48 protein-coding genes and 1 riboswitch (2 of these 49 running past the window's edge) are annotated in these 57,671 nt (G+C 71.9%); of the genes, 8 read left to right on the top strand and 40 right to left on the bottom strand.

Annotated elements, in window-relative coordinates; translation table 11 throughout:
- The 10 genes from gatB to mnmA form a co-directional block, all read right to left on the bottom strand.
- A protein-coding gene (gene gatB / locus ACY34K_RS06550; protein WP_462744666.1) for an Asp-tRNA(Asn)/Glu-tRNA(Gln) amidotransferase subunit GatB crosses the window boundary here: on the bottom strand, window positions 1-799 show its 5' portion. It extends 713 nt beyond the left edge of the window; 799 of the gene's 1,512 nt are visible here — the first part of the coding sequence; the start codon lies at window positions 797-799; the stop codon falls past the left edge of the window.
- A 15-nt stretch (window positions 800-814) separates the two neighbouring features.
- On the bottom strand, window positions 815-1,054 hold the full coding sequence (locus ACY34K_RS06545) for a hypothetical protein (RefSeq protein WP_462744664.1): 240 nt from the start codon (window positions 1,052-1,054) through the stop codon (window positions 815-817).
- Entirely contained in the window at window positions 1,051-2,544 is a 1,494-nt protein-coding gene (gene gatA / locus ACY34K_RS06540) for an Asp-tRNA(Asn)/Glu-tRNA(Gln) amidotransferase subunit GatA (protein ID WP_462744662.1), read from the bottom strand. The genes ACY34K_RS06545 and gatA overlap by 4 nt, the downstream gene beginning before the upstream one ends.
- 7 nt (window positions 2,545-2,551) lie before the next feature.
- Window positions 2,552-2,848, bottom strand: coding sequence for an Asp-tRNA(Asn)/Glu-tRNA(Gln) amidotransferase subunit GatC (gene gatC, locus ACY34K_RS06535; protein ID WP_016642027.1), 297 nt, complete (start codon window positions 2,846-2,848; stop codon window positions 2,552-2,554).
- A 147-nt stretch (window positions 2,849-2,995) separates the two neighbouring features.
- Window positions 2,996-5,116, bottom strand: coding sequence for a putative bifunctional diguanylate cyclase/phosphodiesterase (locus tag ACY34K_RS06530; protein ID WP_462744659.1), 2,121 nt, complete (start codon window positions 5,114-5,116; stop codon window positions 2,996-2,998).
- 227 nt (window positions 5,117-5,343) lie between these two features.
- Window positions 5,344-7,527 (bottom strand): NAD-dependent DNA ligase LigA, encoded by a 2,184-nt coding sequence (ligA, locus tag ACY34K_RS06525; protein WP_462744658.1) that lies wholly within the window; start codon window positions 7,525-7,527, stop codon window positions 5,344-5,346.
- 22 nt (window positions 7,528-7,549) lie between these two features.
- On the bottom strand, window positions 7,550-8,563 hold the full coding sequence (locus tag ACY34K_RS06520; protein WP_462744656.1) for a methionine synthase: 1,014 nt from the start codon (window positions 8,561-8,563) through the stop codon (window positions 7,550-7,552).
- Window positions 8,564-8,568: 5 nt separating this feature from the next.
- Entirely contained in the window at window positions 8,569-9,258 is a 690-nt protein-coding gene (locus ACY34K_RS06515) for an SDR family oxidoreductase (protein WP_462744654.1), read from the bottom strand.
- Window positions 9,259-9,284: 26 nt separating this feature from the next.
- Window positions 9,285-9,827: an LOG family protein gene (locus ACY34K_RS06510; protein ID WP_462744652.1), complete on the bottom strand. Its 543-nt coding sequence runs from the start codon at window positions 9,825-9,827 to the stop codon at window positions 9,285-9,287.
- Between the two features lie 451 nt (window positions 9,828-10,278).
- Window positions 10,279-11,412 (bottom strand): tRNA 2-thiouridine(34) synthase MnmA, encoded by a 1,134-nt coding sequence (mnmA, locus tag ACY34K_RS06505; protein WP_462744650.1) that lies wholly within the window; start codon window positions 11,410-11,412, stop codon window positions 10,279-10,281.
- A 61-nt stretch (window positions 11,413-11,473) separates the two neighbouring features.
- Between mnmA and ACY34K_RS06500 the strand changes: the two genes are divergently transcribed.
- Window positions 11,474-12,124 (top strand): N-acetylmuramoyl-L-alanine amidase, encoded by a 651-nt coding sequence (locus tag ACY34K_RS06500; RefSeq protein ID WP_462744648.1) that lies wholly within the window; start codon window positions 11,474-11,476, stop codon window positions 12,122-12,124.
- 529 nt (window positions 12,125-12,653) lie between these two features.
- On the opposite strand, the gene ACY34K_RS06495 is transcribed toward ACY34K_RS06500, so the two are convergent.
- From ACY34K_RS06495 to ACY34K_RS06485, 3 genes are all read right to left on the bottom strand, one after another.
- Window positions 12,654-13,817, bottom strand: a complete 1,164-nt coding sequence (locus tag ACY34K_RS06495) for a cysteine desulfurase family protein (protein ID WP_462744646.1) — start codon at window positions 13,815-13,817, stop codon at window positions 12,654-12,656.
- A 107-nt stretch (window positions 13,818-13,924) separates the two neighbouring features.
- Window positions 13,925-14,194: a DUF4190 domain-containing protein gene (locus tag ACY34K_RS06490; protein ID WP_462744644.1), complete on the bottom strand. Its 270-nt coding sequence runs from the start codon at window positions 14,192-14,194 to the stop codon at window positions 13,925-13,927.
- A 29-nt stretch (window positions 14,195-14,223) separates the two neighbouring features.
- Window positions 14,224-14,388, bottom strand: a complete 165-nt coding sequence (locus ACY34K_RS06485) for a hypothetical protein (RefSeq protein ID WP_462744808.1) — start codon at window positions 14,386-14,388, stop codon at window positions 14,224-14,226.
- A gap of 83 nt (window positions 14,389-14,471) precedes the next feature.
- On the opposite strand from ACY34K_RS06485, the gene ACY34K_RS06480 reads away from it, so the two are divergent.
- Window positions 14,472-15,095: a TetR family transcriptional regulator gene (locus ACY34K_RS06480; protein WP_462744642.1), complete on the top strand. Its 624-nt coding sequence runs from the start codon at window positions 14,472-14,474 to the stop codon at window positions 15,093-15,095.
- Between the two features lie 164 nt (window positions 15,096-15,259).
- Here the strand turns inward: ACY34K_RS06480 and ACY34K_RS06475 are convergent, their stop codons facing one another.
- The 12 genes from ACY34K_RS06475 to ACY34K_RS06420 all read right to left on the bottom strand — a co-directional run bounded on the left by ACY34K_RS06475 (window position 15,260) and on the right by ACY34K_RS06420 (window position 27,155).
- Complete coding sequence (locus ACY34K_RS06475; protein WP_462744640.1) at window positions 15,260-15,496, bottom strand: hypothetical protein; 237 nt, start codon at window positions 15,494-15,496, stop codon at window positions 15,260-15,262.
- Window positions 15,469-15,834 (bottom strand): hypothetical protein, encoded by a 366-nt coding sequence (locus ACY34K_RS06470; RefSeq protein WP_462744638.1) that lies wholly within the window; start codon window positions 15,832-15,834, stop codon window positions 15,469-15,471. Before ACY34K_RS06470 ends, ACY34K_RS06475 begins: the two co-directional genes overlap by 28 nt.
- A gap of 221 nt (window positions 15,835-16,055) precedes the next feature.
- Entirely contained in the window at window positions 16,056-16,877 is an 822-nt protein-coding gene (locus ACY34K_RS06465; RefSeq protein WP_462744636.1) for a thioesterase family protein, read from the bottom strand.
- Window positions 16,878-16,903: 26 nt separating this feature from the next.
- Window positions 16,904-17,584: a trimeric intracellular cation channel family protein gene (locus ACY34K_RS06460; RefSeq protein ID WP_462744634.1), complete on the bottom strand. Its 681-nt coding sequence runs from the start codon at window positions 17,582-17,584 to the stop codon at window positions 16,904-16,906.
- A gap of 572 nt (window positions 17,585-18,156) precedes the next feature.
- Window positions 18,157-19,293 (bottom strand): ABC transporter ATP-binding protein, encoded by a 1,137-nt coding sequence (locus tag ACY34K_RS06455; protein WP_462744802.1) that lies wholly within the window; start codon window positions 19,291-19,293, stop codon window positions 18,157-18,159.
- Between the two features lie 23 nt (window positions 19,294-19,316).
- Complete coding sequence (locus ACY34K_RS06450; protein ID WP_462744632.1) at window positions 19,317-20,417, bottom strand: ABC transporter ATP-binding protein; 1,101 nt, start codon at window positions 20,415-20,417, stop codon at window positions 19,317-19,319.
- Window positions 20,414-21,412, bottom strand: coding sequence for an ABC transporter permease (locus ACY34K_RS06445; protein WP_462744630.1), 999 nt, complete (start codon window positions 21,410-21,412; stop codon window positions 20,414-20,416). Before ACY34K_RS06445 ends, ACY34K_RS06450 begins: the two co-directional genes overlap by 4 nt.
- Window positions 21,413-21,535: 123 nt before the next feature.
- Window positions 21,536-23,311 carry an ABC transporter substrate-binding protein gene (locus ACY34K_RS06440; RefSeq protein ID WP_462744628.1) on the bottom strand — a complete coding sequence of 592 codons (1,776 nt, stop codon included), beginning with the start codon at window positions 23,309-23,311 and terminating at the stop codon, window positions 21,536-21,538.
- Window positions 23,312-23,373: 62 nt separating this feature from the next.
- Window positions 23,374-24,378 carry an ABC transporter permease gene (locus ACY34K_RS06435; protein ID WP_462744626.1) on the bottom strand — a complete coding sequence of 335 codons (1,005 nt, stop codon included), beginning with the start codon at window positions 24,376-24,378 and terminating at the stop codon, window positions 23,374-23,376.
- A 429-nt stretch (window positions 24,379-24,807) separates the two neighbouring features.
- Window positions 24,808-25,596 carry an enhanced serine sensitivity protein SseB C-terminal domain-containing protein gene (locus ACY34K_RS06430; protein ID WP_462744624.1) on the bottom strand — a complete coding sequence of 263 codons (789 nt, stop codon included), beginning with the start codon at window positions 25,594-25,596 and terminating at the stop codon, window positions 24,808-24,810.
- 92 nt (window positions 25,597-25,688) lie between these two features.
- Window positions 25,689-26,429 carry an enhanced serine sensitivity protein SseB gene (locus tag ACY34K_RS06425; RefSeq protein WP_462744622.1) on the bottom strand — a complete coding sequence of 247 codons (741 nt, stop codon included), beginning with the start codon at window positions 26,427-26,429 and terminating at the stop codon, window positions 25,689-25,691.
- 63 nt (window positions 26,430-26,492) lie between these two features.
- Entirely contained in the window at window positions 26,493-27,155 is a 663-nt protein-coding gene (locus ACY34K_RS06420) for an AAA family ATPase (RefSeq protein ID WP_462744620.1), read from the bottom strand.
- Between the two features lie 193 nt (window positions 27,156-27,348).
- Window positions 27,349-27,442, top strand: a riboswitch (glycine riboswitch).
- Between the two features lie 155 nt (window positions 27,443-27,597).
- On the opposite strand from ACY34K_RS06420, the gene gcvT reads away from it, so the two are divergent.
- The 4 genes from gcvT to ACY34K_RS06400 all read left to right on the top strand — a co-directional run bounded on the left by gcvT (window position 27,598) and on the right by ACY34K_RS06400 (window position 31,974).
- On the top strand, window positions 27,598-28,713 hold the full coding sequence (gene gcvT, locus ACY34K_RS06415; protein WP_462744618.1) for a glycine cleavage system aminomethyltransferase GcvT: 1,116 nt from the start codon (window positions 27,598-27,600) through the stop codon (window positions 28,711-28,713).
- Between the two features lie 73 nt (window positions 28,714-28,786).
- Window positions 28,787-29,164 carry a glycine cleavage system protein GcvH gene (gene gcvH, locus ACY34K_RS06410; protein WP_462744616.1) on the top strand — a complete coding sequence of 126 codons (378 nt, stop codon included), beginning with the start codon at window positions 28,787-28,789 and terminating at the stop codon, window positions 29,162-29,164.
- 10 nt (window positions 29,165-29,174) lie between these two features.
- Window positions 29,175-30,434, top strand: a complete 1,260-nt coding sequence (gene glyA / locus ACY34K_RS06405; protein ID WP_462744614.1) for a serine hydroxymethyltransferase — start codon at window positions 29,175-29,177, stop codon at window positions 30,432-30,434.
- A gap of 172 nt (window positions 30,435-30,606) precedes the next feature.
- Entirely contained in the window at window positions 30,607-31,974 is a 1,368-nt protein-coding gene (locus ACY34K_RS06400; RefSeq protein WP_462744612.1) for an L-serine ammonia-lyase, read from the top strand.
- Here ACY34K_RS06400 and ACY34K_RS06395 read toward each other — a convergent pair.
- The 7 genes from ACY34K_RS06395 to ACY34K_RS06365 all read right to left on the bottom strand — a co-directional run bounded on the left by ACY34K_RS06395 (window position 31,961) and on the right by ACY34K_RS06365 (window position 39,239).
- On the bottom strand, window positions 31,961-32,923 hold the full coding sequence (locus ACY34K_RS06395; protein ID WP_462744610.1) for a CopD family protein: 963 nt from the start codon (window positions 32,921-32,923) through the stop codon (window positions 31,961-31,963). The genes ACY34K_RS06400 and ACY34K_RS06395 overlap by 14 nt on opposite strands.
- A gap of 64 nt (window positions 32,924-32,987) precedes the next feature.
- Window positions 32,988-33,203, bottom strand: a complete 216-nt coding sequence (locus tag ACY34K_RS06390; RefSeq protein WP_462744608.1) for an EF-hand domain-containing protein — start codon at window positions 33,201-33,203, stop codon at window positions 32,988-32,990.
- Between the two features lie 171 nt (window positions 33,204-33,374).
- Window positions 33,375-34,565, bottom strand: a complete 1,191-nt coding sequence (locus ACY34K_RS06385) for a YncE family protein (protein WP_462744800.1) — start codon at window positions 34,563-34,565, stop codon at window positions 33,375-33,377.
- A 395-nt stretch (window positions 34,566-34,960) separates the two neighbouring features.
- Window positions 34,961-35,464 carry an ATP-binding protein gene (locus ACY34K_RS06380; protein ID WP_462744606.1) on the bottom strand — a complete coding sequence of 168 codons (504 nt, stop codon included), beginning with the start codon at window positions 35,462-35,464 and terminating at the stop codon, window positions 34,961-34,963.
- Window positions 35,465-35,726: 262 nt separating this feature from the next.
- Window positions 35,727-36,494, bottom strand: coding sequence for an enoyl-CoA hydratase/isomerase family protein (locus ACY34K_RS06375; protein ID WP_462744604.1), 768 nt, complete (start codon window positions 36,492-36,494; stop codon window positions 35,727-35,729).
- 86 nt (window positions 36,495-36,580) lie between these two features.
- On the bottom strand, window positions 36,581-37,825 hold the full coding sequence (locus ACY34K_RS06370) for a L,D-transpeptidase (RefSeq protein ID WP_462744602.1): 1,245 nt from the start codon (window positions 37,823-37,825) through the stop codon (window positions 36,581-36,583).
- 178 nt (window positions 37,826-38,003) lie between these two features.
- Complete coding sequence (locus tag ACY34K_RS06365; protein WP_462744600.1) at window positions 38,004-39,239, bottom strand: L,D-transpeptidase; 1,236 nt, start codon at window positions 39,237-39,239, stop codon at window positions 38,004-38,006.
- Window positions 39,240-39,404: 165 nt separating this feature from the next.
- On the opposite strand from ACY34K_RS06365, the gene glgX reads away from it, so the two are divergent.
- On the top strand, window positions 39,405-41,681 hold the full coding sequence (gene glgX / locus ACY34K_RS06360) for a glycogen debranching protein GlgX (protein WP_462744598.1): 2,277 nt from the start codon (window positions 39,405-39,407) through the stop codon (window positions 41,679-41,681).
- A 318-nt stretch (window positions 41,682-41,999) separates the two neighbouring features.
- Here glgX and ACY34K_RS06355 read toward each other — a convergent pair whose 3' ends face one another.
- The 3 genes from ACY34K_RS06355 to ACY34K_RS06345 are packed head-to-tail and all read right to left on the bottom strand — an operon-like array spanning window position 42,000 to window position 46,434.
- Window positions 42,000-42,722, bottom strand: a complete 723-nt coding sequence (locus tag ACY34K_RS06355; protein ID WP_462744596.1) for a PaaI family thioesterase — start codon at window positions 42,720-42,722, stop codon at window positions 42,000-42,002.
- Window positions 42,723-42,727: 5 nt separating this feature from the next.
- Window positions 42,728-44,647 carry an ABC transporter ATP-binding protein gene (locus tag ACY34K_RS06350; RefSeq protein WP_462744594.1) on the bottom strand — a complete coding sequence of 640 codons (1,920 nt, stop codon included), beginning with the start codon at window positions 44,645-44,647 and terminating at the stop codon, window positions 42,728-42,730.
- Complete coding sequence (locus ACY34K_RS06345) at window positions 44,644-46,434, bottom strand: ABC transporter ATP-binding protein (RefSeq protein ID WP_462744592.1); 1,791 nt, start codon at window positions 46,432-46,434, stop codon at window positions 44,644-44,646. The genes ACY34K_RS06350 and ACY34K_RS06345 overlap by 4 nt, the downstream gene beginning before the upstream one ends.
- A gap of 484 nt (window positions 46,435-46,918) precedes the next feature.
- Here ACY34K_RS06345 and ACY34K_RS06340 point away from each other — a divergent pair, with 484 nt between their 5' ends.
- On the top strand, window positions 46,919-48,952 hold the full coding sequence (locus tag ACY34K_RS06340) for a M4 family metallopeptidase (protein WP_462744590.1): 2,034 nt from the start codon (window positions 46,919-46,921) through the stop codon (window positions 48,950-48,952).
- A 281-nt stretch (window positions 48,953-49,233) separates the two neighbouring features.
- Here the strand turns inward: ACY34K_RS06340 and ACY34K_RS06335 are convergent, their stop codons facing one another.
- The 5 genes from ACY34K_RS06335 to ACY34K_RS06315 form a co-directional block, all read right to left on the bottom strand.
- Window positions 49,234-51,861, bottom strand: a complete 2,628-nt coding sequence (locus tag ACY34K_RS06335; RefSeq protein ID WP_462744588.1) for a glycosyltransferase family 1 protein — start codon at window positions 51,859-51,861, stop codon at window positions 49,234-49,236.
- 110 nt (window positions 51,862-51,971) lie between these two features.
- Window positions 51,972-53,294 carry an FAD-dependent monooxygenase gene (locus tag ACY34K_RS06330; protein WP_462744586.1) on the bottom strand — a complete coding sequence of 441 codons (1,323 nt, stop codon included), beginning with the start codon at window positions 53,292-53,294 and terminating at the stop codon, window positions 51,972-51,974.
- Between the two features lie 25 nt (window positions 53,295-53,319).
- Window positions 53,320-54,441 carry a monodechloroaminopyrrolnitrin synthase PrnB family protein gene (locus tag ACY34K_RS06325; protein WP_462744584.1) on the bottom strand — a complete coding sequence of 374 codons (1,122 nt, stop codon included), beginning with the start codon at window positions 54,439-54,441 and terminating at the stop codon, window positions 53,320-53,322.
- Between the two features lie 60 nt (window positions 54,442-54,501).
- Complete coding sequence (locus tag ACY34K_RS06320; RefSeq protein ID WP_462744583.1) at window positions 54,502-55,971, bottom strand: MFS transporter; 1,470 nt, start codon at window positions 55,969-55,971, stop codon at window positions 54,502-54,504.
- 262 nt (window positions 55,972-56,233) lie between these two features.
- A protein-coding gene (locus tag ACY34K_RS06315) for a 4-hydroxyphenylacetate 3-hydroxylase family protein (protein ID WP_462744581.1) crosses the window boundary here: on the bottom strand, window positions 56,234-57,671 show its 3' portion. The gene runs 14 nt beyond the window's last position; the window shows 1,438 of its 1,452 coding nt (coding positions 15-1,452); its start codon lies off the right edge, out of view — the gene reads right to left on this strand; it ends in the stop codon at window positions 56,234-56,236.

Below are 57,671 nucleotides of genomic sequence, written 5' to 3'. Positions count from 1 at the left end.
AGCCGCCCGCGTTGAGGATGCCGGCGTGGCGGCTGATCTCGAACCGCACGGCCCGCTCGACCGAGCGCAGCGAGTTGACGTTCTTGGTCTCGCTGCGGGTGCCGAACTTCTCGGCGCCCCTGGGCATCAGCGAGAGGTTCACGTCGCACCGCATCTGGCCCATCTCCATGCGGGCCTCGGAGACGCCGAGCGCCTTGATGAGCTCGCGCAGCTCCGCGACGTACGCCTTGGCGACCTCGGGAGCGCGGTCACCGGCGCCGGTGATCGGCTTGGTGACGATCTCGATCAGCGGGATGCCGGCGCGGTTGTAGTCGAGCAGGGAGTGGGACGCGCCGTGGATACGGCCGGTGGCGCCGCCGACGTGCGTCGACTTGCCGGTGTCCTCCTCCATGTGGGCGCGCTCGATCTCCACGCGGAAGACCTCGCCGTCCTCCAGCTGGACGTCCAGGTAGCCGTTGAAGGCGATCGGCTCGTCGTACTGAGAGGTCTGGAAGTTCTTCGGCATGTCCGGATAGAAGTAGTTCTTCCGGGCGAAGCGGCACCACTCGGCGATCTCGCAGTTGAGCGCCAGGCCGATCTTGATGGCGGACTCGACGCCGGTCGCGTTGACGACCGGGAGCGAGCCCGGCATGCCGAGGCAGGTGGGGCAGGTCTGCGCGTTGGGTTCGGCGCCCAGCTCGGTCGAACACCCGCAGAACATCTTGGTCTTGGTGCCGAGCTCGACGTGCACCTCGAGCCCCATGACGGGGTCGTAGGCGGCGAGGGCGTCCTCGTACGACACCAGTTCAGTGACGGTCACGGTGAAACTTCCCTCTCAGCCGAACAGGACGTCGTCGTCACCGATGCGCTTCAGCTCGCGCACCAGGATGGCGAGGCCGGTCGCGATGGCGGCGGCGGACACGACGGCGTCCAGCAGCAGCAGCGTGTCGCTCTCGGTGCGGGCCTTGCGGGCCTGCTTGATCACGGAGAGCGCACCGAACGCGGTGGTGCCGATGGACAGGTACGTACCGGCCTTGGACTTCTTGAAGCCCTTGGCCTTGGTCAGTGCGCTCATAGTGAGGGAGCCTCCTCCAGCAGCGGGTGGCCCCACTTTTCCACGAAGGCGGCCTCGACGGCGGCACCGACCTTGTAAAGGCGGTCGTCCTGCATGGCGGGGGCGATGATCTGCAGACCGACCGGCAGGTTGTCCTCCGGCGCCAGACCGCAGGGCAGCGACATGGCGGCATTGCCCGCCAGGTTGGTCGGGATGGTGCACAGGTCGGCGAGGTACATCGCCATCGGGTCGTCGGCGCGCTCGCCGATCGGGAAGGCGGTGGTCGGCGTCGTCGGGGAGACGATCACGTCGACCTGCTCGAAGGCCTTCTCGAAGTCCCGGGTGATGAGGGTGCGCACCTTCTGCGCCGAGCCGTAGTACGCGTCGTAGTAGCCGGAGCTGAGGGCGTACGTACCGAGCATGACGCGGCGCTTGACCTCGTCGCCGAAGCCGGCCTCGCGGGTGAGGGCGGTGACGTCCTCGGCCGAACGCGAGCCGTCGTCGCCGACCCGCAGGCCGTAGCGCAGGCCGTCGAACCGGGCGAGGTTCGAGGAGCACTCGGAGGGGGCGATCAGGTAGTACGCCGAGAGGGCGAGGTCGAAGGACGGGCAGTCCAGTTCGACGATCTCGGCGCCCAGTTCCTTGAGCAGTTCGACGGACTCGTCGAAGCGCTGGACGACACCGGCCTGGTAGCCCTCGCCGCGGAACTGCTTGACGACACCGACGCGCATGCCCGCCACGCTGCCGTTGCGCGCGGCCTCGACGACCGGCGGAACGGGGGCGTCGATGGACGTGGAGTCGAGCGGGTCGTGACCGGCGATGACCTCGTGGAGCAGGGCCGCGTCCAGGACCGTACGGGCGCACGGCCCGCCCTGGTCGAGGCTGGAGGAGAAGGCCACCATGCCGTACCGCGAGACGCCGCCGTAGGTCGGCTTGACGCCGACCGTGCCGGTGACGGCCGCGGGCTGGCGGATGGAGCCGCCGGTGTCCGTGCCGATGGCGAGGGGGGCCTCGAACGACGCCAGGGCCGCGCTGGAACCGCCGCCGGAGCCGCCGGGGATCCGCGAGAGGTCCCAGGGGTTGCCGGTGGGGCCGTAGGCGCTGTTCTCGGTGGAGGACCCCATGGCGAACTCGTCCATGTTGGTCTTGCCGAGGATGACGACGTCGGCGGCCCTGAGCTTGCGGGTCAGCGTCGCGTCGTACGGCGGGAGCCAGCCCTCGAGGATCTTGGAGCCGACGGTGGTCGGCATGTCCTTCGTGGTGAAGATGTCCTTCAGGGCGAGCGGCACGCCGGCGAGGGGGCCGAGCTTCTCGCCGCGCTCGCGCTTCTCGTCCACGGCGCGCGCCTGGGCGAGGGCGCCCTCCCGGTCGACGTGCAGGAAGGCGTGGACCTTCTCGTCGACGGCCTCGATCCGGGCCAGGTGGGCCTCGGTGACCTCGACGGCGGTGAGTTCGCCGGACGCGATCCGCGCCGCGATCTCGGCGGCGGTGAGCTTGATGATGTCCGTCATGGCGTTCTTAGTCCTCCCCCAGGATCTGCGGCACCTTGAAACGCTGCTGCTCCTGTGCCGGGGCGCCGGAGAGCGCCTGCTCGGGGGTGAGCGACGGACGGACCTCGTCCGCGCGCATGACGTTGGTCAGCGGCAGCGGGTGAGAGGTCGGCGGTACGTCTTGGTCGGCGACCTCGGAGACGCGGGCGACCGCGCCGATGATGTCGTCGAGCTGTCCGGCGAAGTGATCGAGCTCTTCGTCCTTCAGCTCCAGACGCGCCAGCCGGGCGAGGTGGGCGACCTCCTCGCGCGTGATGCCAGGCATGCAGCGATCCTCAGGGGTGAGTGTGATGGTTTTGGCCCAATCCTATGGGTCCTCGCCCCCTGCCCGTGAAACGGTTTCCCGTCGGGGGAGGCGGCCCCCCGGGCCGAGGCCGCCCCCGCATGCGATCGAGCCGCCTCCGGAGACCGCTCAGGTGACCGCTTCCGAGGGGTGGTCCGCGTCGGAGGAGGCGGGCGGGAGTTCCGGTGCGGGGCGGTGCCAGCCGCGCTCGCCGCGGGCCCGCAGCCACGCCGTCGTCTCGGCGGGCGGCATCGCCGCGGCGACCAGCCAGCCCTGCACGGCGTCGCAGCCCAGGTCTCTCAGGCGCTCCCAGGTCTCGTCGTCCTCGACGCCCTCCGCCACCACCAGCAGGCCCAGCGAATGGGCCAGGTCGACGGTGCAGCGGACGATCTCGGCGTCCTCGGTGTCGACGGCGAGACGGGCGACGAACGAGCGATCGATCTTCAGTTCGCTCACCGGCAGCCGCCGCAGATGGACCAGGGACGAATAGCCCGTGCCGAAGTCGTCCAGGGACATCTTCACCCCGTGGCCGGTCAGCCCCGCCAGCGTGTCCGCGGCGCGCTGCGGGTCCTCCAGCAGGACGTGTTCCGTTATCTCCAGCTGGAGCGCGCCCGCCGGGACGCCGTGCCGGGCGAGCCGGGCGGCGACCGCGCCCGCGAAGCCGGGGGTGTGGACGTCGCGCGGCGAGACGTTCACGGCCACCGGGACCTCCAGGCCCTGGGCGCGCCACTTCGCGACCTGACCGAGCGCGGTCTCCAGGACGTACTCGGTGAGGTGCGGCATGAGGCCGGAGGACTCGGCGATGGCGATGAACTCGTCCGGGGGGACCTTCCCTCGCTCCGGGTGCACCCAGCGGACGAGCGCCTCCAGGCCGGCCACCTGTCCGTCGAAGCGGACCTTGGGCTGGTAGTGCAGCTCGACCTCGCCGGCGTCGAGGGCACGGCGCAGGTCGCCGAGGAGACCGAGCCGGTCGGGGGTGTTGGAGTCGCGCTTGGACTCGTAGACCTCCACTCCCGTGCGGTCCCGCTTCGCCTGGTACATCGCCACGTCGGCGCGCTGGAGCAGTCCCTCGGCGTCGAGCGCGTGGTCGGGGAAGACCGCGACGCCCGCACTGGCCTCCAGGACGAGCGTGAGGCCGTCGAGGTCGAGGGGCGAGGACAGCTCGGCGGCCAGGTGCCGGGCCACGCGCTGGGCGCTCGTGGTGGAGTCGGCGGTCGGCAGCAGCACGGCGAACTCGTCGCCGCCCAGGCGTGCGGCCTCCGCCCCGCGCGGCAGGGCGAGCCGCAGCCGGTCCGCGATCTGGAGCAGCAACCGGTCCCCCGCCAGATGACCGAGCGTGTCGTTGACCGACCGGAAGCGATCGAGGTCGATCAGGACGAGCGCCGCGCGGGCACCCTCCCCCTCGGCCTTCTCCAGCGCCGACCAGGTGCGCTCCAGCAGCCACTGACGGTTCGGCAGACCGGTGAGCGGATCGCGCAGTTGTTCCTCGGCCCGAGCGCGGGCGATCCACAGCGTGGAGTCCAGGGCGATCAGCGGTACGGCGAAGAGCGGCAGCAGCACCGGCAGGGCCACCGCGACGACGCACACGAGCGGCGCGATGCCGAGCAGCGCGACGGCGACCAGGCCCTGCCTGAGCAGTGCGGTGCGGGCGGCCGTGGGCAGCCCACCGCTCTGGGGGGCCAGGGTGTACCACAGCAGCAGCCGGGTCACCACCAGATACGCGGCGGCGGCCAGCGCCACCTCGGGCACGGCCGCGATGCCCCATTCGAGGGGCCGCCAGGGCTGTTCGACCGTCGGTACGTCACCGAAGGCGGCGAGCACCAGCGCCGCCGCCCCGATGCCCAGGATGTCGGCGGCGCCGTGCAGCAGACCCTGCCGCCAGCGGTGCCGGCGGGCCACGCCGACGAGCACGACGACGGCGAGGCTGACCAGTCCGGCCGGCACCCATCCGTAGAGCAGCAGGACGGCGAGGGTGAGCGCGGCACCGGAACCGGTGCCGCCCCACCAGCGGTCGCGGCCGAGCGCCACGAGGTGGCCGACGATGATCCCGGTCAGCACGGCGAGCGACCAGCCGGCGGTGGAGCCGGGGAAGAGCGCGTGTCCATCGCTCACCGTGCGGTGGAGCCCGGCCGCGAGGAGGAGGCCGGCGACGGCCACCACGAGGGCGGGGAGTTTGGAAGCGATGCCCGTGAAGGCCGCTGCGTACGCGCGCGGCCGCGAGGCCGGGGCGGCACTCTCGGTCGGTTTCATTCCGTCCCTCTCACAGCCGGCGGTGCCGTTGCCACGCGATGGCCCGATGTCATGCCACCACGACCGGAACCAGCCCCGCGGCCGTGCACGACAGGCGCACGTCTCAACAGTAGGCCGCGGGAGGCTTCGACGGGCAGCGCTCTACAGCTCTTGCCCGAATGCGACCCGGCCACCCGTATCCATCTGGTATGCGCTGAACGGGTGACCTTTTCCCGCCGTTCCCCGGCCTATTGTTCGACTGGGACGGCCACTTCGCGCGCTTCCTCGGGACCGCGTTCGAGCAGCACACCGAACCCGGCCTCATCCAGAACCGGAACCTTCAACTGCATCGCCTTGTCGTACTTGGAACCCGGGTTGTCACCCACCACAACGAAGTCAGTTTTCTTCGAAACGGAACCGGTCACTTTCGCTCCCCGGCTCTGGAGCGCCTCTTTTGCGCCATCCCGCGTGTAGTTCTGCAGAGTTCCGGTCACGACGACGGTGAGCCCCTCCAGCGGACGCGGCCCCTCGTCCTTTCCGGCGCTCTCGTCCTCCATCCGGACGCCTGCCGCCCGCCACTTGCGCAGGATCTCGCGGTGCCAGTCCTCCTCGAACCACTGCTTGAGGGAGGCGGCGATGGTCGGACCGACGCCCTCGACGGCCGCCAGCTCCTCCTCGGTCGCCCGCTCGATCCGCTCGATGGAACGGAACTCACGCGCCAGCGCCTCGGCCGCCACCGGCCCGACATGACGGATCGACAGGCCCGTGATGACCCGGGCCAGCGGGCGCTCCTTGGCCGCCGCGATGTTCTCCAGCATCGCCAGCGCGTTCTTCCGCGGCTCACCCTGCTGGTTGGCGAAGACCGTGACGATCTTCTCCTCGCCCGTCTTGGGGTCCCGCTTGGGCAGCCCGCTGTCCTGGTCCAGGACGTACGCCTTGATGGGCAGCAGCTGCTCGATGGTGAGATCGAAGAGGTCGCCCTCGTCCACCAGCGGCGGATCGGCCGGCTCCAGCGGCTTGGTCAGCGCGGCGGCCGCCACATAGCCGAAGTTCTCGATGTCGAGCGACTTGCGCCCCGCCAGATAGAACAGCCGCTCCCGCAACTGGGCAGGGCAACTACGGCTGTTGGGACACCGAAGGTCGATGTCCCCCTCCTTCATCGGCCGCAGCGGTGTGCCGCACTCGGGGCACTCGGCGGGCATGACGAACTCCCGCTCGGTGCCGTCCCGCAGATCCGCCACCGGCCCGAGGATCTCCGGAATGACGTCTCCGGCCTTGCGCAGCACCACCGTGTCGCCGATGAGCACGCCCTTGGCCTTCACCACCTCCTGGTTGTGGAGGGTGGCGAACTCGACCTCGGAGCCCGCGACCGTCACCGGCTCCACCTGGGCGTACGGCGTCACCCGCCCGGTACGGCCCACACCCACCCGGATGTTGACCAGCTTGGTGTTGACCTCCTCCGGCGCGTACTTCCAGGCGATGGCCCAGCGCGGCGCGCGGGAGGTGGAGCCGAGCCGCCCCTGCAGCGGCACCTCATCGAGCTTGACGACCACACCGTCGATCTCGTGCTCCACCGAGTGGCGGTTCTCGCCGAAGTACGCGATGAACTCCCGGACTCCGGCGAGGTCGTCCACCACCTTGTTGTGCCGGGCGGTCGGCAGGCCCCACTCGCGCAGCAGGCCGTACGCCTCCGACAGGCGGTCGATGTCGAAGCCCGTGCGCGCGCCGATCCCGTGAACCACCATGTGCAGCGGGCGCGTGGCGGTGACCTTCGGGTCCTTCTGGCGCAGCGAACCGGCCGCGGCGTTGCGCGGGTTGGCGAAGGGCTTGTCCCCGGCCGCCACCAGACGGGCGTTGAGCTCCTCGAACTTCTCCATCGGGAAGAAGACCTCGCCCCGGATCTCGACGAGATCCGGGATGCGATCGCCCCTGAGCCGGTCCGGGACGTCCGCGATCGTGCGGATGTTCGGCGTGATGTCCTCGCCGGTACGGCCGTCGCCGCGGGTCGCGGCGCGCGTCAGCCTCCCCTTCTCGTACGTCAGATTGACGGCCAGGCCGTCCACCTTGAGCTCGCACAGGAAGCGGTAGGCGGACGTGCCGACCTCCTTGGCGATCCGGTCGGCCCAGCCGGCCAGCTCCTCGTCGTCGAAGGCGTTGTCCAGCGACAGCATCCGCTCGCGGTGCTCGACCGCGGTGAACTCGGTCTCGTACGCCCCGGCGACCTTCTGGGTCGGGGAGTCGGGCGTACGCAGCTCCGGATACTGCTCCTCCAGGGCCTCCAGCGCGCGCAGCAGCTTGTCGAACTCGCCGTCGCTGATGACCGGCTGGTCCTTCACGTAGTACCGGAAGCGGTGCTCCTCCACCTGTTCGGCCAGCTGCGCGTGCTTCTCCCGTGCCTCCGTCGGCACCACGTCGTGCTGTTCGACAGCCACCGTCTCTCCTCCGTTACTGACGTCACTCAGGGTTGTCCGCGAGCGATCTGGCCGCCTTGACGCAGTGGGCGAGCGCCGCCCGGGCATACGCGGGCGAAGCGCCCGCCAGACCGCACGACGGAGTGATCACCAACGACTCGGCGAGAGTCCCCGGATTCAGCCCCAGCCTGCGCCACAGCGTCCTGACACCCATGACGCTACCGGCAGGGTCCGACAATCGGCCGTCGGTGGACGCCACGACGCCCGCGAACAGCTTCGTACCGCCCTCGACGGCCTCCCCGATCTGCTCCTCGTCACGCTCGGTGAGCAGCTCGAAATCGAACGAGACGCCTGCCGCTCCGGCCCGGCGCAACAGGGCGAACGGCACGTCCGGGGCGCAGGAGTGGACGATCACCCGTCCCCCCTCCGCGGTGCCCACGGCGACCACGTCCCGCAGCGCGCTCTCGACGACCTGGCGGTCGACCGCGCGGTGTGTCCGGTACCCGCTGGCGGTCCGGATCCGCCCCTGCAGCACGGCGGTGAGGGACGGCTCGTCGAGCTGGAGCGCGATCCGCGCGCCGGGCACCCGGCGCCGTACCTCCGCGAGGTGCGCCCGCAGGCCCTCGGCCAGCGAGGCCGTGAGATCCCGGCAGGCGCCCGCGTCGCCCAGCGCCGCCTCGCCGTTCCTGAGCTCCAGGGCGGCGGCCAGCGTCCAGGGGCCGACGGCCTGCACCTTCAGCACGCCTTCATAGCCCTGGGTGAACTCCTCCAGGGCGTCGAGGTCCTCCCCCAGCCAGGACCTGGCCCGCCGGGTGTCCCGCCCTGGCCGGTCGCTGACCCGCCAGCCGCTCGGCTCCACGTGCCCGTACATCTCGACGAGCATCCCGATGGTCCGCCCGATCATGTCGGCGCCCGGACCGCGGGCCGGCAGCTCGGCGAGGTGGGGGAAGTCCTCGAACGTGCCGGTCACCGCCTTCGCGGCCTCGCGCGCGTCGCCCCCGGGCATCGACCCGATCCCCGTGGCGGGCCCCCAGCCGAAGGCCTCGTTCCCGTTCATCGCCGTCACCGGCCCGGCCGTACCGTGATGTCGTTGATCTCGGCGTCGCGCGGCAGGTCGATCGCCGTCAGGATCGCCGTGGCGACCGACTCCGGATCGATCCAGCGGGAGGCGTCGTACTCCTTCCCCTCCTGCTGGTGCACCTTCGCCTGCATCGGGCTGGCGGTGCGCCCCGGGTAGACCGAGGTGACGCGCACACCGTTGGCGTGCTCCTCCTGGCGCAGCGAGTCGGCGAGCGCCTTCAGGCCGTGCTTGGAGGCGGCGTACGCGGACCACCCGGCGTGGGCGTTGAGCCCGGCCCCGGAGTTCACGAAGAGCACCTGCCCCTGCGAGACGCGCAGTTGCGGCAGGAACAGCCGGGTGAGCTCGGCCGGGGCGATCAGGTTCACCTCCAGTTGGCCGCGCCACGCCTTGGTGGTCAGTTCACCCACCGCGCCGAGGTCGACGACACCGGCGATGTGCAGCAGCGAGTCGAGCCGGTCGGGCAGCGACTGGTGCGAGAAGGCCCAGGAGAGCCGGTCGGGGTTGGCGAGGTCGCCGACGAGCGTCCGGGCGCCGGGGAAGGCGTCTGCGAGCTCCTTGGCGCGTCCGGCGTCCCGCGCCAGCAGTACGAGTTCGTCCCCGCGCCCGTGCAGTCGCCGCGCCACGGCCGCGCCGATGCCCGAACCCGCTCCGGTGATCATGTGTGTAGCCATACGGGCCATGCTCGCACCCCTCGGGACTAGGGCGTGACGCCCATGGCCTCCTCCAGGTACGCCAGGGCCCCGACGCCGTCCTCGGCGAAGAACACCAGCTCATTGAGGGGCACCGGGAGGAAGCCTTCCTCCTCCATGCGCCGGAACTGCTGCTTCAGCCCGTCGTAGAAGCCCGCGGTGTTGAGCAGGACGACCGGCTTGGTGGTCATACCGTGCTTCTTCAGCTCCAGGATCTCGGTGGCCTCGTCGAGGGTCCCGGTCCCACCGACCATGATCACTACCGCGTCGGACCTGGCCAGCAGCTGTGCCTTGCGCTCGGCGAGGTCCCTGGTGACGACCATCTCGTCCGCCCCGGGCCGGGCCTTCGCCGCCAGGAAGTCCACGGACACCCCGACGAGCCGCCCGCCCGCCTCCTGGACACCGTCCGCCACGACCTTCATCAGCCCGACGTCGGAACCGCCCCAGACGAGGGTGTGCCCGCCCTTGCCGAGGAGCTCGGCGAATTCCCGGGCGGGACGGGTGTACCGCTCGTCGAGGTCGGCGGCGGAGAGGAAGACGCAGATGTTCATGGGCCTACGGTATGCGCCGCCACCGACAGCCGGCCCCTGTCCGCCGACGGCGCCCCAGCCGCCTCAGGAGGACGGGCTCGCGGAGGGGGCGGGGGTGCCCGCCGACCAGAAGTCGGAGCGGACGTTGGGGGTGGGGATCCGGCCGAGCGGCGGACGCGAGCGACATCCGCGCCCCGTCCGAGCCCGCCGCGAGGCCGAACACCTCCTGCCAGCGCTCCGAATACCCCACGGAACCCATCCCCCGACGCTCCCTCGCCTCGCACGCCCGCTCGATCTTGCCCGGCGAGGTCAGCGCGGCTCAGGGTGGTGAAAGACACCGCGGAGCGATTGATCCGGAATATTCGTCTCCGCCCATGGCGGCGCAGAGACGACAGACACAAGAGCAGGCGGCCTCATCCCACGCGCGGCTCGCACCCGCCCCCGTGCTCAGCGGAGGCGGGACCGGGGCTCACTACCGTCGGGCGCCGACCGGGGCCGTGCGGCGCGTCGTCGTGGCGATCGTCGCCGAGCCGACCACGCGCGTGCCGTCGTAGAGCACGATCGCCTGGCCGGGGGCGACGCCGCGGACCGGCTCGCCGAAGGTGACGTGCAGCTCGTCACCCTCCAGGGACGCCGTGACCGGGGTCTCGCCGCCATGGGCGCGCAGTTGGGCGGTGTAGGTGCCCGGGCCCGAGGGTGCCCTACCGCACCAGCGGGGCTTGATCGCCGTGAGGGCGGTGACGTCGAGGGCCTCGGCGGGGCCGACGGTCACCGTGTTGTTCACGGGCGAGATGTCCAGGACGTACCGCGGCTTGCCGTCGGGGGCCGGGTGGCCGATGCGCAGGCCCTTGCGCTGGCCGATGGTGAAGCCGTACGCGCCCTCGTGGGTGCCGACCTTGCTGCCGGACTCGTCGACGATGTCGCCCTCCGCCTTGCCCAGGCGGGAGGCGAGGAAGCCCTGGGTGTCGCCGTCGGCGATGAAGCAGATGTCGTGGCTGTCGGGCTTCTTCGCGACGGCCAGGCCCCGGCGCTCGGCCTCCGCGCGGATCTCGTCCTTGGTGGTCAGAGTGTCGCCCAGCGGGAACATCGCGTGCGCGAGCTGCTTCTCGTCGAGGACCCCGAGGACGTACGACTGGTCCTTGGCCATGTCGGAGGCGCGGTGCAGCTCCCGGCTGCCGTCCTCGCGGACGACCACGGTGGCGTAGTGGCCGGTGCACACCGCGTCGAAGCCGAGGGCCAGCGCCTTGTCGAGCAGCGCCGCGAACTTGATCTTCTCGTTGCAGCGCAGGCACGGGTTGGGCGTGCGCCCGGCCTCGTACTCGGCGATGAAGTCGTCGACCACGTCCTCCCTGAACCGCTCGGCCAGGTCCCACACGTAGAAGGGGATGCCGATGACGTCGGCCGCGCGGCGCGCGTCGCGTGAGTCCTCGATGGTGCAGCAGCCACGGGCGCCGGTACGGAAGGACTGCGGGTTCGCGGAGAGCGCCAGGTGGACACCGGTCACGTCGTGCCCCGCCTCGGCGGCGCGGGCGGCGGCGACGGCGGAGTCCACGCCGCCCGACATGGCGGCGAGCACACGGAGGGGGCGCTGGGGAGTCTGAGTCATAGCCCTACCAGGGTACGGCGCCCCGGGAACCGTAGTCGCGGGAGTATGCGTTGACGATCACATGGGGAGCAGGAGCGGGCGGGGAGTGGGCCGGCGGGCCGTGCTGATCGGCGGCGGTGCCGCGCTGATCGGTGCCGCGGTGCTGGCGCGGGACGAGCTGGAGCGTGTCTGGTGGCGGCTGCCGGGCACCGAGAAGAAGCGGGTGGAGGGTGAGCTGGACCACCGGGGCGCGGAGTGGACGGCGGCGTCCCGGGCGAACTGGCGTCGGGCGGACCGGCCGGAGGAATACACGATCGACCGGGTGGTGATCCATGTCGTCCAGGGCAGCTACCGGACCGCGCTGAAGGTCTTCAAGGACCCGGGGCACGGGGCGGCGGCGCATTACGTCGTGCGCAAGGACGGGCACGTCGCCCAGATGATCCGCGAGCCGGACGTCGCGTTCCACGCGGGGAACCGGGACATGAACGAGCGGAGCATCGGCATCGAGCACGAGGGCTTCGTGGACCGTCCGCAGGACTTCACGGACGCGATGTACGCGGCGTCGGCCCGTCTGACGGCCGGGATCTGCGCCCGGTACGGGATCCCGGTGGACCGGGAGCACATCATCGGGCATGTGGAGGTGGCGGGCACCGATCACACCGATCCCGGACCGCACTGGGACTGGGCCCGGTACATCAAGCTCGTCCGGGCCGCCTCCACCGCCGCCGGCTGAGGCCGTGCCCGCCGGCAGGACGGCAACGGCCGGGGCGCCACCCGAGGCCGTGCCGCCCTGCGGCAGGGCGCCTTCGGCCGGGCGGCCCGCAACCGCGCGGCCCGCGGCGCCCGGCCGCGGACGGGCGGCCTCCGGCCTGCCGGCTGCCGGCTGCCGGCTAGGGGGTGGTGCGAAAGTGGCGTCGTCCGCCCGGAGGGCGGGGCCGGGGCGTCCGGTGCGTGCGAGCGCAAGACGGAGGGTGGGGGTACCTCCCGCGCCGCCAGGCGCAGGGGGAGAGAGCACAGCGGGCCGCGCCGACGACTGACAACGCCGCGAGCGTGCGTGCCGGGCGCCCCCGGCCCGACGGGACTTTCGAAACGCGCCCTAGAAGGGCTGTCCCGTAATCCCCGGTGGATCAGCGCGCGGCGTCAGATGCGGTGCGTCGCAAGGCGGAGGGGCGTCCTCATACTGGGCGTATTCGGGCGTTCCGACAACGCAGCGAGGTACCGTGGCTGTCGTCGTGCGCCCGCCGGGGATTACGGGACAGCCCTTAGGTGAGGCCCGCCGTCCGGGCGCGTTCCACGGCCGGGCCGATGGCCTTCGCGACGGCGTCGACGTCCGCGCGCGTCGAGGTGTGGCCGAGCGTGAAGCGCAGGGTGCCCCGGGCCAGGTCCGGGTCGGTGCCGGTGGCGAGCAGCACATGGCTGGGCTGGGCGACGCCGGCGGTGCACGCGGAGCCGGTGGAGCACTCGATGCCCTGGGCGTCCAGGAGCAGCAGCAGCGAGTCCCCCTCGCAGCCGGGGAAGGTGAAGTGGGCGTTGGCCGGGAGGCGGTCGGCGGGATCGCCGCCGAGGATGGCGTCCGGGACGGCGGTGCGGACCGCGTCGATCAGCTCGTCGCGCAGGGCGCCGACTTCGCGGGCGAACTCCTCGCGCCGCTCGGCCGCCAGCCGGCCGGCGACGGCGAAGGCGGCGACCGCCGGGACGTCGAGGGTGCCGGAGCGGACGTGGCGCTCCTGGCCGCCGCCGTGCAGCACCGGGACCGGGCTGTACTCGCGGCCGAGGAGCAGCGCGCCGATGCCGTACGGCCCGCCGATCTTGTGGCCGGAGACGGCCATGGCGGCGAGCCCGGAGTCGGCGAAGCCGACCGGGAGCTGACCGAAGGCCTGGACGGCGTCGGAGTGCAGGGGGATGCCGAACTCGTTGGCGACGGCGGCCAGTTCCGCGACCGGCATGACGGTGCCGATCTCGTTGTTGGCCCACATCACGGTGGCCAGCGCGACGCTCTCGGGGTCCCGCTCGATGGCCTCGCGGAGTGCCTCGGGGTGCACGCGCCCGTGGGAGTCGACCGGGAGGTATTCGACGGTGGCGCCCTCGTGTTCGCCGAGCCAGTGGACGGCGTCGAGGACGGCGTGGTGCTCGACGGGGCAGGCGAGCACGCGGACGCGGCGCGGGTCGGCGTCCCGGCGGGCCCAGTAGATCCCCTTGACGGCGAGGTTGTCGGCCTCGGTGCCGCCGGAGGTGAGGACGACCTCGCTGGGGCGCGCCCCGAGCGCCTCGGCGAGAGTCTCGCGGGCCTCCTCGACGGTACGGCGGGCGCGGCGTCCGGCTGCGTGCAGCGAGGACGCGTTCCCGGTGACGGCGAGCTGGGCGGTCATCGCCTCGATCGCCTCCGGGAGCATCGGAGTGGTCGCGGCGTGGTCGAGGTAAGCCATGGTGCCCTGATTCTACGAGGCCGGACGCGGGCCCCGATCGGGTGCCGGTTCGGCCAGAGCGGCCTTTCGGCCACGAGCACCGTGGCGGGTGGGCCGGACGGTGCGGATCAGGCGAAGCTCCAGGACACCGTGCCGTCCACGGCCGTGAGTACGGCGAGCACGGCGAGGTCGGCGACGCCCAGGCCGAGACCGAGCATCGCGCGGCCCCGGCGGGTGGTGCCGTGCCGCAGCGCGAGGACGGCGAGTCCGATCGCGATCGGGCCGAGGAGGATGTTCATCACCAACAGGCCCACCAGCCCGAGGACGAACGCGGCGACGGCCATTCCGTCGGCGTCCCGGGTGCCGGTGCGCCGGCGGGGGGATGCGGTGAGTTCCATGACGGATTCCCTCCCTTGTCTGTTGCGGGTCAGTTGTGGCGGCGTTCCCGGACGGCGAAGACGAGCAGCCAGACGCCGATGACGGCGGCGGCGACGAGGCTGACCGGGGCCGGCACATGGGCCACGGCGCCGACCAGCACGCCCAGCATGAGAAGTGCTGCGACGACGAAGAGCATGAGGACGACCTCCCTCATTCAGAAAACAGTTGTTTACTGACTACCCAGTCTAGCTGTCGTATGCCTGGAGGATTCCGGAGAACAGTTGTTTACTGAATGGTATGAGTCACACCGCCGGTATCCGCCGGGCACAGAAGGAGAAGACCCGTCAGGCGCTCCTGGACGCCGCGCTGCTGCTGCTGGAGGACCAGAGCCTCAGCAGCCTGGGGCTGCGCGAGGTGACCCGCGCCGTCGGCGTCGCGCCGACCGCGTTCTACCGGCATTTCCGCGACACCGCGGACCTGGGGGTCGCCCTGGTCGACGATGCCCTGGGCAGTCTGCACGGCACGATCCGCACCACCCTGGCGACCACCGGGGACAGCGACGAACGGATCGCCGCGACCGTCGAGTTGATCGCCGGGCTGGTACGCGAGTACCCCGCGCACGTCCGTTTCATCGCACGGGAACGGCACGGCGGCGTACAGCCGGTGCGCGACGCCATCGGGGGCCAACTCGACCGGTTCGCGCGGGAGGTGGCCGACGAGCTGGCCCGTCACCCCGAGTCGGCGGGCTGGGACGGGGACGATCTGCTCATGCTCGCCGGGCTGTACGTCGACCACATGGTGATGACCGCCTCCGCGTTCCTCTCGGCCGGTGCGGACCCGGCCGGGCTGGAGCGGGTGGCGGGTACGGCGCGCCGTCAGCTGCGGCTCGTCAGTCTGGGGCGCCGCCACTGGCTGGACTGACGTCCGCCGCGGACAGCTCCAGCACCGCGACGGCCCTGCCGGCAGGGAGCGGGTGTGGCGCACCTCCGGGAACGCCCGCCGCACTCTGTCCACTCCCCTTCGGGCCCCTCACGGTCGCGTCCACTCCCCGTCGTGCCCGGCTTCCGGTTCGTCGTGAGCCGCGCTTACTGGAGGCGCGGTGAGAGTCGAGGCGCGTGCCGTGGAGGCGGGCCGGGACGCGGGGGCCGGCGGGCCGGTTCTCCGCCCGGCTCCGCAGCACCTCCCACGTCCGCGAGTTCGGGGGCGGGCCACGGCCGCACCGGTGCGTCGGCGACGGTGCCCCGCCGGAGGCGGCCCGCACGGTACAGCCGGGGCGCGCCGCGGTGGTCGGCGATCAGGTACCAGACGCTCGCCTCGCCCACGAGTCCGTACGGATCGGCGGTGTACGCCCTCGCCGGTCGGCGCCGCCGTGGCGGTGGCGCAGCCGCAGCCGGCTGTCGGTGAGTTCGGCACCGCGCAGGGCGCCGACGCCGGCCGTCGGCGACGGGGCCGTGCACCCGGCGCTCGGGGTCCACCAGAATGCGTGCCCGCCCTGCGAGTCCGGCGGCGGGGCAGCGTGGCTCCTGCGCACAGCGATGGCCTTGCGCCGCGCCGACCCGGGCGCACGGCCGAGCCCGAGCGCGGCGTGTGCGCCCTGCGCGGCGAGCACGATGAGGGCGGCGCGCGACTCGTCGGCGGTCAGCCCGGTGATTGTCCGCACGGAAGCCGGAGAGCAGGGCGATACCGCCGTGCCGGCGCCACGCTCGGTGCAGACGGGGACGCCGGACGCGGAGAGCGCCTCGACGTCCCGTGGATGGTGCGTCCGGGGACTTCGAGGCGCTCGGCGAGCTCCCACGCCGGGAAGAGGCCCGGGTCGGGAGCAGAAGCAGGATCGGGAGCGGCCGGTGGGACGTCACCCGGCCACGCTGGATGGTGGCGCGGTTACCGCGGCGCCCGGGCCAGCTGGCGGGACTGGGCGACCAGGCGGTCGGCGCTGTCCCAGACCTCGGCGTCCTCCTCCAGGAAGCCGCCGGCGAGGTTGCGGGTGGTGATGGCCACCCGCAGCGGGCCGGGCGCGGGACGGCAGCGGATGTGGGCGGTGAGCTCGACGGTCGGGGTCCAGCCGGTGAGGCCGAGCTCGAAGGAGGTCGGCGGCAGGGCGTCGACCGTCAGCAGCAGGGACAGCGGGTCCGGCTCGCGGCCGTCGGCGAGGCCGAACCAGCCGCGCATCTCGCCCTTGCCGGACGGGGCGCCCACGGCCCAGCCCAGCGTGGTCGGGTCGAGCTTGATGTCGAGGCGCTCGGTGATGGCGGAGGAGCCGGGGATGGGCGCGGGCCCGTCGGCCGGGCCGAGGCAGTGCTCGCGCGGCGGGATGGCCGGCGGCTTGGCCGTCGTACGGACGTCGTCCGGGAGCGAGTCGAGGTCGCCGTAGGAGGCGAGGACGCGGATGCGTTCGACCTCGGTGCCGTCCTCCGCGTACTGGAAGAGGGACGCCTGGCCGGTGGAGAGCGTGCGGCCGGTACGGACGGTCTCGGTCCGGACGACGGCGGGACCCGGCGCGGAGGGCGTCAGATAGTGCGCCGAGATGGTGAACGGGTCGGGGTGCGGGAGGGCCTCCCCGAGCGCGCGGCCGAGGAGGGCGAGCAGGTAGCCGCCGTTGACCGCGTGAATGATCGTCCAGCCCGCGGAGAGTTCGGCGTCGTACACGCCGGGCTCGCGGAGGGTGACCGCGGTGTCGCGGTCGAACTCGAACTCGCTGTCCATGGCGAAAACCGTACAGCAGGAAACTACTAAGCGGTAGCTTTCTTGGAAAGGTCCTCCTCGGAGCGGGCGGAGCGGCGGTTCCAGGCGCGCGGCGCCCGCCAGTGGAAGCGCATGGCGAGCAGACGCAGCAGGAAGGCGGTGACGACGGCCAGACCGCTGGTGAAAGGGTTCAGCATCTCGAAGCGGATGCAGAGCACGACGATGGTGGAGCCGACGATCGCCGGGACGGCGTACAGGTCGCGGTCCCAGCGCAGCAGCGACGGCACCTCATTGGCCAGCACGTCCCGCAGGACGCCGCCCCCGACGGCCGTCGCCAGGCCCAGCACGGCGGAGAAGGTGAGGCCCAGGCCGTACTCGTACGCCTTCGTCGTCCCGGTGACACAGAACAGACCCAGGCCCGCCGCGTCGAACACGTTCACGGCGGTCTGGGTGCGCTCGACCTGGGGGTGCAGGAAGAAGACGAGGACGGTCGCGACCAGAGGCATCAGGAAATACCCCAGGTCCGTGAACGCGGCGGGCGGTACGGCCCCGATGATCAGGTCCCGGAAGAGCCCGCCGCCGAGCGCGGTGACCTCGGCCAGCACGGCGATGCCGAAGACGTCGAAATTCTTCCGGACGGCGAGAAGGGCGCCGGAGATGGCGAACACGAAGATGCCGGCGAGGTCGAGCGCGTGTTGGACGGAGGGGGTGAACAAATCCTGGAGCACCGCCCAATTGTGCCCGTTCTCCCCGGGAGCTCCCGCCCCCGCCGGACGGCCGACGCGGCCCCCGGCGAGGGCGAGCGGGGGCCGACGACCCCGCACCCCCGTGCAGGGCGGCTTCACGCCGCCGCGCGCCGGCCGACCAGCACGCCGCCCGCGTCGGGCCCGCGTGTCGCGCACCCGAGCAGACCGCACCGGCCCCCGGTTCCACGGCGCTCTTCGCGCACCGCGTCGACCGGCTTCGCGCCGACGCGCCTCGCGTGCGCGGCGGGCCCGCCCGGCCGCAGGCGCGGACAGTGCGGCATCGCTGCCGCGCGCCGTCCGCACCTCGCGCGGGACGGCGGGACGGGGCCCCGGGGGGAAGCGGGGGCGCCGACGCCCCCGCACCCGAGCGGGCACCGCCCCGCACCCGAGCGGGCACCGCGCCGTACCCGAGCGGGCACCGCGCCGTACGCCCGCCCCGCAGCGCCGTCCGCGCACGGCGACCGAGGGCGGTGACGACGGCTTCGCCCGGCTCCGGGCACTGACGGGTGGCGGAAAGGGCGCCGCCCCGGGCCGGGGGCTCGGGGCGGCGGGGGTTACTGCTTTTCCGGGGTGCTGTCGTCCGGTGGGGACGACGGTCGCTGCGACAGGTCGACGACCTCGATCGCCTCGCGGGCCGAGGCGAGGACCGTTTCGCCGGGGGCCTGGTCAGGGGCGTTCTCCGGGTGGTGGCAGGCCACCCGCCGGCCCGGCCGCAGCTCCAGCAGCGGGGGCTCCTGGACCTTGCAGACCTCCGTCGCCTTCCAGCACCGCGTGTGGAAGCGGCAACCGCTCGGCGGGGCGATCGGCGAGGGGACGTCGCCCTTCAGCAGGATGCGCTCGCTCTTGGCGTGGCGCCGCTTGGGGTCCGGGATCGGCACCGCCGACATCAGGGCCTTGGTGTACGGGTGCATCGGCGCCTGGTACAGGGACGTGCGGTCCGCCAGCTCGACGATCTTGCCGAGGTACATCACCGCGATCCGGTCCGACACGTGCCGGACGACCGAGAGGTCGTGCGCGATGATCACGTAGGTGAGTCCGAGCTCCTGCTGGAGGTCGTCCAGCAGATTCACCACCTGGGCCTGGATCGACACGTCCAGCGCCGAGACCGGCTCGTCGGCGACGACCAGTTTCGGGTTCAGGGCCAGTGCCCGGGCGATGCCGATGCGCTGGCGCTGGCCGCCGGAGAACTCGTGCGGGTAGCGGTTGTAGTGCTCGGGGTTGAGGCCCACGACCTCCAGCAGCCGCTGCACCTCCTTCTTGATGCCGCCCTCGGGCTTGACGCCCTGCAGCCGGAAGGGGGCGCTGACGATCGTGCCGATGGTGTGGCGCGGGTTCAGCGACGAGTACGGGTCCTGGAAGATCATCTGCACGTCACGGCGCAGGGGACGCATCGCGCCCACGCCGAGGTGCGTGATGTCCCGGCCCTCGAACTCGACGGTTCCGCCCGTCGGTTCGAGCAGCCGGGTGATCAGCCGGCCCATGGTCGACTTGCCGCAGCCGGACTCGCCCACGACGCCCAGGGTCTCCCCCGCGCGCACCTCGAAGTCGATGCCGTCGACGGCCTTCACCGCGCCGGTCTGGCGCCGCAGCAGGCCCTTGCGGATCGGGAAGTGCTTCTGCAGGCCGCTGACCTTCAGCAGGATCTCGGGGTCCGCGGACCCGTCGCCGGTGCTCTGTGCGGGAATCGTCACCGCCGCGTCCTTCGCGTTCTCGCTCACAGCTTCGGCGCAATCTCTTCGGTCCAGATCCGGTTCCGCTGCTCCGCCGTCATGTGGCAGGCGGCCCAGTGCCCGCTGCCGACCTCGCCGAGCTCGGGCCGCACCGTGCGGGTGAGGTTGTCCTTGGGCACGTCCGCGTACGCGCAGCGCGGGTTGAACGCACACCCGGACGGGATGTTGATCAGCGACGGCGGGGAGCCCTTGACCGGGATGAGCCGCTCGGTCTGCTCACGGTCGAGGCGTGGCATGGAGCCCAGCAGTCCCCAGGTGTAGGGGTGCCGCGGCTCGTAGAACACCTTCTCCGCGGGCCCGCGCTCCACGCACCGGCCGCCGTACATCACCAGCAGGTCGTCGGCCAGCTCGGCGACGACGCCCAGGTCGTGGGTGATGATGATGACGGCGGATCCGAACTCCTTCTGCAGGTCCCGGATCAGGTCGAGGATCTGGGCCTGCACGGTCACGTCGAGCGCGGTGGTCGGCTCGTCCGCGATGAGCAGTTCGGGGTTGTTGACCAGCGCCATGGCGATCATCGCGCGCTGCCGCATACCGCCGGAGAACTCGTGCGGGTAGTTGTCCACCCGCTTGTCGGGCTGCGGGATGCCGACCCGGTCGAGCATCTCGATCGCCCGGCGGCGCGCGGTCTTCTTGTCCACGTCGTGGTGGATCCGGTACGCCTCCACGATCTGCTTGCCGATCGTGAAGTACGGGTGCAGCGCGGACAGCGGGTCCTGGAAGATCATCGCCATCTCCCGGCCGCGCAGCTCGCGCACCTTGTCCGGGTCGGCGGAGAGGAGTTCCTGCCCGTCGAGCCAGATCTCGCCGGAGATCCGCGCCTTGCGCTTGCCGTACTGGCCGGCGGTGTGCAGGCCCATGATGCCGAGCGACGTCACCGACTTGCCGGAGCCGGACTCGCCGACGATGCCGAGGGTCTTGCCCTTCTCCAGCGTGAAGCTCAGCCCGTCGACGGACTTCACCAGGCCGTCGTCGGTGGGGAAGTGCACCTTGAGGTCGCGTACGTCCAGGAACGCGGTGGGTGCGGCCGAGCCGGTGGACACCGGCTCGCCGACCGCGCTTCCGGTTTTGCCGAGGTCTGTCATGCGAGCCTCACTCGGGGGTCGATCGCGGCGTACAGGATGTCCACGACGAGGTTCGCGACGATCACCGCGAGGGAGGTGATGAGGGTGACGCCGACGATCACCGGCAGGTCGCGCTCACTGATCGCCTTGAGCACTGCCTGGCCGAGGCCGGGGAGACTGAAGGCGGTCTCGGTGAGGATCGCGCCGCCGATCAGGGCGCCCAGGTCCATGCCGAGCATGGTGAGGATCGGGGTCATGGTCGAGCGCATGGCGTGCTTCCCGATCACGACGGGCTCCTTGAGGCCCTTGGCGCGGGCGGTGCGGATGTAGTCCTCGCCCATCACCTCCAGCATCGTGGCCCTGGTGATGCGCGCGTACATCGCCGCGTACAGGAAGGCGAGGGTCACCCAGGGCAGCAGCATGCCCTGGAACCAGCCGCCGAGGCTTTCCTCCACCGGTACGTACTGGCCGTCGATCAGGCCCAGTCCGTAGTCGAAGATCGCCAGGGAGAGCAGCGCGGTGAAGTAGATCGGCAGCGAGACGCCCGAGAGGGCGACCATCATCACCGAGCGGTCCCACAGGGAGCCCCGCTTGAGGGCGGACAGGACACCGGCCGTGACACCGGCCAGCAGCCACAGCACGGCCGCACCGAGGGCGAGCGAGAGCGTCACCGGCAGGCGGTCGGTGAGCACCGGCCAGATGGCCTGCTCGCTCCGGAAGGAGTAGCCGAAGCACGGCGCCGCGCAGTGCGTGACGTCGCCGCCGGCCGCGTAGGTCCGGCCCACGAAGAGGCCCTTGAAGAACTCGAAGGCCTGGACGTACACCGGCTCGCCGAGCTGCAGCTTCTGCCGGACGGCCTCGACGGCCGCGGCGTCGGACTGCTTGCCGACGTACATCGTGGCCGGGTCGACGCCGGTCCACTGGGGGACGAGGAAGAAGATGCCGAAGACCACCAGGATGATGACCACCAGCATCACTGCGACGGCGAACAGCCGCCTGATGAGGTATGCGAGCACTGCTCTCGGCCCGGCGGTGCGGGCCGCGGGCCGCCGGAGGTCTTCCGGGGCCCGCGGCCGGTTCACACCGCTCCGGCCTTCACCTGCCTTTCGTACCGTGTGGCGGGTGTGCCGGTTGGCGGATTACTTCAGACCGAGGCTGATGAAGTCGTACATGCCGCTGTACGCGTCCGTCGTGTAGACGTTGGTCAGTTCGGGCGAACGCCAGTTGACGAACTTCTCGAAGACGAAGGGCAGGTAGTGCGCGCCCTCCATGACCTTGTGGTTGATGTCCTTGGCGATCTGGTCCTTCTTGGCGGCGTCCAGCTCCACCACGAACTCGTCGAACAGCTTGTCGATCGCCGGGTTCTTGATCATGCCGAAGTTGTTGTTACCGCTGTCGAGGATGTACTTGCTGTCCCACAGCGGCTGGCCGTAGCCCTGCACGGACGGGAAGTCCGCGCCCCAGCCCATGATGATGATGCCGTAGTTCTTGCTCTTGACGACCGACGGGTTGCCGATGATGCCGGAGGTCTGCGAGCCGTCGTACTTGTCGATGTCGACCTCGATGCCGATCTTCTTCAGCGACGCCTGCATCGACTCGGCGGTGGCGACCTCGACCGGCTTGTTGTTGCGGACCGCGATGGTGGTCTTGAAGCCGTTCGGCTTGCCGCAGGCCTTCAGCGCGGCCTTCGCCTTGGCGACGTCGGCGGCACCGTCGTTCGCGGTGAGGTTCCACGGGTCGTACGACTGGCCCTCGGAGCCCGGCACGGTCGGCGGGAGCATGTTGGTGCCGATGTCACCACCGGCGACCGGGCCGCCGCGCGCGGTCTGCAGCGACTTGTGGTCGGAGCCGTAGATCACGGCCTTGCGGCACTCGATGTTGTCGAACGGCGCGACCGTCTGCGGGAAGACCGCGTAACGGATGTAGCCGGAGACCGGGTTGTCCAGGTTGCCCTTGTGCTCCTTCAGCGCCTTGATACGGCCCTGCGGGGACATGCCGGTCTGGTTGATGTCGAGGTGGTAGTCGCCGTTGATCAGACGGTTGTCCATGTCGTCGGCGTTGGTGAAGAACGTGACGGTGATCTTGTCCGGCAGCGCCTTGCGGACCGGGTCCGAGGACTGCTTCCAGTTCTCGTTGCGCACCAGCGTCAGCGACTTGTTCGGCGTGTACGACTGGAACTTGTACGGGCCGGAGGAGAACGGCTTGAGGCCGTACTTCGACTTGGTGTCCTTGTCCTGGCGCACCGGCGACGACGAGGTGAGGGCGAGGATCTCCTCGAAGTCGCTGTTGGGCGACGGGAGCTTGAAGACGATGGTCTTCGCGTCCGGCGTCTCGATGGCCTTCAGGCCCAGCTTGTCCTTGGAGGTGTCCTTGTAGGGACCCGGGTACTCCTTCTTCGGGTCCAGGATGTCGCGCAGGTAGACCGGGCCGCCGGACAGCACGTCCTGCGCCCACTGGCGCTCGATGCCGTACTTGATGTCCTGGGAGGTGATCGGCTTGCCGTCCTCCCAGGTGATCCCGTCCCGCAGGGTGTAGGTGTAGGTCTTGCCGTCGGCGGAGATCTTGGCCCGCGCGGTCGCGAGGTCCGGGGTGAGTTCGGTGCCGGCCTTGCCGGGCTCCGTCTTGCTGGTCACCAGCTGACGGCTGTAGAAGCGCATGAAGTTCCAGGCGAAGCCGTAGTAGCCGCGCGTGGTGTCCCACGAGTCGGCGTCCTGCGCTCCGGCGAACTTCAGCGTGCCGCCCTTCTTGGTGGAGGCACTGGCGACCTTGTTGTTGGCGGCGTCGAAGCCCGCCGATCCGCCCTTGCCCTTGCTGTCGCCGCCGCCGCCGCATGCTGCTGTCGACAGCAGCGCCGCGACCACGGCAGCAGCTGCCACGGCCTGCTTGCGCCGCCCTGGGGTGCGTTGGGTAGTCACGTTCTCGGATCCTCCGTCTGTGATACGGCCTGCGGAAAACAGGTCCCTGGGGGTACGGCAGTTCAGCGCGAGCCCTTCGGGTCGAGCGCATCGCGTACGCCGTCGCCGAAGAGGTTGAAGGAGAGCACGGTGATGAAGATGGCCAGGCCCGGGATCACCATGTAGGTGGGGTCCGAGTCGTAGTAGGCCACCGCGGAGGAGAGCATGTCTCCCCACGAGGCGGTGGGGGGTTTGACGCCCACGCCCAGGAAGCTGAGCGCCGCCTCCGTGAGGATGTTCGTGGGGATCATCATCGTGGTGTAGACGATGATCGGTGCGACGAGATTGGGCAGCAGTTCCTTCACCAGGATGTAGAACCGCCCGGCCCCGAGACTGCGGGCCGCCTCCACGTACTCCCGCTCGCGCAGCGAGAGCGTCTGGCCGCGGACCACGCGTCCGATGTACGGCCAGCCGAAGAAGCCGATCACGAGGATCATCACCATCACGCGGACGCCGGTCCCCTCCAGACCGAGCAGCTGGTTCGGCATGACCGAGACCAGCGCGATGATGAAGAGCAGCTGCGGGAAGGAGAGCAGCATGTCCATCACGCGGCTGATGGCCGCGTCCACCCAGCCGCCGAAGAAGCCGGCGAGGATGCCGAGGACGGTGCCGAGCACGACGGCGACCACCGCGGACAGGAAGCCGACCAGCAGGGAGATCTGGGCGCCGTAGACGATGCGGGCGAAGACGTCGCGACCGTTGACCGGTTCGACGCCCAGCCAGTGTTCCCCGCTCATACCGCCGAAGGAGCCGATGGGTGTGGAGAAGAGCGGGTCGATCAGGTCTTCGTGGTGTTCGTTGGGCGACTGGCCGACCAGTCCCGTGATCACGGGCGCCAGGGCGGCGACGATGATCAGGAAGAGCACCACCGCGCCGCCGGCCAGGGCCAGTTTGTCGCGTTTGAGGCGCTCCCAGGCGATGCGTCCCGGAGAGCGGCCCTGCACTTTCTTCCCCTCGGAGACGCCCGCCGCTTCCGCGGCAGCGCTCGGGGCCGCTTCCGCGGTGGGCTCGTGCAATGGTGCCGTCATCGTGGCAAGGACCCCTCTCAACCGGCGGTGGCCGGCCCGCACTTGCCGCTTGTAGCGGCGTGTTCAGTCCGTCGTACTCATTCGCACGCAGGGGCGAACCCGCCCCTTGGAGCGGGAGTCTTCAACGCTGCCGTGATCTGTCACCAGACCTGGCAAGGAAAGGATGCGTAAACGTGATGCTGTCTGGGAGGTTCCGTTATCCGAACGGCCGTGAACGCGTCTCGGACACGGTGCAGTTGGTTTCAAGAGGTACGGGCGCAGAAGTGCCGTACTTGTCTCACCAGGTGACATCAGACCGGACATGCGGGCCGTAACGCGTCGAGGGCGGCCAAAGGCCGCCCTCGACGCGTGTGTCGGTGGTTGTTCCGGTGTTGGTTTCCGGCCGTTGGTTCCGGGTGTCGCGTGACCGGTCCCGGTCCCGGAGTCCCGTCAGTGCGGTACGCCGTGCGCGGGCGGGTAGCCGTACCCACCGGCGGGGGCGGCGGCCGTGGCGTGTGCCTCGCGGTCGTAGAAGGGGCGGCTGTTGGCCCGCAGCCACATCGTGACCGGGTCGAAGTCGTCGGACATCGCGACCGTGGAGACGGGCAGCCCGTCGGGGACGGCGGCGATGGACTGCTGCATCATGGCGCGCACTGAGTCGACCGAGGACTGGCTGGTGTCGTACAGGTCCAGACCGATGGCGAGATAGGGCGTGCCGAGCGCCGGCTGGACCCAGGCGCGGCGCAGGGAGCGCACCGCGGGGGTGCGGTGGGCGTTCTGCGTGAGCAGGGCGTAGAACTGCGGGATCTGGATGGCCGGCTCGGACAGCCGCAGCGGTCCGGCGGGCATGCGGTCCAGGCCGGTGGCGATACGGCGCAGATCCGGCCACGGGATGCCGACACCGCCGCCCGGGGCGTGCGGATTGAGCCAGATGCCCCAGCGGTCCGGGTAGAGCGCGCGGGCGATGTCGAGGCCGCCGACGACCTCGTGCGCGCGGTTCCAGCCGGAGACGGCCAGTTCCTGGGCGGAGGTGACACACGGGGCGTACCCGAGGCCGTCGACCTCCATGTTCCCGTACTGGGCGTCGGGCGCGCCGGCCCGGCCGTGCCAGAGCAGCATCCAGATCTGGCCGTCGGCGAGGGCCTGCAGCAGTGCCTCGTAGGCGTCATAGCGCCCGGGCGTCACCTGCCGCAGCATGTGTTCGACCTGTCCGGCCGCCGCGGTGCCTGACGCGCTCACCCTGGGTCCCGCCCCTCTTCCGTCCACCGGACCAGCTTAAGTGGCCGTGCTGTCACTGGCTTGACGTCCGCTTGACGGCGGTCGCCGTTCGTTTATCCGTGCGTACGCCGGTAGAAGGGCCGGACCTTCTCCAGCATCCAGTCACCCACCGGGTCCTGCGCTATGTCGAGCAGCACCAGGTTGACCGGCCAGGGGACCCGCACCCGGCCCAGTGCGCGGCCGAGCGCGTCCATGGGCACGTTACGGTCGGCGCCCTCGAAGGACGAAAGCTGGACACCGATGAACAGCGCCGGCTGCCCGCCCTCGACGCTCGCGAGGGCGCGACGGGCGGTGAGGACGGTGCCGGCGGCCTCGAACTCGGCGCCCGCCGCCGCCAGGAAGTCGACCGGGTCCTCCTGCCAGTCCGGCTCGAACAGCCGGACGCGTCCGCCGGAGGCGGGCCCGTCCAGCGGGGTGCGGCCGGCCCGGCACAGCTCGGCGACGGCGGGCGGCGGCAGGGGCACACCGACGGCGCCGCCCGGGTTCACGGCGATGCCCAGCTGGGGCGGCAGGCCGCGGGCGAACTCCACGGCCGGGGCGACGGTGTACGCCATCCGGTCACCGACGCAGGCGCGGAACTGCTGCTCGGAGCTGAACACCGGGACGTACGGCAGGCCGTCGATCTCCAGCGTCGGCAGGTCCAGGTTCGGGCTGTCCGGGCCACCGCCGTTGGGCAGCGGCACCCAGACCCGACTGCGGCCCAGCACCTCGACGAGCCGGCCTCCGGCCGCGGGGTTGCCGAGCGAGGCGGCCAGCACCTCTTCGAGCTCATTGCCCGGCCATGCAGTGTCCACTGGTGTCCCTCGCCCTTTCCCGCCACGCAGCGCCCCGGATGCCTGTGGCAAAACCCTAAGGGTTCACGGGAAGCCGATGCGCGTCAGGGCGCCGGCCGCCGGCCGGTCGAGGAGCGTCGCGGAGGCGCAGCCGCGGGGCAGGGCGCCCTTCTCGGCGTCGCGCACCAGCCGGCCCACGGCCCTGCGGTGCCGGGCGAAGGCGTATCCGGACACTCCGCGGCCCCGCTCGCGCTGCCCCTCCCGGGCCGTCCCCGGGGTGACGTCCAGCAGCACCAGGTGCAGGGCGCTGCCCCGGCGGCGGGCCTCGCGGGCGAGCCAGCGGCGCACCCAGGCCTGGGTGCCGCAGTCGTGGACGACGACGCTCTTCCCGGAGCGCAGGGCGCGGCGCAGGCCCGCGTAGTGGGCGACCCGGACGAGGGGGCGGTAGACCGCGTACGGCAGGAAGCGGGGCATCTTGCGCTCCCAGCGCTCGCGGGCGTCCTGGGAGTCGATCCCCCGCCCGGGGGCCGCGCGGGCGATGAGTGTGGACTTGCCGCTGCCGGGCAGTCCGGAGACGACCACGAGGTCACCGGCGGCGAAGGAGAGCGCGCGGGGGCACCGTCCGGCCCGGTCGCGCAGGTCACGCAGGACGGGGGCGGCCGCGGCGGCGCGGCCGCGCGCGGGCAGCCCCGGCCGGGCGGGCACTCCCGCGGTCGTCGCGTACACACCGGTGCGCTGCAACGTCATGGCTTCTCCCCCATGCTCGGGCCCGGTCCGGAAGGCGGCCCCTCGGGTCGGCTAATCCGACCCTTGCCCATGAAGTGTAAAGAAAGGGTAATGAGGCACAAGCGATTTGCCGATGTGGAGCCGCGTGCAATGATGTGCGCGCCACGTGCAGCACAGTCGTACGACGTGCGTACACAACCTCATACCGGCCGCTTGAATCCGCGCGGGAGAGTTCCGGGGTCAGCCCCGGGCGCCGAAGGAGCAAGTTCCTCCCTTGAATCTCTCAGGCCCCGTACCGCGTGGATGAGGCAGATCTGAAAAGTGAGCCGCCCCGGTGGCTCCACCCAAGGTGCAAGCCGAGGCCCGTCCAGGGGACGACGCCGCGGCGAACCTCTCAGGTTCCGATGACAGATGGGGAGGATTGTCCTCGCCAGCCATGTCCTGGGACCCGGGAGCCACATCCATGAGCACTGCCCCCCGTCTGACCGCCCTCGATGCCGTGCATCGTGCGCTGGGCGCGACCATGACCGACTTCGCGGGCTGGGACATGCCGCTTCGGTACGGGAGCGAGCGCGACGAGCACAATGCCGTTCGCACGAAGGCCGGACTTTTTGACCTCTCCCACATGGGTGAGATCACCGTCACCGGTCCGCAGGCATCGAAGCTGCTCGATTTCGCGCTCGTCGGAAACATCGGTTCGGTCGGTGTCGGCCGCGCCCGCTACACGATGATCTGCCGCGCCGACGGCGGCATCCTGGACGACCTGATCGTGTACCGGCTCCAGGAGCAGGAGTACATGGTCGTCGCCAACGCCTCGAACGCCCAGATCGTGCTGGACGCGCTCACCGAGCGCGCCGCCGGGTTCGACGCCGTCGTGCGTGACGACCGCGACGCGTACGCGCTGATCGCCGTGCAGGGCCCCGAGTCCCCCGGCATCATGAAGTCGCTGACCGACGCGGACCTGGACGGGCTGAAGTACTACGCGGGCCTGCCCGGCACCGTGGCCGGTGTCCCGGCCCTGATCGCCCGCACCGGTTACACCGGCGAGGACGGCTTCGAGCTGTTCGTGGAGCCGCGGCATGCCGAGAAGCTGTGGCAGGCGCTGACCGAGGCCGGCGCCCCCGCGGGGCTCATCCCCTGCGGCCTGTCCTGCCGCGACACGCTGCGCCTGGAGGCGGGCATGCCGCTGTACGGGCACGAGCTGACCACCTCCCTGACCCCCTTCGACGCGGGCCTCGGCCGGGTGGTGAAGTTCGAGAAGGAGGGCGACTTCGTCGGCCGCGAGGCGCTGGCCGCCGCCGCGGAGCGGGCCGAGTCCGCCCCGCCGCGCAAGCTGGTCGGCCTGATCGCCGAGGGCCGCCGGGTGCCGCGCGCCGGCATGCCGGTGGTCGCCGGCGGCGAGGTGATCGGCGAGGTCACCTCCGGTGCCCCGTCCCCGACGCTCGGCAAGCCGGTCGCCATGGCCTATGTGGACGCGGCGCACGCCGCGCCCGGCACCTCCGGCGTGGGCGTCGACATCCGCGGTACCCATGAGCCGTACGAGGTCGTGGCGCTCCCCTTCTACAAGCGCCAGAAGTGACAGCGTCCTACGTGACCCCCCGCACCACCGCCCCGTTCACCAGCACTCCCCCGCGTACAGGAGAATTCAGGTCATGAGCAACCCTCAGCAGCTGCGCTACAGCAAGGAGCACGAGTGGCTGTCGACCGCCGAGGACGGCGTGTCGACGGTCGGCATCACGGAGCACGCGGCCAACGCCCTCGGCGACGTCGTGTACGTCCAGCTCCCGGCGGTGGGCGACACCGTGACCGCGGGCGAGACCTGCGGTGAGCTGGAGTCGACCAAGTCCGTCAGCGACCTGTACTCCCCGGTCACCGGCGAGGTCGTCGATGCGAACCAGGACGTCGTGGACGACCCGTCGCTGGTGAACTCCGCCCCCTTCGAGGGCGGCTGGCTGTTCAAGGTCCGTGTCGCGGAGGAGCCGAAGGACCTGCTCTCCGCCGACGAGTACACCGAGTTCTCCGGCTCTTAAGGACTTCCCGATGTCGCTTCTGAACACCTCCCTCCACGAGCTGGACCCGGACGTCGCCGCCGCTGTCGACGCCGAGCTCCACCGTCAGCAGTCCACCCTCGAAATGATCGCCTCGGAGAACTTCGCTCCGGTCGCGGTCATGGAGGCCCAGGGCTCGGTCCTCACCAACAAGTACGCCGAGGGCTACCCCGGCCGCCGCTACTACGGCGGCTGTGAGCACGTCGACGTGGTCGAGCAGATCGCGATCGACCGCATCAAGGAGCTCTTCGGGGCCGAGCACGCCAACGTCCAGCCGCACTCCGGTGCGCAGGCCAACGCCGCCGCGATGTTCGCGCTGCTGAAGCCGGGCGACACGATCATGGGTCTGAACCTCGCCCACGGCGGTCACCTGACCCACGGCATGAAGATCAACTTCTCCGGCAAGCTCTACAACGTCGTCGCGTACCACGTCGACGACGCGACGGGCCAGGTCGACATGGCCGAGGTCGAGCGCCTCGCCAAGGAGTCCAAGCCGAAGCTGATCGTGGCCGGCTGGTCCGCCTACCCCCGTCAGCTGGACTTCGCCGCCTTCCGCCGCATCGCGGACGAGGTCGGCGCCTACCTGATGGTCGACATGGCCCACTTCGCGGGCCTGGTCGCGGCGGGTCTGCACCCGAACCCGGTCCCGTACGCCCACGTCGTGACCACCACCACGCACAAGACCCTGGGCGGTCCGCGCGGTGGCGTGATCCTCTCGACGGCCGAGCTCGCCAAGAAGATCAACTCCGCGGTCTTCCCCGGTCAGCAGGGCGGTCCGCTGGAGCACGTGATCGCCGCCAAGGCGGTCTCCTTCAAGGTCGCGGCCTCCGAGGAGTTCAAGGAGCGCCAGCAGCGCACCCTGGACGGCGCCCGCATCCTGGCCGAGCGCCTGGTCAAGGACGACGTCAAGGAGCACGGCGTCTCGGTCCTGTCCGGCGGCACGGACGTGCACCTGGTCCTGGTCGACCTGCGCAACAGCGAGCTGGACGGCCAGCAGGCCGAGGACCGGCTCCACGAGGTCGGCATCACGGTCAACCGCAACGCGATCCCGAACGACCCGCGGCCCCCGATGGTCACCTCGGGCCTGCGCATCGGTACGCCGGCCCTGGCCACGCGCGGTTTCCAGGCGGAGGACTTCCGCGAGGTCGCCGACATCATCGCCGAGGCGCTGAAGCCGTCGTACGACGCCGAGGCGCTCCGGGGCCGGGTCTCGGCCCTCGCCGCGAAGCACCCGCTTTACCCTGGTCTGTAACCTGTTCGTCGTACTGCGGACACCTTCGCCCGTTACGTACGTTACAGACCGAACCGCGGGGCACCGCGCACACTGACCAGTGAGTGCGGTGCCCCGTCTCTTGCCCCACCCCCGCGTTGCCCCCTGCACCACCCCGGCAGACAGCGACGTCTACCAACCAAGGAGTCCCCCCGTGGCCATCTCGGTCTTCGACCTGTTCTCGATCGGCATCGGCCCGTCCAGCTCCCACACGGTCGGCCCCATGCGGGCGGCCCGGATGTTCGCGCGCCGCCTGAAGAACGAGGGGCTGCTGGCGCCGACCACGTCCATACGGGCCGAGCTGTACGGCTCGCTGGGCGCGACCGGCCACGGCCACGGCACCCCCAAGGCCGTCCTGCTGGGCCTGGAGGGCGACTCGCCCCGCACGGTCGACGTCGAGACCGCCGACGACAAGGTCGAGCGGATCAGGACCGAGGGCCGCATCAGTCTGCTCGGCGTCCACGAGATCGGCTTCGACTTCGACAAGGACCTGGTCCTGCACCGCCGCAAGGCGCTGCCGTACCACGCCAACGGCATGACCCTGTGGGCGTACGACGCCGAGGGCGCCACCCTGCTGGAGAAGACCTACTACTCGGTCGGCGGCGGCTTCGTCGTGGACGAGGACGCGGTCGGCGAGGACCGGATCAAGCTCGACGACACCGTGCTGAAGTACCCCTTCCGCACCGGTGACGAGCTGCTGCGCCTCGCGAAGGAGAGCGGCCTGTCGATCTCCGCGATGATGCTGGAGAACGAGAAGGCCTGGCGCACCGAGGAGGAGATCCGCGAGGGCCTGCTGGACATCTGGCGGGTCATGCAGGCCTGCGTCTCCCGCGGAATGTCCCGCGAGGGCATCCTGCCCGGCGGCCTGAAGGTCCGCCGCCGCGCCGCGAACACCGCCCGCAAGCTGCGCTCCGAGGGCGACCCGCAGGCGCTGGCCATGGAGTGGATCACGCTCTACGCGATGGCCGTGAACGAGGAGAACGCCGCGGGCGGCCGCGTCGTCACCGCACCGACGAACGGCGCCGCGGGCATCATCCCGGCGGTCCTGCACTACTACATGAACTTCGTGCCCGGCGCCGACGAGGAGGGCGTCGTGCGCTTCCTGCTCGCCGCGGGCGCGATCGGTCTGCTCTTCAAGGAGAACGCCTCGATCTCCGGCGCCGAGGTCGGCTGCCAGGGCGAGGTCGGCTCGGCCTGCTCGATGGCGGCCGGCGCGCTCGCCGAGGTCCTCGGCGGCTCCCCCGAGCAGGTGGAGAACGCCGCCGAGATCGGCATGGAGCACAACCTGGGCCTGACCTGCGACCCCGTCGGCGGCCTGGTGCAGATCCCGTGCATCGAGCGCAACGGCATGGCGGCGGTCAAGGCCGTCACGGCGGCACGGATGGCGATGCGCGGCGACGGCAGCCACAAGGTCTCCCTCGACAAGGTCATCAAGACCATGAAGGACACCGGCGCGGACATGTCGGTGAAGTACAAGGAGACCGCGCGCGGCGGTCTCGCGGTGAACATCATCGAATGCTGAGGCTCGTACTGAGCCAGTGGGGGTCGGGCACCACGGTCAGGATCGCCGAGACCAGGACGACCCCCGCGAGGGCGCCCAGCTCGATCCGGGCGGGGCGTTCCGCGTCATCGCCCCGCCGCATGCGCCGCCGGGCGGTCAGGGCGAACGCGCTCACCACGGCCACCAGGGCCAGTTTGGCGATCAGCACCCGGCCGTAGGCGGAGTCGACCACGACGTCGGCCGGGAGGCGGCGGAGCGTGGAGCAGATGCCGGTGGCGGCGAGCGCGGCGTACAGCCAGGCCGCGAGCCGGGCGTAGCGCAGCAGGACGTCCCGGCCGCCGCCGCGCAGTCGCATCGTACGCAGCACGTACAGCAGCCCGCCCGCCCACAGCGACGCGGCCGTCAGATGGACGACGGTGAGGGCGATGCCTATCTCGGGGGTGTACGGCTCGGGGTGGGCGCGCAGCGCCTCCGCGGCGATCACCAGGCCCAGCGGGGCGAGCGCCCAGCCGGGGCGTCCCAGCGCGGGGCAGGCGGCCGCCAGGGCGAAGCCGTTGGCGATGGCCAGCAGCAGTGCGCCGTCCCGCGTGCCGTAGGTGGTGGTGAGGTCCAGATCGCTGACGCGGGCCAGCAGCACGATCTGTCCGCCCGCCGCGGCCGCCCCGGCGAGCGCGGCGGGCAGCGCGACGGAACGGGGCAGCGGTCCGCGGCCGGCGAGCCTGGCGCCGGCCAGTTCGCCCAGGTGCACGGCGAGGGCGGCGAAGACGGCGGCCCGCAGGGCGGTGGTGGGGCCGGCCGCGGGTATGCGGAGTTCTCCGGTGCCGTGGCCGGCCGCGGCGGCGCCGAGCAGGGCGACGCCCACTGCGGCCAGCGCGGCGACCGCGAGCAGGACGGCGTGCCGGGGGCGCGGCGCCCGCCGCGGGGGTGTCCGCGCACGGTCGGGGCCGGTGGCGGGGCCGGGGAGCGTCACCGGGCGGTCCTCCTGGAACGGCGGCGCCGCCCGTGTCCCGGGCGGCGCCGTCCTGGTGCGTGGGTCAGGCCTTGTTGAGGTGCGCCCAGAACTCGTCGAAGGTCAGCCGGCCGTCGCCGTTGCTGTCCTTGGCCTTGATGACGGCCTCCGCGACCGGCTCGGTGACATGGAAGTCGCCCAGCTGCGCCATGGCGCTCTTGTACTCGGCGGCCGTGATGAAACCGTCCCCGTCCGCGTCGAACCGCTCGAATGCCTTGCGCGCCGACTCGATGTCCGCCACAGGTCCACCCCTTCTTGGTGCATAACTGACGGCGGTCAGATTATCGGCCGCTCCGGACGGCCGGTTCCGGGGGCCACGGACTGGGGCCGGACCGGCGACGGCGGGGGCCGGCGGAAGAGGGGCGGGGGTGCCGCCCGTCTCACCGGGCGCGGGCCGGAAGACGGGCGGGGGTCACCGGAAGACGCCGGTGTGGCCGAGGGAGTACCGGCCCGGCTGCGGGTAGACCGCGAGACCGTGCGGGCCGCTGCCCACGGGGATGCGGGCCAGCTGTTTGCCGGTCGTCGTGTCGATCGCGTACACCTCGGCGTCGTAGCGCCCGGACAGCCACAGCACCTTGCCGTCGGCGGAGACGCCGCCCATGTCGGGGGAGCCGCCGTCCGGCAGCCACCACTTCTTGGTGAGCTTGTTCCGCGCGAAGTCGAAGACGGAGATGGAGCCCTCACCGCGGTTGGGGACGTACATCTCCCTGGAGTCGCGGGAGACGTAGAGCCCGTGGGCGCCCTTGCCGGTGGGCAGCAGGGAGGGGGTGGTGAACTTCTCCCCGTCCAGCACCCACATGCCGTGGGCGACCATGTCGGCGATGTAGAAGGTCCTGCCGTCCGGGGAGATCTTCACGTCCTGCGGCATCGCGCCGGCGAACGGCAGCTTCTGCTGTCCGACGACCTTCATCTTCTCCGTGTCGACCTTGAGCAGTTCGCCGGAGAACTCGCAGGAGACGATGAAGTACCGGCCGTCGGCGGAGAAGTCGGCGTGGTTGACGCCGTAGCAGGAGACCGGCTCGGTGTGCAGGCGTTTCATGGTGTGCGGGTCCCGGAAGACCAGTTCGCGGTCGAGGGAGGCCATCACGACGGCGTGCTTGCCGTTGGGCGTGAAGTAGAGGTTGTACGGGTCGTGGACCTCGACCGGTTTGCCGGCGACGCCCGTCGCCGGGTCGATCGGGGTGAGGGTGTGGCCGCGGTTGTTGTTGACCCAGAGCGTCTTGAGGTCCCAGGAGGGGACGACGTGCTGGGGCTGGACACCGACCGGGATCGTCTCGATGACCTTGTACGTCCGGGGGTCGATGACCGACACGGTGTTGGAGTTGGTGTTGGGGACGTAGACCCGGGCCGGGAAGTGCCGGACGACCGGGGAGAAGTTGTTCGGCCGGTCGGCCGCGTAGATGTCCTTGGGATCGAGGACGGGCGGCATGCCGGGCAGGCCCGGGGGCGGTGCCGCCTTCTTGGGCACGGCGGGCCGCGCGGCCTCGGTGCTCCGCGTGCGGCCTGGGTCGTCGGCGGCGCCGCAGCCGGCGAGGGCGACCAGCAGGGCGGCCGCCAGCAGGGTGGGGAAGGTGCGTGCGACGCGTGGGCGGTCGGTGTGGATCACGCGACCATTTAAGGGGTCATATGGACGGAAGGTAACGATTGACCCATTTAATCCGCGATCGGGTCGCGGACCGCACGGCACCACACCCCCTCAGATGATCGAGGAAACAATCACTCGAACCCATATTTATTCATGGTTTTTGAGGCCAGTGGCTCATCTCACCTACGATTCAATTCCAGCCATGCCCGAATTGATCCTCTATGCGGCGGTACGGTCTTTTGGCGGCAAGGCCCCCGTCTGCCATAGTCGATGACACGACCCCCATTGACCCGGGCCAGGTCGTTCCGGCGCTCGTGGACACACCCCACCCCACGTCCACGGCGCTCCACAGCAAAGCCCCCGTGGCGCCGTCTCCGGCGCGAAGGGGGCTTTCGCACGCCGGCTTCCGCGCCCTAGCGGTCGGAGACGCGCATCTCGAACCAGGTGGTCTTGCCGCGGGGCAGCAGATCGACACCCCAGCGGTCGGACAGCTTGTCGACGAGGAAGAGCCCGCGGCCGCTCGTGTCCATCTCGTGCACGGGCATCAGACACGGCAGCCCGCGCGAGGGGTCGCGCACCTCGATCCGGATCCAGCCGCGCCGGCGCAGCATGCGCAGGCCGAAAATCCTCGCCCCGGTGTGCCGGACCGCGTTGCCGACGAGCTCGGAGACGAGCAGGATCGCGTGTTCGGCGATCTGCGGGGAGAGTCCCCACTGGCGCAGCACCACACACTGCGTCAGCCGGCGCGCGGTGGCGGCCGATTCGGGACGGGACGGCAGCTTGACCTCTCCGTCCGTCGGATTGCCGAACAACTCCAGGGCCTTGAGCGCCTGTTCGTCGTCCGCTGCCGGTACCCACCGCGCGGCGGTAGCGCTGCCGCGCTGCCGCGGTTGCTCGACACCTTCAAGCCCCGCCATGCCCACCATGATGGCCGCCCGGCGCTCCCCGCGTGGCCGTTCCGGGTGAATCGCTCACCCGGAAGGGAGCACGGCGGGGGCGGCGCCTGGCATATGACTCCGGCAGTAAGCAGCCACGATTCCTGGCGTGACCTGCGGTGACGCAGAGCACACGAGTGATCGCCGAGTGCGCGGGGGCCGTCAGCCTTAAGGTTGCTTTAAGGCCGGGCCACACCACCCACACGGCTGACGCGGCGCCTGTCGCTGCCCAACGGGCGTTCGACTAGAGGAACTTGGCCTTGCCGGGGCCCTCCTCGACGAAGCTGCGCATACCGCGCTCGCGGTCCTCGGTGGCGAACAGCCCCGCGAACCAGTTGCGTTCGACGGTCAGGCCGGTGTCGATGTCCGTCTCCAGGCCCGCGTCGACCGACTCCTTCGCGGCCCGCAGCGCGAGCGCGGGACCCTGGGCGAGCCGGGCGGCCCAGGCGTGCGCCTGCTCGTACACCTCCGCGGCGGGCACGACCCGGTCGACGAGACCGATGGCGAGCGCCTCGTCGGCCTTCACGTGGCGGCCGGTGAAGATGAGGTCCTTGGCCTTGGACGGGCCGACCAGGCGGGCGAGCCGCTGGGTGCCGCCCGCGCCGGGGATGAGACCCAGCAGGATCTCGGGCTGGCCCAGCTTGGCGTTGTCGCCGGCGATCCGGAAGTCGGCGCAGAGCGCCAGCTCGCAGCCGCCGCCCAGGGCGTAGCCGGTGACGGCGGCGACGACGGGCTTGGGGATGCGGGCGACGGCGGTGAAGGAGTCCTGGAGCGCCTTGGACCGCAGCACCATGGCCGCGTGGTCCATGGCCTGCATCTCCTTGATGTCCGCGCCGGCCGCGAACACCTTCTCGCCGCCGTAGATCACCAGGGCCCGGACGTCGTCGCGGCGGGTCGCCTCCTCGGCGAGCTCGCGCAGCCGGTCCTGGGTGGCGATGTCCAGCGCGTTCATCGGCGGGCGGTCCAGACGGAGGGTGCCGACGCCTTCGGAGACTTCGAGAGTGACTGTCATACGGGGCAGGTTAGCCGCCGTTAACGACGAGGGGCCCGGTGCCGTTGGTCACAACGGCACCGGGCCCGCACGAAGTGCGTCGGGTCCTACTTGATCCACTCCGACCAGGGCATGTTCCAGCCGTTCAGACCGTTCTCGGGCTGGATCTGCTTGTCCTTGGAGTTCTTCACGACCACCACGTCGCCGATGATCGAGTTGTCGTAGAACCAGGCCGCCGGGGTGGAGCTGTCACCGGCGCCGCGGGCGTCACGCAGGCCCACGCAGCCGTGGCTGACGTTGGCGGAGCCGAAGGTGCCGCTGGAGGCCCAGTAGTTGCCGTGGACGAACGTGCCGGAGGTCGACAGGCGCATGGCGTGCGGGACGTCCTTGATGTCGTACTCGCCGCCGAAGCCCACGGTGGCGCCGTTCATCCGGGTCACCTTGTACTTCTCGCTGATGACCATCTGGCCGTTGTACGTCGTGGTGGACGGCGCGCCCGCGGTGATCGGGATGTTCTTGATCTCCTTGCCGTCCCGGACGACCTTCATGGTGTGGTCGCTCGCGTCGACGGTGGAGACCTGGCTGCGGCCGATGGTGAACTTCACGGTCTTGGACTGCTTGCCGTAGACGCCGGGGCGGCCCTCGACGCCGTCCAGGTCGAGCCGGACGGTCACCTTGGTGCCCGCGGCCCAGTACTTCTCGGGGCGGAAGTCGAGCCGGTCGTTGCCGAACCAGTGGCCCTCCACCGGCACGGACGGCTCGGCGGTCACCTTGATGGCCTTCTCCACGGCCTCCGGGTTGGTGATGCCACGGGTGAAGTTGATGGAGACCGGCATGCCGACACCGACGGTCGAGCCGTCCTCGGGCGTGTAGTGGCCGAGGAAGGTGTTCTTCGGGACGAGCGTGGTGAAGGTGGTGTCCTTGGCGGACTCACGGCCCTCGGTGTCCTCGGCGACCGCGTGCACCTTGTACTTGGTGCCCGCCGCCAGGTGCCGCACCGGCTCCCAGCTGGTGCCGCCGGCGGCCATCCTGCCCTCGACCGCGTTGCCCTTGGAGTCCGCCACGGTGACGGTGGTGAGCTTGCCCTTCTCCGCGGTGACCTTCAGCGCGCCGCTGGTGGCGACCGACGCGGCGCCGTCCTTGGGGGCGACGGTGACGACGGCCTGCGAGGCCGCGTTCTCCACCTTGCCGCCGTCGGGCTTCTTCTCCCCGCTCTTGCCGCTGTCGGAACCGGAGCCCCCGCACGCCGTCACCAGCAGCAGCAGCGCCCCCAGCACCAGAGCCAGCAGACCCTTGCCACCGCGCCTGCCGCCCGCCCCGGCCGATGCCCCCGATATCGGCTGCCCGTTCACGATGTCCTTCTCCCCTCCAGCCGGCCTGGCACCGCCACGGCCCGCACCCCCGCGCGCTGCACTCGCACGCACCGCGATAGATAATCACACCGCGAGCACTGCGATGCGCCCGTGAATGTCACCGTTCAGTCCCAAGTTTCTCCGGACCGGGGGCGGGCCGTACCAGGCGGGGGCGGGGTCAGCGCAGCGCGGAACCCGCCGTCCAGTCGGTCCACGACATGTTCCAGCCGCCCAGCCCGTTGTGGGGGGCGACCGTCCTGTCACGGGAGTTGACCACCTCCACGACGTCGCCGATCAGGGTACGGTCGAAGAACCAGCCCGCCGGGGTCTCCTCGCTGCCGCCCTTCACATCACGCAGCCCGACACACCCGTGGCTGACGTTCGCCGATCCGAACGTCGACGCGTCGGCCCAGTAGTTGCCGTGCAGGAACGTCCCGGAGTCGGTCAGCCGCATGGCGTGCGGCACGTCCTTGATGTCGTACTCGCCCTTTCCGTCCTTCTTCTTGAAGCCGACCGTGGCACCGTTCATCCGGGTCACGTCGAACAGTTCGGTCACCACCATCTTCCCGTTGTACGTGGTGGTCTTCGGCGCCCCGGCCGTGATGGGCAGCGTGGCCAGGACCCGGCCGTCGCGCCGCACCTCCATGGTGTGGTCCTCGGCGTCCACCGTGGACACCTGGGAGCGGCCCACGGTGAAGCCGACGGTCTTGCGCTGGATGCCGTACACCCCCTTCGCGCCCTCGACGTCGCGCAGCCGCAGCTCGACGCTGACCCGGCTGCCCGGCTTCCAGTACTCCCTGGGCCGGAAGTCCAGCCGCTCGTTGCCGAACCAGTGGCCCACCACCTCGACCGGCGGCCGGGACGTCACCCGGATGGCCCGCTCGACGGCCGCCCGGTTCTCGATCGGCCGGTTGAAGTCGAAGGACACGATCATGCCGGTGCCGACGGTGGAGCGGTTCTCCGGCTTGAAGTAGCCGATGAAACGGTGCTCGGGCACCGCGGTGGTGAAGGTGGTGTGCCGGGCAGAGCGGCGGCCGTGGCCGTCCAGGGCGACCGCGTCGACGCTGTACTTGGCGGCCAGGGACAGCCGGTGACCGGGCGCCGGGCGCCAGCGCAGCCCGTCGCCGGAGATCGTGCCCGGCACCTCGGCCGGCTGCTCGTCCTCCACCTTGGTCACCTTGACCCGCTCCAGCCGGCCGCTGGGCACCCTCACCTCGACCCGGCCGTCCGGCGGCACCCCCTTCACGCCGTCGTCGGGAGTCACCCGGATGGTGTCCCCCGGCGCGCGCGCCTTGTCCCCTACGCCGATGTCGAGACCGCCTTCCCCGGTGCAGCCGGTCAGTCCGGTCATCAGTCCTGTCCATGCCACGGCCACGGCCATGCCGAGCCCTGCCCGCTTCAGTACGTGTTTCACGCCCCGCCCAACGAGTGCCCCCCTCCAGGGGAAACGTCAGTACGGGTCATGTTGGGAGCCGGGCAGTCCGGGCAGAACAGGTGGGAGAACGATGGACCGGGAGCCGCGGCCGGGACGCCGCGCGCCCGGCAGCACGCAGCCGGACGAGCCGCGGGAGGCCGGCAGGTGTCGAGCGCAGCCGAGCAGGAGGCAGTTCAGGGTGCGGTGCGGGACACGGTACGGGCGGCGCCGACCGCCCCGGCCGGCGCGCCGGGCCAGGGACGCGACGGGGCGCGGACGGCCCCGGAGGGACCGGCGCCGGCCGTGTGGCCGGGGGCGCCCACGCCGCTGGGCGCCCGGTTCCGGGACGGACCCGGCGGGGTGGCGGGCACCAACTTCGCCCTCTGGGCGGGCGGCGCGGAGGCGGTCGACCTGTGCCTCTTCGACGCGCACGGGGCCGAGACCCGCGTACCGCTCACCGAGCTGACGCACGAGATCTGGCACGGCTTCGTGCCGGGGGTGCGGCCGGGGCAGCGGTACGGGTACCGGGTGCACGGCCGCTGGGACCCGTGGACCGGTGCCCGCTGGAACCCGGCCAAGCTCCTCCTCGACCCGTACGCCCGGGCGGTCGACGGAGACTTCGTGCTGCCGCCCGAGGTGTACGGGCATGTGCGGGACTGGCCCGAGCAGCATGTCGCCGACACCGTGCGGGACACCCGGGACTCCGCCCCGTACGTGCCCAAGGGGGTCGTCGTGCACGATGACGACGACTGGGCCGACGACCGCCGGCCCAAGACGCCGTGGGCCGACTCGGTCATCTACGAGGTGCATGTGCGCGGCTTCACCATGCGCCATCCGGGCATCCCGGAGAAGCTGCGCGGCACCTACGCGGGCCTCGCCCACCCGGCCGCGATCGACCATCTGGTCCGGCTGGGGGTCACCGCGGTCGAGCTGCTGCCGGTGCACCAGTTCGCCCACGAGGACCATCTGCTGAGGCGCGGCCTGAAGAACTACTGGGGCTACAACTCCATCGGGTACTTCGCGCCGCACGCCGCGTACAGCGCGTCGGGCACCACCGGCGGGCAGGTCGGCGAGTTCAAGCGGATGGTGAAGGCCCTGCACGCCGCGGGCATCGAGGTCATCCTCGACGTGGTCTACAACCACACGGCCGAGGCGGGCGAGCTGGGCCCCATGCTGTCGCTGCGCGGCATCGACAACCGCGGCTACTACCGGCTCCAGCCGGACGCCCGGAGGTACGCCGACTACACGGGCTGCGGCAACACCCTCCACGTCGTCCAGCCGCACGTGCTGCGCCTGATCACCGACTCCCTGCGGTACTGGGTGACGGAGATGGGCGTCGACGGGTTCCGCTTCGACCTGGCGGCGGCGCTGGCCCGCTCCATGCACGACGTCGACATGCTGTCGCCGTTCCTGGCGGTCATCGCCCAGGACCCGGTGCTGCGGCGGGTGAAGCTGATCGCCGAGCCGTGGGACATCGGCAGCGGCGGCTACCAGGTCGGTGCGTTCCCGCCGCTGTGGACCGAGTGGAACGATCGCTACCGCGACGCCGTGCGCGACTTCTGGCGCGGCGCCCTGCCCGATGTGAGGGACCTGGGGTACCGGCTGTCCGGGTCCAGCGACCTGTACGCGTGGGGCGGGCGGCGGCCGTACGCGTCCATCAACTTCATCACGGCGCACGACGGCTTCACCCTGCGCGACCTGGTCTCCTACGAGGCCAAGCACAACGAGGCCAACGGCGAGGGCAACCGGGACGGCACCAACGACAACCGGTCCTGGAACTGCGGCGCCGAGGGCGAGACCGACGATCCCGCGGTCAACGCGCTGCGCCGCCGCCAGGTCCGCAACCTGCTCACCACCCTGCTGCTGTCGACCGGCGTGCCGATGCTGGTCGCCGGCGACGAGATGGGCCGTACGCAGGGCGGCAACAACAACGCGTACTGCCAGGACAACGAGATCGGCTGGGTCGACTGGTCGCAGCTGCAACGCCCGGGGCCGCGGGGCCTGCTGGAGCTGGCCACCCGGCTGCTGGAGCTGCGCCACCGCCACCCCGTGCTGCGCCGCCGCGCGTTCTTCTCCGGCCGTCCGCAGGGCGCCGACGGACTGCGGGACCTCGCGTGGTTCACCACCGACGGCGAGGAGATGACCGAGGCCGACTGGTACGCCCCGGCCGCCACGATCGCCCTCTATCTGTCCGGGCGTGACATCCCGGGCCGGGACGCCCGGGGCGAGCCGATCACCGACGACAGCTTCCTGACGATCCTGCACGCCTCGGACACCCCGGTGCGCCACCGCCTGCCGGGGCCGCCGTGGGCGCAGACGTACGAACTGGTCGTGGACACGTCCCGCGAGGACCAGTCCGGTCCGCCGGGCACGGTCCACCGGGGCGGCGAGGAAGTGACCGTCCCGGCCCGGTCGGTGCTGCTGCTCCGGGTCAGCGACTGAGGCGCTTACGCTGCACCGGGCCGGGCCGGTGAGCGGGTTCGGTGCGTCCGGACGCAAGGCGGAGGACGCCACTGCGGTGGGGGCGCGTCCCCTGCCCGAAGGGCCACGGGGGACATGGGCGACCCGCGACAACGCGGCCGCCGCGCGTGCCGGGGCTCGCGAGCCCGGCAGCATCCGAAGGAACGCCCCAGCGCCCGGACCGTGGAGGGCGGGCCCGGGGCTCGGACCCGGGGATCCCCCGGACCGTCGAGGCTCGGCCCGGCCCCGAACCCGGCGATCCCCTGTCTCGGAACCCGCCCCGGCGCCGGGCCCAGGGGGTCAGGTGTCGCGCGGGTCCACCCAGAGGGCCTCCGCGACCGCGCACAGCTCGCCCTCGGCCGTCGCGAGCGCCACCCCCACCGTGTGCTTGCGGCCCGACTCGGCGAGCAGCCAGGCGTACGAGACGTGCGGCGTGCCCGCGCGCACCGGGCGCAGCAGGGTGGCGGTCAGGGACGCGGTCACCGCGCCGGGGCGCTGGGTGCCCAGCAGGCGGCCCGCCCAGTTGCCGGGGCAGTCCACCGCGCCCCACACCAGCGCGTCCGGCAGCAGTCCGTCCGCGTCGGAGAGCGCCGGGTGCGGCTCCCAGCCGCAGGCCACCACGTCCCGCCCGGCGACCGGCCCGCAGTGCAGGTGCAGGCCCTGGTCCGGTGCGCGGTTCAGGCCGCAGCCGAAACAGTCGACCATGCCCTCGGGCGGGTTCGCCCGGACCGCCTTCGCCGCCGCGAGGGACTCGGCCCAGTCCGGCACGGCGGGCGGCTCGGCCGGCAGCGGCCCGGCCGGCGACGCCACGGCCAGCGGCCGCCCGTCCGCGCCGGTCAGCGCGGAGCCGCCGTCGGGTGTGGCGCCGACCGCCACCGGCACGTCCACGGGCACCGGACCGCGGAAGTCCACCCGTACCGTCCCGGCGTCGGTACGTTCCGCCAGCACGCCCGCCACATAGCCGCCGAAGGCGATTCCCGGATAGCCCGAGTAGAGCCGCGGCACCACGATCTTCTCCGTCATGGCCCTCACCCCACCACACTCTCGCGCCAGGCCTGGTGCAGACCGGCGAAGCGGCCGTCCCCGGCGATCAGCTCACCGGGCGGGCCGTCCTCCACGATCCGGCCGCCCTCCATCACCAGCACCCGGTCGGCGATCTCCACGGTCGACAGCCGGTGGGCGATCACCACGGCCGTACGGCCGTGCAGCACCGTGTCCATGGCGCGCTGCACCGCCCGCTCCCCCGGGATGTCGAGCGAGCTCGTCGCCTCGTCGAGGATCAGCACCGCCGGGTCGGCCAGCAGGGCCCGGGCGAACGCGACGAGCTGGCGCTGGCCGGCCGAGATCCGGCCGCCCCGTTTGCGTACGTCGGTGTCGTAGCCGTCCGGCAGACCGGTGATGAAGTCGTGCGCGCCGATCGCCTTGGCGGCCCGCTCGATCTCGTCCCGGGTCGCCTCGGGCCGTCCGATCGCGATGTTCTCCGCGATGGTCCCGGAGAACAGGAACGCCTCCTGCGTCACCATGACCACGCCCCGGCGCAGTTCGCCGGTGGCCAGGTCGCGCAGGTCCACCCCGTCGAGCAGGACGCGGCCGCCGGTCGGGTCGTAGAAGCGGGCCAGCAGCTTGGCGAGCGTGGACTTGCCCGCGCCGGTCGAGCCGACGACGGCCACGGTCTGGCCCGCCGGGACGGTCAGGTCGAAGCGCGGCAGGACCTCGCCGCCGGTGCGGTAGGCGAACCTCACGTCCTCGAAGACGACTTCCCGGCCCGGCTGTCCGGACCGGGCCGGCGGCAGCTCACGCGGCGCGGCGGCCTCCGGGACGGTCGGGACCTGGGCGAGCAGTCCGGCGATCTTCTCCAGTGAGGCGGCGGCCGACTGGTAGGAGTTGAGGAACATCCCGAGCCGGTCGATCGGGTCGTACAGCCGGCGCACGTACAGCACGGCGGCGGCCAGCACGCCGAGGGCGAGGGTCCCGCCGGCGACGCGGTGGGCGCCCCACAGGACCATGCCGGCGACGGCGGTGTTGGCGACGAGCCGGGAGCCGACGACATAGCGGGCCATCTCCAGGATGGCGTCGCCGTTGCTGCGCTCGTGGTGGTGGTTGAGCTCCGTGAACCGGGCGTCGTTGGCCCGTTCCCGCCGGAAGGCCCGCACCGGCCGGATGCCGTTCATCGTCTCGGCGAACTTCACGATGACGGCGGCGATCGCGGTCGAGCGGGCGCTGAACGCGACCGCGGCGCGCCGCCGGTAGAGCCGTACGAGGAGGTACAGCGGCACGAACGAGGCGACGGCGACCGCGCCGATGCCGAGGTCGAGCCAGAGCAGCACGAGGGAGATGTAGACGAACGACAGGACGACGCCGATGAGCTCCTGGAGACCCTCGCTCAGCAGCTCGCGCAGCGACTCGACGTCGGTCGTCGACCGGGAGATCAGCCGCCCCGACGTGTACCGCTCGTGGAAGTCCACACTGAGCGCCTGCGCATGGCGGAAGATCCTTCCGCGCAGGTCGAGGAGCACGTCCTGGTTGACGCGGGCGGCGGTCCGGACGAACGCGTACTGGAGGAACCCGGCGCCCGCGGCGCACAGGGCGTACCCGGCGGCGAGGGCGATCAGCGGGCCGTGGTCGCCGTGGCGCAGGGCGGGCACGCCGCGGTCGATCGCGAACGCCACCAGCAGCGGGCCGGCCTGTACGGCGGCCTGCTGGAGCAGCAGGAGCAGCGCGGAGAGCGCGACGCGCCCGCGCCGCGGGGCGAGCAGTGACCGCAGCAGCGCGCCGGTGGCCCCCTCGGCGGCGGGCAGGGTGTCCCGGTCGAAGGGATCGCCGCCGGTCGCGCGGCCGCCCGGCGCGTCCGGGCCGGGCTGCGGGGTCCGCGCCGGCCCGGGCGTTTCCGGACCGGGCGCCGCGCCGTCGTCGGCGCCCGGGGCCGGGTCCGTGGTCGTGCTCGTCATCGCGCACCGCCCGTCGTGTCGGCGCCGGACATCAGCCAGGCGTACTCCGCGTTGTCCCTCAGCAGTTCGTGGTGGGTGCCCACCGCGGCGACGCGGCCCTCCGAGAGGAGGGCGACCCGGTCGGCGAGGAGGACCGTGGAGGGGCGGTGGGCGACGACCAGGGCGGTCGTGTCGCGCAGCACCTCGCGCAGGGCGGCCTCCACGAGGGCCTCGGTATGGACGTCGAGTGCCGACAGAGGGTCGTCGAGGACCAGGAACCGGGGACCGCCCACCACCGCACGGGCCAGGGCGAGCCGCTGGCGCTGGCCGCCGGAGAGGCTCAGGCCCTGCTCGCCGACCTGGGTCCCGACGCCCTGCGGCAGCCGGGCGGCGAATCCGGCCTGCGCGACGTCCAGGGCCCGGCGGAGCTCCGGCTCGCCCGCCGTCTCGGCGCCCATCAGCACGTTCTCACCGACGCTCGCCGAGAACAGCGTCGGCTCCTCGAACGCCACCGACACCAGCTCGCGCAGCCGTTCCCGGGGCATCGCCGCGATGTCGTCGCCGTCGAGCAGGATGCGCCCGCCGGTCACCTCGAACAGCCGGGGCACCAGGGCGGTCAGGGTCGTCTTGCCCGACCCGGTCGCGCCGACCAGCGCCATCGTCTCGCCGGGCCGGATGTGCAGATCGATCCGGTCGAGCACCGGCCGCGCGTCCGCCGTCGCGTCCGGGTACCGGAAGGAGACCCCCTCGAAGCGGAGGCCGTCCCGCACCCCGGTCTTACGCCCGGGCCCGGCCTGCGCCGCGCCGTCGTCGTCCTCCTCCGCCTCGTCCATCACCTCGAAGAACCGCTCGGTGGCCGTCGCCGCCTCCTGGCCCATCGCCAGCAGGAAGCCGATCGACTCGATGGGCCACCGCAGGGCCAGGGCCGTCGACAGGAAGGCCACCAGGGTGCCCGCCGAGAGTCGTCCGTCGGCGACCTGCACGGTGCCGAGCACCAGCGCCGCGCCGATGGCCAGTTCGGGCACGAGGGTGATCAGTGCCCAGATGCCGGCCAGCAGCCGGGCCTTGTCCAGTTCCGTGCCGCGCAGCCGGCCCGCCAGGGTGCGGAACGCGAGCGCCTGGCTGCGGTGGCGGCCGAAGCCCTTGATGATGCGGATGCCGAGCACGCTCTCCTCGACGACCGTGGTCAGATCGCCCACCTGGTCCTGGGCCCGACGCGCGACCAGCGCGTACCGCGACTCGAACAGGTGGCAGAGGACGATCAGCGGTGCCACCGGCAGCAGCAGCACCAGCCCGAGCGTCCAGTCCTGCGCCAGCAGCACCACGCAACCGACGAGCACCGTGACCCCGTTGACGAAGAGGAACGTCATGGGGAAGGCGAGGAACATCCGCAGCAGGGACAGGTCCGTCGTCGCCCGGGAGAGCAGCTGCCCCGAGGCCCACCGGTCGTGGAACGCCACGGGCAGCCGCTGCAGGTGCCGGTACAGGTCGGCGCGCATCGCCGCCTCGACCCCCGCCAGGGGGCGGGCCACCAGCCAGCGCCGGAACCCGAAGAGCAGCGCCTCCGCGATCCCCAGGAGCAGCAGCACCAGCGCCCCGAACCAGACCCCCCCGGGGTCCCGCTCGGCCACCGGACCGTCGACGAGCCACTTCAGGACGAGCGGGATGACGAGCCCCAGACAGGACGCCACGACGGCGACGACCGCCGCGGTGCCCAGGCGTACGCGGACGGGGCGCACGTACGGCCAGAGCCGCAGCAGGGAGCGAACGGATGAACGGTTCCTGGTGGTTGCATCTTCTCCGGGCATCAGGACCGAGCCTACGGTTCGGCACTGACATCGCTCATGTGCTTTTCCTCCGGTCGGGGCGGGGCCGTACCGGGGTGTAGACCGATCGGCCGAGGCCGTCGCCGTGGGTACGCCCGCGGCATCGTGGGCCGGCGGCGCGGAACGCGCCACCTTTCGTTCCGCCCGCGGCGTCCGGCGGGCCTCGACCGCTCCACGCGCCGTTCACAACGGACGTGTGCGATCCGGTTCACCGCGGGCCCGGTGCCGCCGGGCCGTCGCGAACCCGGGTGTCGCCGCGGTGTTGCACGGCGAAACGTCCGCTTAACGAACATGACTTTTCGGGCAACGGACGATTTCCGGCCAAATCCTTGACGCGCCCCTGTCAGAAATGCGGCTTGGCTGTCACTCTTCCCCCGTTCGCGTGACACCAGTTCCGCCAGCACTTCTTTGCTCCGCCCGCGCCGCACACCCAGCGGCCGGTACCCCCCTCGCAAAAGGAGTCTGCGTGAGACCCACGCCAAGCCGTCGCGCCACCGCGACGGGTGCTCTGATCGCCGCCGCCGCCATGCTCGCCGTGAGCGTGCAGACCGGCTCCGCCACCGCCGCCAGCCCCGCCGCGCCCGTCGCCCCGAAGGCACAGGCCGCCGGAAAGGCGGACCCGGGCGCCCTTCCCGCCGACATCTCCCCCGCCCAGCGGGCCGCGCTCATACGGGCGGCCGACGCGTCCAAGGCGCAGACCGCCAAGGAGCTCGGCCTCGGCAGCCAGGAGAAGCTCGTCGTCCGCGATGTCGTCCAGGACCGCGACGGCACCACCCACACCCGCTACGAGCGCACCTACGCCGGGCTCCCGGTGCTCGGCGGTGACCTCGTGGTCGCCGAGACCAGGGCGGGCCGGACCGAGAGCGTCACCAAGGCGTCCCGGGCGGAGCTGAAGAACGTCGACACCAGCGCGGACGTCGCCCCGGCCGCCGCCGAGCGGCAGGCCCTGGGCGCCGCGCGGGCGGAGGGCTCCAAGGCGACGGACGCCGAGCGCGCCCCGCGCAAGGTGGTCTGGCTGGCCCAGGGCAAGCCGGTCCTCGCGTACGAGACCGTCGTCGGCGGACTCCAGCACGACGGCACCCCGAACGAGCTGCACGTGGTCACCGACGCCACCACCGGCAAGAAGCTGTACGAGTGGCAGGCCGTCCACAACGGCACCGGCAACACGCAGTACAGCGGCCAGGTGACGCTGGGCACCGCGCCGTCGTACACCCTGACCGACACCGGCCGCGGCAACCACAAGACGAACAACCTCAACCGCGGCACGTCCGGCACCGGGACGCTGTTCTCCGGCCCCGACGACATCTGGGGCGACGGCACCCCCCAGAACCTCGAGACCGCGGGCGCCGACGCCCACTTCGGCGCCGGGGTCACCTGGGACTACTACAAGAACGTGCACGGCCGCTCCGGCATCCGCGGTGACGGCGTCGGCGCGTACTCGCGCGTCCACTACGGCAACAACTACGTCAACGCCTTCTGGCAGGACAGCTGCTTCTGCATGACGTACGGCGACGGCTCCGGCAACGCCAAGCCGCTCACCTCGATCGACGTGGCCGCGCACGAGATGACCCACGGAGTCACCTCCAACACCGCCGGCCTGGTCTACAGCGGCGAGTCGGGCGGTCTCAACGAGGCGACCTCCGACATCTTCGCCGCCGCGGTCGAGTTCTACGCCAACAACGCCCAGGACAAGGGCGACTACCTGGTCGGCGAGAAGATCGACATCCGGGGCAACGGCACCCCGCTGCGCTACATGGACAAGCCGAGCAAGGACGGCTCGTCCAAGGACTACTGGTACTCCGGCATCGGCAACGTCGACGTGCACTACTCCTCGGGCCCCGCGAACCACTGGTACTACCTGCTCTCCGAGGGCAGCGGCGCCAAGACCGTCAACGGCGTGAACTACGACTCGCCGACCTCCGACGGCCTTCCGGTCACCGGCATCGGCCGGGACAAGGCCTCGCTGATCTGGTTCAAGGCGCTGACGACCAAGTTCAACTCCCGCACCGACTACGCGGGAGCGCGCACCGGCACCGTGGCGGTCGCCACCGAGCTGTACGGCGCGGGCAGCGCCGAGGTGAAGGCCGTGGAGCACGCCTGGGCGGGCGTCAACGTCGGCTCCCGTCCCGGCGGCGGCGACCCCGGCACCGGCAAGATCTTCGAGAACACGGCCGACGTGGCCATCCCGGACAACGGCGCCGCCGTCACCTCCGCGGTCAGCGTCACCGGCATCGCCGGCAACGCCCCGTCGAACCTCAAGGTCGACGTCGACATCGTCCACACCTGGCGCGGTGACCTGGTCGTCGACCTGGTGGCCCCGGACGGCTCGGTCTACAACCTGAAGCCGTTCAGCTCCTCCGACTCGGCCGACAACGTGAAGGCGGCCTACACGGTCAACGCGGCCGGCGAGGTCGCGAACGGCTCCTGGAAGCTCCGTGTCCAGGACCGGGCGGCGCTGGACACCGGCTACATCAACAGCTTCAAGCTGACCTTCCCGTAAGCCGCGCCCGGGCCGCGTGCACGAACCGCGGCCCGAGCGCACCACGCACGAACGGCGAGCCGTCCGGGGGATCCCCGGGCGGCTCGCCGCCGTATTCCGCCACGTGGCCGAACCCGCATCGTCCTGTGGGCCGCGCGTACTCCGCCGAACGGCCTAGGCGCGAATCGGAACGGCGGCCGATGCCCGGCCCTTCCCCGCGCGGCAGGCTGTGCACACGGCCCGTCGCCCCCCACGAGGGGAGGGGGCGACGGGCCGAAGGACCGCCGCGGGGCGCGAGGCGGCTATCGCATCAGGACGCCCGCGCCCTCCCCCGTGGCCTCGGTCGGCAGCGCGACCAGACCGAGGTCGGCACCCGCGGCGAGCAGCCGGTGGGCCGGCAGTATCCGGACGGTGTAGCCGAACGGGCCGGTGCGGTCCAGGGTGAGCGGCCCCTCGTAGACCCAGCGACCGTGCTGGTCGGGCCGGCCGGCCGGCTTCAGCGGGAACGTCTGCGCCTCCCCGAGCCGGTCGTGGGGATCCACCCGGCCGGCGACCGCCTGCACCTCCACGTCCTCCGGCTGCAGGTCGCCGAGCGCGACGCGGACCCGCAGTGCCAGCGTGGAGCCCAGCTCGGCGATCCCGTTGGCCTCGTCCACCTCGACGTGGTCGACCGCGACCCGCGGCCAGGCGGCCCGCACCCGGCTCTTCCAGGCGGCCAGCTCCCGGGCCGCGGCGGTGTCCATGGACCGGTGGGCGAGGGCGGCGGGGGTGTAGAGCCGCTCGACGTACTCGCGCACCATCCGGCCCGCCAGGACCTTGGGGCCGAGGTTGGCGAGGGTACGGCGGACCATCTCGATCCACCGCTCGGGCAGCCCGCCGGCGCCACGGTCGTAGAAGCGGGGGGCGACCCGCTGCTCGATCAGCTCGTACAGCGCGTTCGCCTCCAGGTCGTCGCGCCGGTCCTCGTCCGTGGTGGGGCCGTCGGCGGTGGGAATGGCCCAGCCGAAGTCCGGCTCGTACCACTCGTCCCACCAGCCGTCCAGGACGGACAGGTTGAGGCAACCGTTCAGCGCCGCCTTCATGCCGGACGTCCCGCACGCCTCCAGCGGCCGCAGCGGATTGTTCAGCCACACGTCGCAGCCCGGATAGAGCTTCTGCGCCATGCCCATCCCGTAGTCCGGCAGGAACACGATCCGGTGGCGCACCCGGGGGTCGTCGGCGAACCGCACCAGCTCGCGCACCAGCCGCTTGCCACCGTCGTCGGCGGGGTGGGCCTTGCCCGCGACGACGATCTGCACCGGCCGGGTCGGGTGCAGCAGCAGCTCCATCAGCCGGTCGCGGTCCCGCAGCATCAGCGTGAGGCGTTTGTAGGAGGGGACCCGGCGGGCGAAGCCGATGGTCAGGATGTCCGGGTCGAGGACCCCGTCGATCCAGCCCAGTTCGGCCGATCCGGCGCCGCGCTGGCGCCAGGAGGCACGCAGCCGGGTGCGCACCTCCGTCACGAGCTGTTCGCGCAGCTCGCGGCGGAGCTCCCAGATGGCCGAGTCGGCGATGTCCGCGACGGCGTCCCAGCGCTGCGAGCCGCCGACGCTGAGGGCGTCCTCGGCGCGCTGGGGGCCGATCTGCCGGGCGCCGAGCCGGAACACCTCGGGGGCGACCCAGGTCGGGGCGTGCACCCCGTTGGTGATGGAGGTGATCGGCACCTCCTCGGGGTCGAAACCGGGCCACAGGCCCGCGAACATCTCGCGGCTGACGGCACCGTGCAGGGTGGAGACGCCGTTGGCGCGCTGGGCGAGGCGCAGCCCCATCACGGCCATGTTGAAGAGGTTCGGTTCGCCCCCGGGGTAGGTCTCCAGGCCGAGCTGGAGGATGCGTCCCACGTCCACGCCGGGCAGTTCCGCGCCGTCGCCGAAGTGGCGGGCGACGAGCTCGCGGTCGAAGCGGTCGATGCCGGCCGGGACCGGTGTGTGGGTGGTGAAGACGGTGCCCGCGCGCACCGCCTCCAGCGCCGCGTCGAAGTCGAGCCCCTCGGCGCTCAGCTCCTGGATGCGTTCGAGGCCGAGGAATCCGGCGTGGCCCTCGTTGGTGTGGAAGACCTCCGGCCGGGGGTGGCCGGTGAGCTCGCAGTACGCCCGTACCGCCCGGACCCCTCCTATCCCCAGCAGCATTTCCTGGAGCAGCCGGTGCTCGCTGCCGCCGCCGTAGAGCCGGTCGGTGACGTCCCGTTCGCCGGGGCCGTTGTCCTCGACGTGCGAGTCGAGCATCAGCAGCGGCACGCGGCCGACCTGCGCCACCCAGACGTGGGCGTGCAGCGACCGTGAGCCCGGCAGGGCGAGCGAGACGCGGACGGGGGCGCCGTTCGGGCTGCGCAGCAGGCTGACGGGCAGCTCATTGGGGTCGAGCAGCGGATAGTGCTCCTGCTGCCAGCCGTCGCGGGAGAGGGACTGGCGGAAGTAGCCGTGCCGGTAGAGGAGCCCGACGCCGATGAGCGGTACGCCGAGGTCGGAGGCGGCCTTGAGGTGGTCGCCGGCGAGGATGCCGAGGCCGCCGGAGTACTGGGGCAGGGCCGCGGTGACACCGAACTCGGGTGAGAAGTAGGCGACGGCGGCGGGTGGTTCGGTGTCGGCCGGGGTCTGCGTCTGGTACCAGCGGCGACCTCGGAGATAGTCGTCGAGGTCGTCGGCCGCGGCGGACAGCCGGCGCAGGAAGCGCCGGTCCTTGGCGAGCTCGGCGAGCCGGGTGGCCGAGACGGAGCCGAGGAGCCGGACCGGGTCGCCGCCGGCCGCCGACCACCCCTCGGGGTCGACGGCCTGGAACAGCTCACGGGTCTCGGCGTGCCAGGACCAGCGCAGATTGCGCGCGAGGTCGCTGAGCGGCCGGAGCGGGTCGGGGAGGACGGGGCGCACGGTGAATCGACGGATTGCCTTCACGTGTTCCACCTTCGCAGGGGAGATACGTATCGTGGCGGACGCACCACGGTGTGCGTCCGCCTTCACTCTCCGACGGTAACGGCACCCCGCCCCCGGCAACCACGGCGCACTCAGGGGAGCGCGTGCACCGGGACCTCGTACGGGGAGCCGTGGTTGACGGTTTCGGCGTCGAACGCGCCGGTCGTGGCGTAGCGCGTGGCGATCTCCCGGAGCTCGTGCGGCGGGATGACGTCGTCGATGTCGGTGAAGCCGCCGGGCGCGCGCTGGTGGGCGAGGTTGATCACGACTTCGGGGCCCAGTCGGCGGCCGGCCCGCTGGAGCTCCGTCATGGCGGGCCTGCGTTCGTACTCGTATGCGAGGAGCGCCTCGACCGGGTCGCGGTGGAGGGCCATGGCGTGGGCGAGGGCGCGCGCGTCGACGATGGACTGCGTGCCGCCGTTGGAACCGACGGGGTACATGGCGTGGGCGGCGTCACCGATCAGGGTGGTGCGGCCGTGGCTCCAGCGGGCGAGCGGCTCGCGGTCGACCATGGGGTACTCGAACGCGCTGTCGCAGGCGCGCACCACCTCCGGGACGCTGACGCCGCCGAACTCCCAGCCCCGGAAATGGTGGAGGAACCTCTCCACGGGGACGGAGCGGTTCCAGTCGCCGCGGAAGGTGGTGTCGGCGGCGTCGGCTGCGTCGACACGGTCACCGTCCACGGCGTCGGCGGGCATGGCGAGGGCCCAGTTGACGAGGACGTCCGGCCGGCCGGCGGTCGGCTCGGTCATCGGGTAGACCACGGCCTTCCGGCGGTCGTCGCCCGCGATGAACATGAACGAGGCGGCGCGGCTCGCGTCCATCCGGGAGACGCCCCGCCACACGAGCATGCCGTTCCAGGGCGGGTCGCCCTCGCCGGGGTTGAGGGCGGCGCGGACCGCCGAGCGGATGCCGTCGGCGCCGATCAGGACGTCCGGTTCGAGGGACGCCCGGCCGCGGGTGGAACCCGCCCGGTGTTCCAGCCGGACGCGTGCCCTTCCGCCGGGCATCACGTCGAGCCCGCTGACGCGGACGCCGCCGACGATCGCGTCGTGGCCGAGCCGCTCGCGCACGGCCTCGGCGAGGACCCGCTGGAGGTGGCCGCGGTGGACGGAGAGCTGGGGCCAGCGGTAGCCGGCCCGCAGTCCGCGGTCCTCGCGGGAGACGAGGGAGCCGGAGGAGTGGTAGTAGCGCAGTTCCCTGGTGCGGACGGCGCCGGCCTCCAGCTGGTCGAGCAGCCCGAGCGCGTCGAGTTCACGGACGGCGTTGGGCATGAGGTTCAGCCCCGCGCCGACCGGCCGGATCTCGGGCGCCGCCTCGACGACGGTGATCCGCCGGAAGCCCGCCGCGTGCAGCGCGAGCGCCGCGGTGAGGCCGGCGACGCCGCCGCCGGCGATGAGTATGTGGGGTGTCATCGATGTCATGGACGGCGGGGTCCTCTCAGGCGGCGGGGGTGGCGGGGCGCTCCACGGCCCGGCGCACCAGCGTCTCGTTGTCCCTGGTCAGGTCGAGCACCGAGCGCAGCAGGGCGACCGGCGCGCCGCCGCTGCCCTGGTCGTACAGGCGCAGATCGTCGCTGTAGGCCTTGCGGGCGATGCCGATGTGGCGGGCACGGAACGTCTTGAGGATGCGCAGTACGCGGGCGAGCGAGATCGCGGAGGCGGCGAGCTGCGGCGGCATCCGGTGGACGGTCTCCCAGCTGAGGGCGGCGGAGAGCTTGCTGACGGCGGACGTGCCGCCCTTGTTCCGCTCGTAGAAGGCGCGCCAGGACGGCAGGCTGTAGGGCACCGATTCGGCAAGGAACGCGTCGTAGGCGTGGTGGGACCGGTCGGACTGCCAGAGCGTCAGATCGACGAGCCAGAGCGGCACCTGGGCGGCGGCGGGGCCGAGGTAGGACCGGCCGGCGACGTCGATCTCCTCGAAGTAGGGGCGCAGGGTGCGGGCGAAGAAGACGGGGGTGACGTTGCTGACGGTGAAGTCGATCGAGTCGACCATCGACTGGACGTGCTGGGCGGTGCGGTCGAGGGCGAGGGCGAAACCGGGGTCGTAGGGTTCGAGGCGGGTCAGGTCCTCGCAGGTGTCGAGGGCGGCGACGAGCCCGGGGAACACCATCCGGACGGCTTCCTGGAGGTGGCACTCCATCTCCGCGCCGGTGTACGTGCGCCGGCGGCGGCCGGCCGGGTTCCAGGTCGTGTAGTGGTGCACGGTGTCGCGGGGCACCATGTCGGTGCGGCGGGCCAGGGCCTCCAGGACGGGCAGGACTTCGGGTACGGCGGGGACCGGTTCGGTGCCGTGACGTTTCAGCGAGCCGAGCAGCATGCCGAGGTCGCGCATCCCGGCGACGGCTTCGACGACGCTCCAGTCGGCGACCCGGTCGAGGTCGGGGACGAGCGTGCGCAGGGCGACGACGAGTGCGGGGACGTCGGCGTCGCGGTTCATCGCGGGCACGGCGGCGAGCAGCGGATCGGCGCCGAGCGGGTCGGCGTCCCGGATCTCGGCTATCCGGTAGCGCGGCTCGGTACAGAGGTCGAGACCGGGCGCGACAAGGTCGTACAGGGTCAACGGAATGGCCCCCTCGGGCAGTGGGATCAGGGAGTGGCGCGGTCCCGCTCGGTCAGGCGGTCACCGCGATTCGCCCACCCGGCCGTGTTTTTGCTCGGTCGGCCTCTCGGCCCGGCGTGGCGGCGCCGGTGCGGGCGCGGACTCGGGCAGCCGTAAGGAGAGCAGGGCACCCGCCGCCGCGAAGGCGGCGCCGACGAGGAGCGCGGCCCGGTGGCCCGCGGTCTCGCCGGCCGCCGTCGCCGTGCCGGTGGACGAGGTGGCGACGGCCACGAGGACGGCGAGGCCCAGTACGGACCCGAACTGCTGGCTGGTGTTGATGAGACCGGAGGCCAGGCCCGTCTCCCCGGGCGAGGCCCCGGCCGTGGCGGCCACGTTGGTGGTGACCATCACCAGCGGCAGGGCGGCACCCAGCACGAGGCTGGGTGCGAGGACGGTGGTGAGGAAGGTGCCGTCGGGTTCGAGCGCGAGCGCGAGCCAGGTCGTGCCGGCGAAGAGCAGGGCGAACCCGAGGGTCATGGTCCGGCCGAGGCCCAGCCGGACGATGATGCGGCCGGTCTGCGGGGCGAGGGCGACGACCACCAGGGACAGGGGCAGCAGGCCGAGTCCGCCGCCCAGCGGGGAGTGTCCGAGCACGGTCTGCAGATGGAGGCTGACGAGGAAGAACATGGGGAAGAGCGCCATCTGGGCGAGTGCGCCCAGACCGTTGGCGAGCCGCAGCGCGGGCCGGGCGAGGACGGCGGGCGGCACGAGGGGGTGGGCGGTCCGCCGCTCCAGCACGGCGAAGGCGGCGAGCAGGGCGAGGCCCGCGCCGCCCGCCGCGAGGGTCCGCGGGCCGGTCCATCCGGCCTCGCCCGCGCCGACCAGGGCGTAGGCGAGGAGGCCGAGCCCGCCGGTGGCGGTGAGCGCGCCGGGCAGGTCGGAGCCCCGTCCCGCGGCCGTGCCGGAATCGCCTGTGCGGGCGGCCTCGCCGCCCGGGAGGCGCAGTGCGAGGAGGGCGAGCAGGAGGGCGCCCGCCACGTTGAGCCAGAAGGTGGAGCGCCAGCCGAGGAGCTCGGTGAGGACGCCGCCGAGTACGGTGCCGAGGACGCCGCCGAGGCCCCCCATGGCGGCGAACACCCCCAGGGCCCGGTGCCGTGCGGGCCCGTCCGGGAAGAGGATCAACAGGAGGGCGAACGCGGCGGCCGCGGCGAGCGCCGCGCCCACGCCCTGGACGGCCCGTGCCGTCACCAGGAGGGGAGCGCCACCGGCCAGCGCCCCGGCGGCCGACGACGCGCCGAGCAGCCCGAGTCCGGCGAGGAACACCCGCCGGTGCCCGAGGAGATCGGCGGTGCGCCCGCCGAGGAGCAGCAGCCCGCCGAAGGTGATGAGGAAGGCGTTGGCGACCCAGGAGAGCCCGGCGGAGCCGGAGCCGATGTCGTCGCCGATGGACGGCAGCGCGACGTTGATGATCGCGGTGTCCATGATGAGCAGCAGTTGTGTGCCCGCCAGCAGGGCGAGGGCCCGCCCCTGGGCCCCTGGCCGTCCGCTCACGGGGTCACCCCCGGCCGCCCGGGCACCCGGCCTCCCGCGCGGCCACCGGCCCCCGCGCACGCGGCGAGCCGTGCGCGGGCCCGCGGGACGTGCGCCGCCCGTGGCGGATGTGTGCTTCGCGGTGGCGCCCCGGTCGCGGTGCCGGGGGCCGGGCCGGGCCTCGGGCGCGCCGCGGGCGTCGCCGGCCCCGGACACCGGAGGGCGGGGGCCCGGCGGGCCGCGCCCCAGCCGGGGTCGTCCGCGCCCGGGGCGCTGCGGGCGGTCACCGTTCGCTCCCGAGGGCGTAATCGTCCAGGCAGGTACGGGCCAGGGCTTCGCAGGCGTCGCCCCCGCCCTCCCAGGCCTGCTGGGTGAGATAGACGTGCGGGGCGCCGTGGTAGAAGCGCTCGTACTGCTCGTGACGGCCGGCGAATTCGGAGCCGAGCGCGTCCCAGGCGAGCTTCAGGAGCTTGACCCGCTGCTCCGCGGGGGTGCCGGGAGAACGGATGTACTTCCTGACGAGCGGGCCGAGATCGGGGTGGAGCAGGTCTTCGCCGGACGCGGGGAGCTGGATGAGCCCACCGCCGGCCAGCAGCTTGATCTCCTGGACGGCCTGCGGGTACAGCTCGCCGGCCATGATGCGCTGGGCGAAGGAGATGTCCTTGCCGGGTGCCACACCGCCGCGGCCGCCGTCGACCGGCGCGTACGACGCCTCGGCGGCCAGCACGAACGCCTTGGCCTGGGCGACCCGGCCGAGGAGCCTGCCGACGGCCTGGGTGACGGGCGGCAGTTGGTGGGTGTTGTTCGCCCGCGTGAGCAGGATGGCGATGCCGGTGAGGAACTCCAGCTTGGTCCAGAAGCGGGTGGCCGCCTGGTGGACGAAGTTCAGGTAGGCGGGGGTCTCCCACCACATCCGGAAGGACGTGTCGACGTCCCGGTAGGTGAGGACGTGCTCCCACGGCACGAACACGTCGTCGCAGACCAGCAGCGCGTCGTTCTCGTCGAAGCGGGAGGAGAGCGGGTTGTCGAAGACACTGCGCGCCCGGGCCTCGTACGACGTCCGGGAGATCAGCTTCAGGCCGGGGGTGCCGAGCGGGACCGAGAAGCAGACGGCGTGTTCGACGTCGTGCGGGGCGAGCGGCTCGATGGTGCCGACCACGACCTCGTTGCCGAAGACGGCGGCGGTGCCGATCATCTTGGCGCCGCGGACCACGATGCCGCCGTCCTTCTCGGCGACCACCCTCACCACCAGGTCGTCCTCCTCCTGCTCGGAGGCCGGCTTGGTCCGGTCGATCTGCGGGTTGCTGATGGTGAAGGCCGGGAAGAGGTCGCCCTCGGCGAGCCGCCGGTGGTAGGCGAGGGCGTTCGGCGCCCCGTCGTACGCGTCGGTGGTGAACGTCTGTGGCAGCGCGGCGAAGCCGGCGGCGCCGCCGGCCATGTAGTCCGGTGTGCGGCCCAGGAAGCCGAAGCTCGCCTCGGCCCAGACCTTGTAGGCCCGGCGGCGGGCCACGAGGTCCTCGTACGAGCGCGGGATCGTGAACGCGCGGTGGACGCCGTCCCGGGTGAGGACCGGGGTGTGCTCGGAGTCGTGGGCCAGGTCGTACAGCCGGGCGAAGGACGCCGCGGTGTTGCGGAAGCCGGGGTGCCGGGTGACGTCCTCGACCCGCTCGCCGTCGAGCCATATCTCGCGGCTGTCGCGCAGCGACTCCAGATACTCCTGA

The organism is Streptomyces sp. STAM6, assembly GCF_054963715.1.
The sequence above is the reverse complement of the archived record's forward strand: the minus strand, read 5'-3'. Positions and strand labels throughout refer to the sequence as shown.

What these genes read in the sequence shown, in the direction of transcription:
- ACY34K_RS06545 (WP_462744664.1), bottom strand. Translation starts at nt 1,054, where the DNA reads ATGAGCGCACTGACCAAGGCCAAGGGCTTCAAGAAGTCCAAGGCCGGT.
- gatA (WP_462744662.1), bottom strand. Translation starts at nt 2,544, where the DNA reads ATGACGGACATCATCAAGCTCACCGCCGCCGAGATCGCGGCGCGGATC.
- gatC (WP_016642027.1), bottom strand. Translation starts at nt 2,848, where the DNA reads ATGCCTGGCATCACGCGCGAGGAGGTCGCCCACCTCGCCCGGCTGGCG.
- ACY34K_RS06530 (WP_462744659.1), bottom strand. Translation starts at nt 5,116, where the DNA reads ATGAAACCGACCGAGAGTGCCGCCCCGGCCTCGCGGCCGCGCGCGTAC.
- ACY34K_RS06520 (WP_462744656.1), bottom strand. Translation starts at nt 8,563, where the DNA reads ATGAACGGGAACGAGGCCTTCGGCTGGGGGCCCGCCACGGGGATCGGG.
- ACY34K_RS06515 (WP_462744654.1), bottom strand. Translation starts at nt 9,258, where the DNA reads ATGGCTACACACATGATCACCGGAGCGGGTTCGGGCATCGGCGCGGCC.
- ACY34K_RS06510 (WP_462744652.1), bottom strand. Translation starts at nt 9,827, where the DNA reads ATGAACATCTGCGTCTTCCTCTCCGCCGCCGACCTCGACGAGCGGTAC.
- mnmA (WP_462744650.1), bottom strand. Translation starts at nt 11,412, where the DNA reads ATGACTCAGACTCCCCAGCGCCCCCTCCGTGTGCTCGCCGCCATGTCG.
- ACY34K_RS06500 (WP_462744648.1), top strand. Translation starts at nt 11,474, where the DNA reads ATGGGGAGCAGGAGCGGGCGGGGAGTGGGCCGGCGGGCCGTGCTGATC.
- ACY34K_RS06495 (WP_462744646.1), bottom strand. Translation starts at nt 13,817, where the DNA reads ATGGCTTACCTCGACCACGCCGCGACCACTCCGATGCTCCCGGAGGCG.
- ACY34K_RS06490 (WP_462744644.1), bottom strand. Translation starts at nt 14,194, where the DNA reads ATGGAACTCACCGCATCCCCCCGCCGGCGCACCGGCACCCGGGACGCC.
- ACY34K_RS06485 (WP_462744808.1), bottom strand. Translation starts at nt 14,388, where the DNA reads ATGAGGGAGGTCGTCCTCATGCTCTTCGTCGTCGCAGCACTTCTCATG.
- ACY34K_RS06480 (WP_462744642.1), top strand. Translation starts at nt 14,472, where the DNA reads ATGAGTCACACCGCCGGTATCCGCCGGGCACAGAAGGAGAAGACCCGT.
- ACY34K_RS06465 (WP_462744636.1), bottom strand. Translation starts at nt 16,877, where the DNA reads ATGGACAGCGAGTTCGAGTTCGACCGCGACACCGCGGTCACCCTCCGC.
- ACY34K_RS06450 (WP_462744632.1), bottom strand. Translation starts at nt 20,417, where the DNA reads ATGACAGACCTCGGCAAAACCGGAAGCGCGGTCGGCGAGCCGGTGTCC.
- ACY34K_RS06435 (WP_462744626.1), bottom strand. Translation starts at nt 24,378, where the DNA reads ATGACGGCACCATTGCACGAGCCCACCGCGGAAGCGGCCCCGAGCGCT.
- ACY34K_RS06420 (WP_462744620.1), bottom strand. Translation starts at nt 27,155, where the DNA reads ATGACGTTGCAGCGCACCGGTGTGTACGCGACGACCGCGGGAGTGCCC.
- gcvT (WP_462744618.1), top strand. Translation starts at nt 27,598, where the DNA reads ATGAGCACTGCCCCCCGTCTGACCGCCCTCGATGCCGTGCATCGTGCG.
- gcvH (WP_462744616.1), top strand. Translation starts at nt 28,787, where the DNA reads ATGAGCAACCCTCAGCAGCTGCGCTACAGCAAGGAGCACGAGTGGCTG.
- glyA (WP_462744614.1), top strand. Translation starts at nt 29,175, where the DNA reads ATGTCGCTTCTGAACACCTCCCTCCACGAGCTGGACCCGGACGTCGCC.
- ACY34K_RS06380 (WP_462744606.1), bottom strand. Translation starts at nt 35,464, where the DNA reads ATGGCGGGGCTTGAAGGTGTCGAGCAACCGCGGCAGCGCGGCAGCGCT.
- ACY34K_RS06375 (WP_462744604.1), bottom strand. Translation starts at nt 36,494, where the DNA reads ATGACAGTCACTCTCGAAGTCTCCGAAGGCGTCGGCACCCTCCGTCTG.
- ACY34K_RS06355 (WP_462744596.1), bottom strand. Translation starts at nt 42,722, where the DNA reads ATGACGGAGAAGATCGTGGTGCCGCGGCTCTACTCGGGCTATCCGGGA.
- ACY34K_RS06350 (WP_462744594.1), bottom strand. Translation starts at nt 44,647, where the DNA reads ATGACGAGCACGACCACGGACCCGGCCCCGGGCGCCGACGACGGCGCG.
- ACY34K_RS06345 (WP_462744592.1), bottom strand. Translation starts at nt 46,434, where the DNA reads ATGCCCGGAGAAGATGCAACCACCAGGAACCGTTCATCCGTTCGCTCC.
- ACY34K_RS06330 (WP_462744586.1), bottom strand. Translation starts at nt 53,294, where the DNA reads ATGACACCCCACATACTCATCGCCGGCGGCGGCGTCGCCGGCCTCACC.